This is a genomic window from Streptomyces sp. NBC_01716 (assembly GCF_036248275.1).
Taxonomy (GTDB): Bacteria; Actinomycetota; Actinomycetes; order Streptomycetales; family Streptomycetaceae; genus Streptomyces.
Window position 1 is genome coordinate 6418273 of sequence record NZ_CP109181.1, and the last position, 57671, is coordinate 6475943.

Here is a 57671-nt window from a genome sequence, read left to right on the forward strand (position 1 = left end):
GGCGCCTTGTCGTTGTACGTGATCCAGACCGCGCCGTGCTCCAGCGAGTGCACCGCGTTGACGTCCGGCACCGGCTCCTTGTAGACGTCGCCCGCGCAGTTCATCCAGACCTGGTTGTGGTTGCCGCCGACGGGCGGCGTCTGCGGGTACTTGACCGCCTCGGCGACATGGTCGCGGCCCAGCTTCTCGGCGTCCCAGGACTTCTCGCCCGTCACGGGCTCGGCCGCGGCCTGCTCCTGCTTCTTCTTGTCGTCGGACTCTTTGTTCAGCACGAACGCGCCGAAGCCGACGAGCGCCGCGACGACGACCGCGCTCGCGGTGATCGTGATGATGCGGTTGCGGCGCTCACGGATGCGCTCCGCGCGGCGCATCTGCTCTATTCGGGCCTTGCGCTCGGTGCTCTGGGTCTTGGACTTGGAAGCCATGGTGTCTGTTCGTCCTTCTCGGAAACCTGCGGAACGGGGGTGGGGGAGTTACGGGCACCCGGTGGGGGCGCGGGCCCGGCTACGTCCGCAGTACCTGAAGGACGTGGAGGTCCGGCGCGCGGGGAAGCGCTCCGGACCGGGACACCTGGCCGGTGCTTGGCGGGAGTGCGAGACGCGCGGGGCTCACGTCGCCGGTGCCGAGCGGGTCGGCGGGGTGCGGCGCGGTGAGCACGGCCGGACTCAAGTGCGGGAGGAAGCGGCAGCCGCCGGGGTCGTACGGGCAGGTGTACTCGGGGGGCGCGGCGGGCCGGGCGGCCGTGCCCTCCACCTCCGTACGGAGGGTGATGCCGGTGCGAGCGATGCCCGCGGCCGTGTCCGCCGCCGCTTCCGCCGTCGGCGACGAGGAGGCCGAGTGGTGCGTGTCGACGGGGGTCAGACAGAAGTAGAGCGCGGCGAGCAGCGTCGCCACGGCGCTGAGCAAGGCCGTGGGACGCGCGTGACGTATGCGCTGTCGTCCCCCCATGGGCGCAGATCGTAGTCCGTACAGGTGGCCGAGCAGGAGTGCGCAGGGGGTACCAAGTCCGGAACGTGCCGTGGGGCGGCGTCCCCCGGTCGTACGGGAGGGGCCTGCCGGGGCTCCGGCGCGGTACAAAGAGGTTATGGCCGACCCTCCGGAACCTTCGCCGAGCGAGCCCGACGTCGACGCCGTGACCCGGGCGGTCCTGATCGCCTCACGGCTGCTCGTCGCGGTGTCCGTCCGTTCCCTGACCGCTGTCGAGGGCCGGGTCACCCTGCCGCAGTTCCGGCTCCTGAAGGTGCTCTCCGCGTACGGCGGCGCGAACCTGGTGTCGCTCGCAGACCGGCTCGGGGTGAACCCCTCCACCGCGATGCGGATGGTCGACCGGCTCATCGCCGCCGGGCTCGCCGAGCGCGGGGTCAATCCCGGCAACCGGCGCGAGACGGTGCTGCGGCTCACGGACGAGGGCCGGACGCTCGTTTCGGACGTCTCGGCGGCGCGCAGGCGGGAGATCACGGCGATCGTCGAGCGGCTGGCCCCGGAGCAGCGTACGGCGCTCGTGGAGGCCCTCACGGCCTTCACCGAGGCGGGCGGGGAGCGGCCCATGCCGGGCGACGACGGGGAGCCGTACCCGCTGGGCTGGTCGGACACGGCGGCTCCGCTGCACTGAGGCGCGTCCCTACCCGGCCCCGGGCGCGCGAGCTACGGGGCGCGTGTCTGACAATGCTTTAGTACGCCGGTGTGCAACCTTCCGGAAATCCTGTGGTGTCATGCTCGGGTGCCCCGGTGTACTCGGCAGCGTGGGAGCAGGCGGCCTGACCGGCAAGGATGGGTAGGACAGCAGACATGGACAAGCAGCAGGAATTCGTCCTCCGGACCCTCGAGGAACGGGACATCCGCTTCGTACGCCTGTGGTTCACCGATGTGCTCGGCTTCCTCAAGTCGGTCGCCGTCGCCCCCGCCGAGTTGGAGCAGGCCTTTGACGAAGGCATCGGCTTCGACGGCTCGGCGATCGAGGGCTTCGCGCGGGTGTACGAGTCGGACATGATCGCCAAGCCCGATCCCGGCACCTTCCAGATCCTGCCGTGGCGCGCGGAGGCCCCGGGCACCGCGCGGATGTTCTGCGACATCCTGATGCCCGACGGCTCACCGTCGTTCGCGGATCCCCGCTACGTCCTGAAGAGGATCCTCGCCAAGACCTCGGACCTCGGCTTCACCTTCTACACCCACCCCGAGATCGAGTTCTTCCTCCTCAAGGACAAGCCGGTCGACGGCACCCGCCCGACCCCCGCCGACAGCTCCGGCTACTTCGACCACACCCCGCAGAACGTGGGCATGGACTTCCGCCGCCAGGCGATCACCATGCTCGAATCCATGGGCATCTCCGTGGAGTTCAGCCACCACGAGGGCGCTCCCGGCCAGCAGGAGATCGACCTGCGGTACGCCGACGCGCTCTCCACCGCCGACAACGTCATGACCTTCCGCCTGGTCATGAAGCAGGTCGCGCTGGAGCAGGGCGTCCAGGCGTCCTTCATGCCGAAGCCGTTCAGCGAGTACCCGGGCTCCGGCATGCACACCCACCTCTCCCTCTTCGAGGGAGACCGCAACGCGTTCTACGAGTCCGGCGCTGAGTACCAGCTCTCCAAGGTCGGCCGGTCCTTCATCGCCGGACTGCTCAAGCACGCCGCCGAGATCTCGGCCGTCACCAACCAGTGGGTCAACTCCTACAAGCGCATCTGGGGCGGCTCCACCCGCACGGCGGGCTCGGGCGGCGAGGCCCCCTCCTACATCTGCTGGGGCCACAACAACCGCTCCGCCCTGATCCGCGTCCCGATGTACAAGCCCGGCAAGACCGGCTCCGCGCGCGTGGAGGTCCGCTCCATCGACTCCGGCGCGAACCCCTACCTGACGTACGCGGTCCTCCTCGCCGCCGGCCTCAAGGGCATCGAGGAGGGCTACGAACTCCCGGCGGGCGCGGACGACGACGTATGGGCGCTGTCCGACTCGGAGCGCCGCGCGATGGGCATCGAGCCGCTGCCGCAGAACCTGGGCGAGGCGATCTCGCTGATGGAGCGGAGCGAACTGGTCGCGGAGACGCTGGGCGAGCACGTCTTCGACTTCTTCCTGCGCAACAAGAAGCGCGAGTGGGAGGAGTACCGCTCCGAGGTCACCGCCTTCGAGCTGAAGAACCTGCTGCCGGTGCTGTAGCCGTCCCTCAGCGGGCGACCGACATCGCGAACGGCACCGGGCCCCACGCGCGGACCAGACTCCCCACCAGGAGCAGGAACGCCTCCGGGGCCCGTGCCGTGCGCAGGTCGCCGAGGTCGACGATCCACTCCGGGGGCCACCCCAGGTCGGTCAGCAGCGCGCCGACCGTCTTCCTGGCCCCGGGGTCGTCGCCGGACAGGAACGCCGACGGTGGGGTCGCGAGGGTGCGCGGGGCGGCCATCAGCGACACGTGCACCGTGTTGAGGGTCTTCACCACGCGTACGGCGGGCAGCGCCCGCTGGATCTCCTCGGCGAGACTCCCGCCGGGGTACGGGGTGGCCGAAGCGAAGCCCTGTGCGTCCGTCTCGACCGCGTTCGCGACGTCGACGAGGACCTTGCCCGCGAGGTGGGGCGCGAGGGCCGTGAGGACGTCCAAGGAGGCCGTGCCGGGCAGGGCGTTGACCACGAGGTCGGCCGCCCGTGCCGCGTCCGGCAGACCGGTGACGTGTACGCCCGGCAGGGGCCGCTCGGCGGCGGTCCGCCCGGGGTCGCGGGAGCCCACGACGATCGTGTGGCCGGCGTCGCTCCAGGGACCCGCGAGGGCCCGTGCGACGCTGCCTGAGCCGAGGACGGCGATGGTGGTCATGGTGGATCCGCTCCCTGATCGGTGGTGATCGTGCCGCTCACGACCGAAATTAGGCGGCGCTACCGTGGGGCGGGAGTACGCACTTCAAAGTGCCCAGGGCACGCGGAGGAGAGCCATGACGACCCGTACCGCCGCCGAGCGGCGGGCCGACGCCCGGACCTCGCATCTGACCCGGGTCGCCGACTGCCCGACCAACCGGCTGCTGGAGCGCATCGGTGAGAAGTGGGTCTCGCTGGTCCTCAAGGAACTGGCCGGCGGACCGCGCCGGTACGGCGACCTCGCCCGTACGATCGCGAGCGCCAGCCCCAAGATGCTGACGCAGACGCTGCGCAGGCTCGAACGCGACGGCCTGCTCTCGCGCACCGTCACCCCGGCCGTGCCGGTCCGGGTGGAGTACGCGCTCACGCCGCTGGGGCAGAGCCTGATGCCGGTGCTGTACGCCCTGTCGGGCTGGGCCGAGCGGAACATCGAACAGGTCGAGGCCGCACGGGAGTCGTACGACGTGGCTCAGCGCAGCAGTAGTTGAAGGCCGCCCAGCACCGTCGCGCCGATCACCAGCCGCTCGAAGACCCGTTGGTCGATACGGTCCACGCACAGCTTCCCGACGAGGGCGCCGGGCAGAACGAAGAACACCAGCAGCGCGTCCAGCGTCAGCGAGTCTCGGTCGATCAGGCCGAGGCCCGCGCTGAAGGGCACCTTGGTGGTGTTGACGATCAGGAAGAACCACGCGGACGTCCCCAGGAAGCCGAGCTTCCGGAAGCCCGCCGACAGCAGGTACAGCGACATGACGGGCCCGCCCGCGTTGGCGACCATCGTCGTGAACCCGCCGAGCACCCCGTACGAGCGCGCCTTGACGCGCCCCTTGAGCGACGCCGAGTCCTGCGGGGTGTCCTCCTCCGGCGCGTAACGGCGCCGCCACATGGTGACGCCCGCCATCAGCAGGAGGATCGAGCCGATGGACACGCGTACGGCTCCGTCGTCGGCCCACAGCATGAAGACGGTCCCGACCACCACACCGGCGGCGACGGCCGGGAAGAGCCGCCACAGCGTCGGCCAGTGCGCGTGCCTGCGGTAGGTGAGCACGGCGATGGTGTCGCCCACGATGAGGATCGGCAGAAGCACCCCGGTCGACTCACGGGCCGGCAGCACGGCGGCGAACACGGCGAGGCTGACCGTGTTGGCGCCGCTGACCGCCGTCTTGGAGAAGCCGACGAGCGCGGCGGCGGCGGCGAGCGCGACGAATTCCCAGATGCTGATCGTGTCCATGGCGATAACCCATGCTACGACCACGTGTCCAGGCCACCTCGGGCGAGCCGGGCCCCGCACCGCCGCTGCCGGGCGGGCACGACTCCCGCCCGCGCCCGCCGGCCGTCAGGTGAACTGCCAGCGGGTCTGGCTGTACGGGGACTTGGCGAAGCCGAAGGCCGTGCGGGGGGTGACTCCGAACACCAGGGCCGGGCCGCCCGCGCCCACGAACGCGCCGTCCTTCACGTCGAAGTGCCAGACCGAGCCGTACTTCCGCTCCCACAGCGCCGCCAGTTCGCGCAGCCGCGCGTCGTCCGTCTCCGGGACCGCCTCGCCCTCGACCACCAGGTCGTGGCCCTCGTTGAGCGTGTTCGTGCCGGTGGTGAGGACGACCTCGCGGTTCTGCTGGAGGTTCATGACCTTCCGCTCCCGGTCTCCCGAGCTGAAGTACAGCGCGTCCCGTGACCAGACCGTCAGCAGCGGGGTGACATGCGGGCGGCCGTCGGGGCGTACGGTCGAGAGCCAGAAGATCTCGGCCTCCGTCAGCCGGGCCACCGCGTCGGCCCAGTCCTCCACGACGGCCGTCGGGTGGCTGTAGCGGTGGTCCAGGTGTGTGCTGGCCGGTTCCTTGTGCGCCATGGCGCGGTCCCTTCGGGTGAGGTCCTGTACGGCGGCGAGCGGGAGTACGCTCACGAGCCTTCCGTAAGTGATGACCGGCCGCGACACCAGGACTCATCGCCGGACCGGCACACCGGCCCCGTGCGAGTGACTCAGTACTAGGCCCTGTCCGGCGGATCTTCGCGGGCCCGGAACGCCCGGCACGGCACCTCGCCGCGTTGTCGGAGTCGTCCAAGTACGTCCAGTACGAGCACGATCCTCCGTCTTGCGATGCACCGCACCAGCCGCCCCGGGCCGATCCGCGCAGATCCGCCGGACAGGGCCTAGGCTCGGGCCCGGACCTCGGGCGGACAGACGAAAGGCCGGATGACGGTGCAGGGACGCAGGAGCAGTACGTTCACCCGCCTGCTCCGGCACGGCTTCACCGACCCGTCCGCCGCCGAGGATCTGCTCGCCGTCCCCGAGATGGCCGCCGTACGCGGCGACTCCGTCCTCCTCGACGCGCTCGGCTCCACCGCCGACCCCGATCTGGCGCTGCGCGGCCTCGTCCGGCTGGCCGAGGCGCACGACAGCGACGACCGGCAGGTCCTGCTGGACACCCTGATCGCCGCGAAGCCGCTGCGGGACAGGCTGCTGGGCGTCCTCGGGGCGTCCGAGGCGCTCGGTGACCATCTGGCCAGGCACCCCGCCGACTGGCGGGTCCTCGTCACGTACGAGTCGACCGATCTGCACCCCGGCGTCGCCGAGTTCGAGACCGGGCTGGCCGACGCCAACGACGTCGACTCGCTGCGCGTCGCCTACCGCCGCTGTCTGCTCGCCCTCGCCGCCCGCGACGTCTGCGGCACGACCGACGTCGCGCAGACCGCCGCCGAACTCGCCGACCTCGCGACCGCCACGCTCCGCGCCGCGCTCGCCATCGCCCGCACCTCCGCCCCCGAGGACGCGGCCCAGTGCCGCCTCGCGGTCGTGGCGCTCGGCAAGTGCGGCGGCCAGGAGCTGAACTACGTCTCCGACGTCGACGTCATCTTCGTCGGCGAGCCCGCCCACACCCTGGTGGCCGACCATCTGGCGGGCGAGGACACCGGTGACACGTCGAAGACCGAGGCCAAGGCCATCCAGGCGGCCACCCGGCTCGCCGCCCACATGATGCGGATCTGCTCCGAGACGACCGCCGAGGGCACCATCTGGCCCGTCGACGCGAATCTGCGCCCCGAGGGCCGCAACGGCCCGCTCGTACGCACCCTCTCCAGCCATCTCGCCTACTACCAGCGCTGGGCCAAGACCTGGGAGTTCCAGGCGCTGCTCAAGGCCCGCGCCGTGGCCGGCGATCTCGCCCTCGGCAGGGACTACGTGGACGCCGTCTCGCCCATGGTCTGGCAGGCCGCCGACCGGGAGAACTTCGTCCCCGACGTACAGAAGATGCGCCGCCGGGTCGTCGACAACATCCCCGTGGGCCAGGTCGACCGTGAGCTGAAGCTCGGCCCCGGGGGGCTGCGGGACGTCGAATTCGCCGTCCAGCTCCTCCAGTTGGTGCACGGCCGCAGCGACGCCTCGCTGCGCAGCGGCAGCACGCTCGTCGCCCTGCGGGCCCTCGCAGCCGGTGGCTACGTCGGCAGGACCGACGCGGCGCAGCTCGACGAGGCGTACCGCTTCCTGCGCTCCATGGAGCACCACATCCAGCTGTTCCGGCTGCGCCGTACACATCTGGTGCCCGACGACGAGGCCGATCTGCGCCGGCTGGGCCGCACCCTCGGGCTGCGGACCGAACCGGTCGGCGAGCTCAACAGGGCCTGGAAACGGCACGCTTCGATGGTGCGGCGGCTGCACGAGAAGCTCTTCTACCGGCCGCTGCTCGACGCCGTGGCCCAGCTCGCCCCCGGCGAGATCAGGCTCAGTACGAAGGCGGCCGGCCAGCGCCTGGGAGCCCTCGGCTACGCGGACCCGGTGTCCGCGCTGCGGCATCTGGAGGCGCTGTCGTCCGGCGTGAGCCGTAAGGCCGCCATCCAACGGACCCTGCTGCCCGTGCTGTTGGGCTGGTTCGCGGACTCCGCCGACCCGGACGCCGGACTGCTCGGCTTCCGCAAGGTCTCCGACGCGCTCGGCAAGACCCCCTGGTATCTGCGGCTCCTGCGTGACGAGGGAGCCGCCGCCGAGAACCTCGCCCGGGTGCTGTCCGCCGGACGCCTCGCCCCCGACCTGCTGCTGCGCGCCCCGGAGGCGGTCGCCATCCTCGGCGACCCGAACGGACTCAGGCCCCGCGGCCGGGACCATCTGGAGCAGGAGATCCTGGCCGCCGTCGGCCGCGCCGAGACCGCCGAGATCGCCGTCGCCGTCACCCGCGGGGTCCGCCGCCGCGAGCTGTTCCGGACCGCCGCCGCCGACATCATCGGCTCCTACGGCACCGAGGAGAGCCCCGCGGAGGAGGACCCCGGCGCGCTCGTCGACCGGGTCGGCAACGCCGTCACCGACCTCAACTCCGCCACCCTGTCGGGGGCGTTGCGCGCCGCCGTGCGCCAGACATGGGGCGACACCCTGCCCGCCAGGTTCGCGGTCATCGGCATGGGCCGCTTCGGCGGCCACGAGCAGGGCTACGGCTCCGACGCCGACGTCCTGTTCGTGTACGAGCCGCGCGAGGGCGTCAGCCACCACGAGGCGTCACGCGCCGCCGGTACCGTCATCTCCGAGATGCGCAGGCTTCTCCAGCTGCCCGCGTCCGACCCGCCGTTGATGATCGACGCCGATCTGCGCCCGGAGGGCAAGAGCGGCCCGCTGGCGCGCACCCTCGCCTCCTACGCCGCCTACTACCGCCGCTGGTCGCTGGGCTGGGAGAGCCAGGCGCTGCTGCGCGCCGAGCCGATGGCGGGGGACGCGGAACTGGGCCGCGAGTTCATCGAGCTCATCGACCCGCTGCGCTATCCCGCCAACGGTCTGAGCGAGGCCGCCGTACGCGAGATCCGCCGGCTCAAGGCGCGGATGGAGTCGGAGCGGCTGCCGCGCGGCGCCGACCCCAACCTGCACACCAAGCTGGGCCGGGGCGGTCTTTCGGACGTCGAGTGGACGGTGCAGCTGATCCAGATGCGGCACGCCCGGGAGGTGCCCGGCCTGCGTACGACCCGTACGCGCGAGGCGCTGGCCGCCGCGCGGAGCGCGGGCCTGATCTCCGAGGAGCACGCCCAGGTCCTCGACGAGGCCTGGGTGCTGGCGACCCGGGTGCGCAACGGTGTGATGCTCGTACGGGGCAGGGCGGGCGACACCTTCCCGTCGGCTGGCCGTGAACTGGCCGCCATGGGGCGGTACTTGGGCTACGGCCCCGGGTCGATGGCGCCCGGCCCCTCCCCGTACAACGGGCACACCGGCGACATGATCGACGATTATCTGCGGACCACCCGCCGGGCTCGCGCGGTGATGGACGAGCTGTTCTACGGAGCGGTCTGAGTCGTCTGTGTGGTCGGTGCGGAGGGCCCGCCCTGTGGCGGAGGGCCGTGCGGGCTGGACGGCGCGCGCCGCGGGGACGGCGGGGTCCTGGCGGCCTGTCCGGTCCTGGGGATCTGGGCGGGCGGGGCGGGCTGCGCCGTGGTGGCCGCCTGCCCGGCGGGCTCCTGCGCGGACCCCGTGCCCGGCTGAGTCCGCGGGCCGGCACCCGGTCGTCGGAGCCACCGCCGCCGTTCCGGACGCACGTCGTCCTCGATCAGCCGCGGCAGCTGGTGAGGGAGCGCCCGGAACCAGACGTAACTGACGCCGAAGCCGAACGCCAGGCAGATCATGCCGCCCACCGCGTCCAGCCAGAAGTGGTTCGCGGTGGCGACGATCACGATCAGCGTCGCCGTCGGGTAGAGCAGTCCGAGGATCTTCACCCATGGCGTCCTGGCCAGGGCGAAAATGGTCAGCCCGCACCAGAGCGACCAGCCGATGTGCATCGACGGCATCGCCGCGAACTGGTTGGACACGTTCTTGAAGTTGCCCGAGGCCATCGAGCCCCAGGTCTCGTGGACCTGCACCGTGTCGATGAAATTCTGCCCGTTCATCAACCGGGGCGGCGCGAGCGGATACAGATAGTAACCGACCAGGGCCGCGCCTGTAGTCGCGAAGAGGACGAGCCGACTGGCCGCGTAACGGCCCGGATGACTGCGGTAGAGCCAGACCAGCACGGCGATCGTGACGATGAAATGGAGCGTCGCGTAGTAGTAGTTCATCGCGACGACAAGCCATGTCACCGAATTCACGGCATGGTTGACGCTCTCCTCGAAGGCGAGACCCATTGAACGCTCTACGTCCCAGATCCAGTCCGCGTTGTGCAGGGCCTGGGCCTTCTGCTCGGGCGCCGCGTTACGGACCAGTGAGTACGTCCAGTAACTCACCGCGATCAGCAGGATTTCGAACCAGAGGCGAGGGTGCCGGGGCGACCTCATCCGGCGCAGCCGGCCCGACCGGGACCCCGGGCCGGACGCGTCGGCCGTCGCACCCGCGGGGGGTGTCGGCGGGGCCGTCGTGCCTTCCGGAATCTTCACGGTCGTTTCACCCATGGAGAGAGAGTCTGCCAGATTTCCGCCTTCGACCGATCATCCCTCGGGTGGGTCCTGAACGCACGCGCTACGCCTTGGGGACGACTCCGAGACCCCTACTCAGGGCCGGTTTCCCTGGGGGATCACCCCACGGGGCCCGGCGCCGGACCGGAGGCGGTTGAACCGCGAACGACCAGTTCCGGCATGAAGACGAACTCGCTGTGCGGAGCCGGTGTCCCCCCGATCTCCTCCAGGAGCGTACGGACCGCGGCCTGGCCCATCGAAGGCACCGGCTTGCGGATGGTGGTGAGCGGCGGATCCGTGAACGCTATGAGCGGCGAATCGTCGAAACCGACGACGGACACCTCGCGCGGCACGTCCTTGCCGAGCTGTCTTGCGGCGCGGATCGCGCCCAGCGCCATCATGTCGCTCGCGCACACCACCGCCGTGCAGCCCCGCCCGATGAGCGCCGTCGTCGCCGCCTGGCCGCCCTCCAGTGTGTACAGGGAGTGCTCGATCAGCTCCTCCGTCTCCTCGGAGTCCAGCCCGAGCTGCTCACCCATGGTCGCGCGGAAGCCCTCGATCTTGCGCAGCACCGGCACGAACCGCTTCGGTCCGACGGCGAGACCGATCCGGCGGTGGCCCAGCGAGACGAGATGCGTCACGGCCAGCCGCATCGCCGCCCGGTCGTCCGGCGAGATGAACGGCGCGCGCACCTGGGGCGAGAAACCGTCGACAAGGACGAACGGCACACCCTGGGCGCGCAGTTGCTCGTAGCGCCGCATGTCCGCCGAGGTGTCGGCGTGCAGCCCGGAGACGAAGATGATGCCGGAGACGCCCCGGTCGACCAGCATCTCCGTCAGCTCGTCCTCGGTGGAGCCGCCGGGGGTCTGCGTCGCGAGGACGGGTGTGTAGCCCTGGCGCGTCAGTGCCTGGCCGATGACCTGGGCGAGCGCGGGGAAGATCGGGTTCTCCAGCTCGGGTGTGATCAGTCCGACGAGTCCGGCGCTGCGTCTGCGCAGCCGCACGGGGCGCTCGTAGCCGAGGACGTCGAGTGCGGCGAGTACGGATTCGCGGGTGGCCGTGGCAACACCCGGTTTGCCGTTCAGTACGCGGCTGACCGTCGCTTCGCTGACCCCCGCCTGGGCTGCGATGTCGGCTAGCCGTGCGGTCATGGGAGTGGACTGTACCGGGCGTCTGCCGGGATTGCCCACCATGCGCCTGAATCAGCCACGGGCACCGACCGGACGGTCGGTGCCGACGGGCTTGCAGTGGCTTGCGGGGCTCGCACCGGCAAGATCTTGCAATGTCTTGCGAGACGGCTCCGCCGGAGCGCGGCACGCGTGCGCCGGGCCGATATCGGCTTACGCGGAGCGCACTTGCCAGCTGGCGCACTCCCCGTCAAGAACCCTTGTGGCAACTGTGAGGACACGCGAATGTAACGATCAAGGATGCTTGCAGGAATCTTCCGCAAGCTCTTTCGGCCTTCTTTCATCCTTGTTACCTTCACGTCGACCCGGCGCCGCGACGGAGCGGTACGGCAGTTGAAGGAGTTTCAGATGCGACGTGGCATAACGGCCACCGCCCTGGTCGCGACCCTGGCGCTCGCGGCGACCGCCTGCGGCGGCGACGACGAGGAGTCCGCGGGCAAGTCGGGCTCGGGCGAGCTCACGGGAACGGTCACCTGGTGGGACACCTCGACGGTGGGCAGCGAGGACAAGGTCTTCAAGAAGCTCGCCGAGGACTTCGAGGCCAAACACAAGGGCGTCGACGTCAAGTACGTCAACGTGCCGTTCGGCGAGGCGCAGAACAAGTTCAAGAACGCCGCTCAGTCCGGCTCCGGCGCGCCCGACGTCATCCGCTCCGAGGTCGCCTGGACGCCCGAGTTCGCCGATCTCGGCTACCTCGCGCCGCTGGACGGCACGCCCGCGCTGAAGGACGAGAAGGACTTCGTACCGCAGGCCGCCGCCTCCACCAGGTACGAGGACAAGACGTACGCCGTCCCGCAGGTCATCGACTCCCTCGGCATCTTCTACAACAAGAAGCTCTTCAAGGAGGCCGGGGTCGAAGTCCCCAAGACCATCGCCGAGTTGAAGACGGTCTCGAAGACCATCAAGGACAAGACGGGCAAGACCGGGATGTATCTGCGCGGCGACGACGCGTACAGGTTCCTGTCGTTCCTCTACGGCGAGGGCGGCGACCTGGTCAACGCCAAGGACAAGACGGTCACCGTCGACAGCCCGGCCGGCGTCAAGGCCATGGAGGTCGTGAAGGACCTCGTCGACTCCGGCGCCGCCAAGACGGACGCCACCGACGGCTGGGAGAACATGCAGGCCGCCTTCAAGGACGGCGACGTGGCCATGATGATCAACGGCCCGTGGGCGATCGCCGACACCTACGCAGGACCGCAGTTCAAGGACAAGACCAACCTGGGAGTCGCCCCCGTGCCCGCCGGCTCGGCCGGCCAGGGCGCCCCGCAGGGCGGCCACAACCTCGCCGTCTACGCGGGCTCCAAGAACCTGGACGCCTCCTACGCGTTCATCGAGTACATGTCCTCCGCCGAGTCCCAGGCGAGGATCACCACCGAGCTCAACCTGCTGCCGACCCGTACCTCGGTCTACTCGCGGCCCGAGGTCGCGGAGAACGAGATCGTCGGCTTCTTCAAGCCCGTCGTCGACAAGGCCATCGAGCGCCCCTGGATCCCGGAGACCGGCAGCCTGTTCGCCCCGCTGGTGACCGAGTACACGAAGGTCCTCACCGGCCAGACCACCCCCGAGAAGGGTGTCAAGGCGACCGGCGACTCCTACCGCGAGCTGCTCAAGGGCTGGAAGTAAGACGGAGCGAGAGGAAGGAAGGCAGGCCGGCTGATGGCTGTCCACACCGGCCAGTCGGCGGCGAAGGCCGCGGGTGACTCGGAAGTCGCCCGCGGCCGGAGCCGCGGCACTGGCAAACCCCCCGGCGGGCTGCGGCGTTCGCTCGCGACGCACTGGTACGCCTGGGCCATGGTCGCCCCCGTGGTGGCCGTGATCGGCGTGATCGTCGGATACCCGCTGGTCCGCGGCGTCTATCTGTCGCTGACCGACGCGAACGAACGCAACGTCGAGCGGAACATCGGCGTCAACCACCTGCCCGCCACCTACGAGTTCGTCGGTCTCGACAACTACGCCGACGCCCTGACGGGTGGTCAGTTCCTCTCCACGCTCGGCTGGACGCTGGTGTGGACCGTGTCCTGCGTCGGTCTCACCTTCGTCCTCGGCCTGACCCTGGCGAATATTCTCAACCGCCGGATCGCGGGCCGCTCCCTCTACCGGATGATGCTCATCCTGCCGTGGGCGGTCCCGGGCTTCGTCTCCGTCTTCGCCTGGCGCTTCCTCTACAACGAGGACCGCGGCTTCCTCAACAAGCTGCTCGCCGGCGGCGGCATCGACGCCGTGCCGTGGCTCAACGACCCGACCTGGGCCAAGTTCTCGGTCATCGCCGTGAACATCTGGCTCGGCGTGCCCTTCATGCTGGTGGCCCTGCTCGGCGGACTCCAGTCCATCCCGGGGGAGATGTACGAGGCCGCCGAGATGGACGGCGCCGGCCCCTGGCAGCGCTTCCGGCACATCACCATGCCCGGCCTCAGGTCCGTCAGCGCGACCGTGATCCTGCTCAGCACCATCTGGACGTTCAACATGTTCCCGGTGATCTTCCTGCTGACCAGGGGCGGGCCCGGCGAGGCCACCCAGATCCTGGTGACCCAGGCGTACAAGTTCTCCTTCGAGATCAGCCCCCGCGACTTCGCCCAGTCGTCCACCTGGGGCGTACTGATCCTCGTCCTTCTGATGATCTTCGCCGTGGTCTACCAACGAGTCCTCCGCAAGCAGGGAGATACCTGGTGACCGCCGTGACACATACGCAGCCCGAGACACCGGCCGCCCCCGCGCGGCCGACGGTGAGGGTACGGCGCCGCGGCGACCGCTCCAGGGCCGCGTCCGTCGGCCTGCACGCCACCCTGATCGTGGCGTCCGTCATCGCCGTCTTCCCCGTGCTGTGGGTCCTGCTGACGTCGCTGAAGCCCGCCGCGTACGCGACGACGACGGACTTCTTCAAGGAGACGACGTTCGAGAACTACACCAAGCTGCTGGACGACACCCCGTTCCTCACCTGGTTCGGCAACTCGCTGCTCATCGCCGGATTCACCACCGTGCTGGGCGTGTTCACCGCCGCCACCACCGGCTACGCCGTCAGCCGCTTCCGCTTCCCCGGCAAACGCGGCCTCATGTGGACCCTGCTGGTCACGCAGATGTTCCCGATGGCGGTCCTCATCGTGCCGCTCTACAACATCATGTCGGACCTGGGACTGCTCAACCAGGCCGCCGGACTCGTGATCACGTACCTCACGATCGCCGTGCCGTTCTGCGCCTGGATGATGAAGGGGTTCTTCGACACCATCCCGCGCGAGATCGACGAGTCGGGCATGGTCGACGGGCTGACCCCGTTCGGCACCTTCTGGCGGCTGATCCTGCCGCTCGCCAAGCCCGGCCTGGCGGTCACCGCGTTCTACTCCTTCGTCACCGCCTGGGGCGAAGTGGCGTACGCCTCCGCCTTCATGGTCGGCGACGAGAACCTCACCCTCGCCGGCGGGCTGCAGAAGTTCGTCAACCAGTACGGCGCCCAGTGGGGTCCGATGACGGCGGCGTCCGTGCTCATCGCGATACCGGCGGCGATCGTCTTCCTGTTCGCGCAGCGCCATCTGGTGACCGGTGTCTCCGCCGGGGCCGTCAAGGGCTGACGACGCCTTCCCCCGCCAACTCCCATCCAGACCCCCCAGGGACGACATGACCCAGCACCTCGCTGCCCCCTCCACCGGCACGTCCGACGACGCCCCGGCCCACCGCTCCGGCTGGTGGCAGGACGCGGTGATCTACCAGGTCTATCCACGCAGCTTCGCCGACTCCAACGGCGACGGCATGGGCGATCTCGAAGGCGTACGGAGCCGGCTGCCGTACCTGCGCGCGCTGGGTGTCGACGCCGTCTGGCTCAGCCCGTTCTACGCCTCACCGCAGGCCGACGCGGGCTACGACGTCTCCGACTACCGCGCCATCGACCCCATGTTCGGCTCCCTCCTCGACGCGGACGCGCTCATCCGCGACGCCCACGAGCTGGGCCTGCGCGTCATCGTCGACGTGGTGCCCAACCACTCCTCCGACCAGTACGAGTGGTTCCGCCGCGCCCTCCAGGACGGCCCCGGATCGGCGCTGCGCGAGCGCTACCACTTCCGTCCGGGCAAGGGCGCCACCGGCGAACTCCCGCCCAACGACTGGGAGTCCATCTTCGGCGGCCCGGCCTGGACCAGGACCACCGACCCGGACGGCACTCCCGGCGAGTGGTATCTGCACCTCTTCGCCCCCGAGCAGCCCGACTTCAACTGGGAACACCCCGCCGTCGCCGACGAGTTCCGCTCCATCCTGCGCTTCTGGCTCGACATGGGCGTCGACGGCTTCCGCGTCGACGTCGCCCACGGACTGGTGAAGGCCCCGGGGCTGCCGGACATCGGCAGCGACGGCCAGGTCAAGCTGCTCGGCAATGACGTCATGCCGTTCTTCGACCAGGACGGTGTGCACGAGATCTACCGCAGCTGGCGCACCATCCTCGACGAGTACCCCGGCGACCGGATCGCCGTCGCCGAGGCCTGGACGCCCACCGTCGAACGCACCGCGAACTACGTGCGCCCCGACGAGATGCACCAGGCCTTCAACTTCCAGTATCTGAGCACCTTCTGGGACGCCGCCGCGCTCCGCGACGTCATCGACACCTCGCTCGCCGCGATGCGCCCCGTCGGCGCTCCCACCACCTGGGTGCTCTCCAACCACGACGTCACCCGGCACACCACGCGCTTCGCCCACCCCGTCTTCCTCGGCACCCAGCTCCGCGACGCGGGCGACCGCGGACTCGGCCTGCGCCGGGCCCGAGCGGCGACGCTGCTGATGCTCGCCCTGCCCGGCTCCGCCTACCTCTACCAGGGCGAGGAGCTGGGGCTGCCCGACGTCACCGACCTCCCCGACGAGGCCAGGCAGGACCCCTCGTACTTCCGCGCCGCCGGCCAGGACGGCTTCCGCGACGGCTGCCGGGTGCCGATCCCATGGACCCGGGAGGGCAGCTCGTACGGCTTCGGCGCGGGCGGCAGCTGGCTGCCGCAGCCTCCGGGCTGGGGCGCGCTGAGCGTCGAGGCGCAGACCGGGGTGGAGGGCTCCAGCCTGGAGCTGTACCGGGCGGCCATCGCCGCGCGCCGCGCGCACCCCGGGCTCGGCGCCGGGGCGTCGGTCGACTGGCAGGACTCGCCGGAGGGGGTGCTCGTCTTCGCGCGCCCCGGCTTCCTCTGCACGGTCAACACCACCGGCGCGCCGGTCCGGATCCCGGTGCGCGGGCGCCTGCTGCTGGCCAGCGGTCCCGGCACCGTCACCTTCGACGCAGGTCCCGGCGCCATGGAGACCGAGGCCGAGCTGCCCGCCGACACGACGGTGTGGTGGACGGTGTGACGCTGCCCCTCCCCAGGCCGGGAGCCGGTACGCCACGGCTCTCCGACATCGCGGGACAGGCAGCGGTCAGCGAGGCGACGGTCAGCCGGGTGCTCAACGGCAAGCCGGGCGTCGCCGACACCACACGCCAACGGGTGCTCGCCGCGCTCGACATCCTCGGGTACGAGCGTCCCGTACGGCTGCGGCAGCGCAGCGCGGGGCTGATCGGTCTGGTGACCCCGGAGCTGATCAACCCGATCTTCCCGGCGTTCGCCCAGGCCGTCGAACAGGTCCTGGCCGGGCACGGCTACACCCCGGTCCTCTGCACCCAACTGCCGGGCGGGGCAACGGAGGACGAACTGGTCGAGCAGCTCGTGGAGCGTGGTGTCGGCGGCATCGTCTTCCTGTCGGGGCTGCACGCGGACACCTCCGCCGACCCGACGCGCTACGCCGAACTCATCGACCGCGGCGTGCCGTTCGTCATGATCAACGGCTGCAACGACCGGGTCAGCGCGCCGTTCGTGTCCCTGGACGACCGGGCGGCCATGCGGATGGCCGTCGGGCATCTGGCCGATCTGGGGCACCGGCGGATCGGCCTGGCGACGGGACCGCTGCGCTATGTGCCCTCCGCGCGCAAACGGGATGGCTTCGTGGACGCGCTGGCCCGCACGCTGGGGCTGGCGCGCGAGGAGGCCGAAGGCTGGGTGTGCTGCACGCTGTTCAGCGTGGAGGGCGGCCAGGTGGCGGCCGGCGCCCTGCTCGACCGGGGCTGCACGGGCATCGTCTGCGGCAGCGACATGATGGCGCTGGGCGTGGTGCGGGCCGCCCGCGAGCGGGGGCTGCGCGTCCCGTACGACGTGTCGGTGGTGGGCTTCGACGACTCGCAGCTGATCGCCTTCACCGACCCGCCGCTCACGACGGTCCGCCAGCCGGTACAGGCGATGGCGGGCGCGGCGGTGAGCGCCCTGCTGGAGGAGATCGGCGGAAGTCCCGTGCAGCGTACGGAGTATGTGTTCCAGCCGGAGCTGGTCGTACGGGGGTCGACGGCGGGCGCTCGAAGCGCCTGAGGTGTGTGCGGTGTGCCGTACGGGGGGCGGCGCACCGCAACATCTTGCGGAAGGCTTTGCGGGTTGTTCCGCACGTCAACGGTGCCGGTATTTCACTGGTGTTGCCCCGTGGTGTCCAGAGGGTTGACCGGACGGGGCGGGCCTCGTACGGTCTGCTCGCGACAAGCTTTTGCTTTCTTGCAGCAAGAACCTTCAAGAGCCTTGAGGGCGGGGCCCGTTGCCCTGCGAGGTCTCTGCCCGATCCCCGCACCTCCCCCCCCACGCAGGAGGAAACATGGCCCGCAGAGCTCCCTCCCTCGCCCTCGCCCTGGTGGCGGGCGCGGCGGCCCTCGTCGCCCCCGGAAGTGCCGCCCAGGCGGCGCCTCCCGGCGAGAAGGACGTCACCGCCGTCCTCTTCGAGTGGCGCTTCGACTCGGTCGCCCGTGCCTGCACCGACAGCCTCGGCCCGGACGGATACGGCTACGTCCAGGTCTCCCCGCCCCAGGAGCACATCCAGGGCGGCCAGTGGTGGACCTCGTACCAGCCCGTCAGCTACAAGATCGCCGGCCGCCTCGGCGACCGGGCCGCGTTCCAGAACATGGTCAGCACCTGCCACGCCGCCGGGGTCAAGGTCGTCGCCGACACCGTCATCAACCACATGTCGGCCGGCTCGGGCACCGGCACCGGAGGCACCTCGTACGCCAAGTACGAGTACCCCGGCATCTATTCGGGCGCCGACATGGACGACTGCCGCTCGCAGATCAACAACTACGGCGACCGGGGCAACGTCCAGAACTGCGAACTCGTCGGGCTCGCCGACCTCGACACCGGCGAGGACTACGTACGGGGCCGGATCGCCGCCTACCTGAACGACCTGCGCTCGCTCGGCGTGGACGGCTTCCGGATCGACGCCGCCAAGCACATGCCGGCCGCGGACCTCGCCAACATCAAGTCACGGCTGAGCGATCCGAACGTGTACTGGAAGCAGGAGGCCATCCACGGCGGCGGCGAGGCCGTGTCGCCCGCCGAGTACCTGGGTACCGGAGACGTACAGGAATTCCGCTACGGCCGGAGCCTCAAGCAGGTCTTCCTCAACGAGAACCTGGCCTACCTGAAGAACTTCGGCGAGGGCTGGGGCTTCATGGAGAGCGGCAAGTCCGCCGTCTTCGTGGACAACCACGACACCGAGCGCGGCGGCGACACCCTCAACTACAAGAACGGCGCCACCTACACGCTGGCCAACGTCTTCATGCTGGCCTACCCGTACGGCTCGCCCGACGTGCACTCCGGCTACGAGTTCAGCGACCACGACGCCGGACCTCCCAACGGCGGCACCGTGAACGCGTGTTACGCCGACGGCTGGAAGTGCCAGCACGACTGGCGCGAGATCTCCTCCATGGTCGGCTTCCGCAACGCGGCGCGCGGCCAGGCGGTCACCGACTGGTGGGACGACGGCGGCGACCGGATCGCCTTCGGGCGCGGTTCCAAGGCGTACGTGGCCATCAACTACACCGGCTCCTCGCTCACCCGGACCTTCCAGACGTCGCTGCCGGCCGGTGGTTACTGCGACGTGCAGAGCGGCAACGGCGTCACCGTGAACGGCTCGGGCCAGTTCACGGCGACCCTCGGCGCCAACACGGCAATCGCCCTGCACGCCGGCGCCCGCACCTGCGGCGGCTGACGCCGAACGACCCCCGGCGGACAAGACACCCCCTAGGGGGTGTCTTGTCGATCTTGCCGGGCTCGCGGTCCCTGGTGCCGCGCCTCGCCGCGTTGTCGTCAGTCGCCGACGCTCCGCGTCGGCTCCTTCCTCCGCCTTGCGATCCACGACACCAGACCCCGCTCCCTGATCCGGCCTGACCGACAAGACACCCCCTGGGAGATCCCGCGTGATACGCCCGTCCCTGCCCGCCTTCCCGCGCAGAACGGCCGTGGCCGTCCTGGCCGCGGCCCTCTGCGCGGCGCTGGTGCCCGCGCTGCCGGCCGTCGCCGCCGTACCCACCCCCGATCTCGGCAAGGCCGATGCACAGTGGATCGACCGCTCCACCGTCGTCTGGAAGGTGAAGGCCACCGAGGCCACCAGCCAGCAGCTCGTGTACGCGCCGGACGGCGGCATCACCGTCGAGAAGGGCGCGCTGTCCGAGAAAGGGCACTGGCTGCGGCTCGCCCCGGGGGAGCTGACCGACGCGCAGAAGGCCACGTACCCCCATCTGAAGGACTATCCGGCCTTCACCGTCGACCCGCGCGACCGGGACAGAGCGAGGGAATCGCTGCGCGGCCAGCTCATCGCCACCCAACGGGACGCCAACGGCGCGCTGTTGGCGGCGACCGGCGTACAGATCCCCGGCGTGCTCGACGACCTGTACGCAGCCTCCGCGACGCGCGCCTCGCTCGGCCCCGTCTTCCGGGACGGCCGCCCCACCCTGTCGGTGTGGGCACCCACGGCGAAGCGCGTCGCGCTCGAACTCGACGGGAAGCGCGTGGCGATGCGGCGCGACGACCGCAGCGGCGTGTGGTCCGTGGATGGCCACCGGAGCTGGGCGGGCAAGCCCTACCGGTATGTGGTCGACGTCTGGGCGCCGAGCGTACGGAAGATGGTCACCAACAAGGTCACCGACCCGTACTCGACCGCCCTGACCACCGACTCGGCCCGCAGCCTCGCCGTCGACCTCACCGACCCGAAGCTCGCGCCCAAGGGCTGGTCGAGCCTGAAGAAGCCCGTGGCCGTCCCGATGCGCGACGCGCGGATCCAGGAGCTGCACATCCGCGACTTCTCGATCGCGGACCGCACCTCGGACCACCCCGGCCGCTATCTCGCCTTCACCGACACCCGGTCGAAGGGCATGAAGCACCTCGCCCAACTGGCCGACGCGGGGACCTCCTACGTCCATCTGCTGCCCGCCTTCGACATCGGCACGATCCCGGAGAAGCCGTCCGACCAGCAGCAGCTGGCCTGTGAACTGTCCGTGTACGCCCCCGACTCCGACGAGCAGCAGGCGTGCGTCGCGAAGGCGGCGGCGAAGGACGGCTTCAACTGGGGCTACGACCCGCTGCATTACACGGTGCCGGAGGGCTCGTACGCCAGTGACCCCGAAGGCACCGGGCGCACGGTGGAGTTCCGGCGGATGGTGCGGGGCATCAACGGCACCGGCCTGCGGACGGTGATGGACGTCGTCTACAACCACACCGTGGCGAGCGGTCAGGACCCCAAGTCCGTACTCGACCGGATCGTGCCCGGCTACTACCAGCGGCTGCTCGACGACGGCACCGTGGCGACGTCCACCTGCTGCGCCAACACCGCGCCCGAGAACGCCATGATGGGCAAGATCGTGGTGGACTCGATCGTCACCTGGGCGAAGGAGTACAAGGTCGACGGCTTCCGCTTCGACCTGATGGGCCATCACCCCAAGGCCAACATCCTCGCCGTACGCGAGGCGTTGGACGCCCTGACCCTCGCCGAGGACGGGGTCGACGGGAAGTCGGTCGTCCTCTACGGCGAGGGCTGGGACTTCGGCGAGATCGCCGGCGACGCGCGCTTCGTCCAGGCTACGCAGAAGAACATGGCAGGCACCGGCATCGCGACCTTCTCCGACCGGGCGCGCGACGCGGTACGCGGCGGCGGCCCCTTCGACGAGGACCCCGGGGTCCAGGGCTTCGCATCCGGACTCTTCACCGACCCCAACTCCTCGTCGGCGAACGGCACTCCGGCCGAGCAGCGGGCCAGGCTGCTGCACTACCAGGACCTGATCAAGGTCGGACTCACCGGCAATCTCGCCGGCTACTCCTTCACCGACAGCGCGGGCCGCACCGTCAAGGGCTCCGAGGTCGACTACAACGGCGCGCCCGCCGGTTACGCCGCGGCGCCCGGAGACGCCCTCGCCTACGCCGACGCGCACGACAACGAAAGCCTCTACGACGCCCTGGCCTTCAAGCTCCCGCGCACCACACCGGCCGCCGACCGGGCCAGGGCGCAGGTGCTCGCCATGGCGACCGCGGCGCTCACACAGGGGCCCTCGCTCTCGCAGGCGGGGACGGACCTGCTCCGTTCCAAGTCGCTGGACCGCAATTCGTACGACAGCGGCGACTGGTTCAACGCGATCAACTGGGACTGCCGGGACGGCAACGGCTTCGGGCGCGGTCTGCCGCCCGCCGCCGACAACGAGGACAAGTGGCCTTATGCCAAGCCCTTGTTGGGGACGCCCGGTATCGCTCCCGGCTGCGCGGAGATCTCCGGCGCCTCGGCCGCGTACCAGGACTTGCTGAGGATCCGCACCACGGAGGCGGCCTTCCGGCTCTCCTCCACCGGCGCGGTCCAGTCCGCGCTCTCCTTCCCGCTCTCCGGGCCCGACGAGACGCCGGGCGTCATCACGATGCGCCTCGGGGAGCTGGTGGTGGTCTTCAACGCCACGCCGGACACGACGCGTCAGCGGGTCGAAGGGCTCGCAGGCCGGGCGTACGGGCTGCACCCGGTACAGGCGGTCGGTGCGGACGCCACGGTCAAGAAGGCGGCGTACGGGGCGAGTTCGGGCACCTTCGAGGTCCCGGGACGGACGGTGGCGGTCTTCAGGGGCCGGTGAGGGTGTGAACCCCGGCGGACGGGTAATCCGGTAGGCATGACGTCCACCGGCGTGAAACCAGATCCCGAACAGAGTCGGGGCAGGACCCGCGGGCCCCGTGGGGCGGGAATGCCCTGGTGGATCAAGCTGCCCGCCGGGCTCGTGGTGCTTGTCCTGCTGCTCGGGATCGGCAGCAGGCTCGATCTCGTACCCGGATTCGACGACGTGTTCGGCGAGAAGACGGAGGACCGCACCGGGCCGACCCTTCTCAAGTCCATCCAGGACCTCAGCCAGTACCAGGCCGCGTCCGGGAACTTCCAGGTGGTGGTGGATCTGGAGAAGGACGCCAAGTTCCTCCCCGACACCATCAAGGGGAGCCGTACGCTCTATGTGGGCGCCGGCAGCGTGGGGTCGTACGTGGACCTCGGCGCGGTCGGCGACGAGAACGTCAAGGTCAACGAGGAGCGGACCACCGCGACACTGCGGCTGCCGCACGCCCGGCTCGGCAAGGCGACACTGGACGCCGACCGCTCGTACGCCGTCTCCAAACAGCGGGGGCTGCTCGACCGGCTCGGTGACTTCTTCTCCGACAACCCGGCCGACGAGCGCGCCGTCAACAAGCTCGCCGCCCAGCACATCCAGGAGGCCGCCAAGGACAGCGGACTGACGGAGCGGGCCGAGAAGAACACCACCAGCATGCTGGAAGGTCTGCTCACCTCCCTCGGCTTCAAGGAAGTGACGGTGGTGTACGGGTCGGCGGGCTGACCCGCACTACGCGGTGCGCGCGGCGGGCAGCGGCGACGCCGCCGCCTGTGCCGCTTCCGTTGTCCGGGCCGCCGGCAGCATGGAGGCCAGCTCCGTCAGACGGGTCACCAGATCGCCGAACGGGCCGCCCGGCGGCTCGTCGGCGAGGACCGGCAGCAGAATGCGCGCCATCTCGTCGTCGTACGCCGCGCTCACCGCGGCCAGCGCGGCGAAGTCGTGCACGAGCTGCAACTCCAGTTCGCCGCGCGGGATCCGGCGGCCGTCCAGCCACAGCAGGGCCGTGGACTCGGCGAGCGAGACCCAGGAGCGTACGACCAGTTCCAGCCGGGACGGCGGGGACTGGACGGCGAGGTGGGAGAGGATCTGCTCGTACGCCGCCTGCCGCACCTCGTCGATCATGGCGTTGGCGGTGGACGAGCCCACGGCGGGGCCGCCGCGCATCAGCGCGAAGAAGCCGGGGCCGTGCTCGTCCACGAAGTCGAAGAAGCGCGTCATGACGCGCAGCAGCCGGGCGCCGAGCGGCCCTTCGTGCGGCTCGGCGAAGCGCTCGGCCAGGTCGTCGGCGGCCCGCCGCAACGCGGCCTCGTACAGCGACTGCTTGCCCGGGAAGTAGTGGTAGACGAGCGGCCGGGAGATGCCGGCGGCCGCCGCGATCTCGTCGATGGAGACATGATCGGGCGAGCGGTGGCTGAACAGTTCCAGCGCGACACCGATCAGTTGCTGGCGTCGCTCTTCGACGCCCATTCTGCGTCGGACCCCGGTCGTCATATGAACAGCCTAACCGTCGGTGGCTGAAGCCTGTCGGTTACGCTCGCCGACCATGAGCACATCTGACCAGGAGAAGGTCACCGAAACGCCGGAATCGGAGCCGGAGTCCGGGACCAAGGGGGAGCCGGTCGAAGCCGATCCGGAGGAGGACGACCACGAAGACAGCGACGAGGACGACCACGAAGACGGCGACCACCACGAGGATGACGAGGAGGACGACGACGGCGCCCTCACCCCGCGCCAGGCCCGCCGTCTCCGCGTCGCCGTCGCCTCGGTCCTGCTGGTCGCCATGGCCGCGCTGCTGGGCGTACGGCTCTCCAATCGCGGCTCCGTCCTCGTCGTCGGCCTCTACGGATTGGCCATGATCGTCTGCGGGGTCGTCATCGAACTCAGCAGGCACGGCCGCACCCGCCTGGCCACCTGGCTGCTCGGCGCCGGCCTCCTCGCCACACTCGCCATCGACTGGCTGCTCCTGCCCTGAACCGCGCCCCCGGCCCTCACCGCAGCGCGCCCACCCGCCTGCCGTCGGCCAGCAGCCCGTCCAGCTCCGCCCGGTCGCCCGGCCTCGCCGGTACCGCGAGCACCCGGCCCCGCGCGTCACCCGTGACACCGCCCGTCGCACGGACGGACCGGAACTGCTCGCTGCCGGCGGCCAGTACGTACCACCGGCCGCCACGCGACTTCCACAGCACCCCCGCGAGCACGGAGGGCTCGCGCGCGCCGCACGCCGACGAGCCCGATGACCGCGCGGCGACCGCCCCCGGCCGCGGCGCCCCGGCCTTCGCCGTCGGCGGCTGGAACTGCGCCAGGACCCTGTTCTCGGTGCCCCGCCACGTCTCCGCGCGGGTGCACACCCACGTCGCGCCGCCGTTGGACTCGGGCAGGCTCTGGCTCGCGTACTGCCAGGAGTTCACCGTCCGCACGCCGTGCGAGCGCACCGCGGGCAGCAGACACGCCGTTCGCGCCCAGGCGGCCCGCGCCGCGCTCCCCGACACATCGACCGGCGCCGACGGGGGGCCCGACGTCAGCCGCGCGGGCGTGAGTTCGCCGAGGTCGGACAGCAGCCGTACGGCGCTCGCGTCCTTCTCGGTCACCTCCAGCACGTCCCACGCCCCGCACTCCGTCTTCTCGCCGGGTGCCGGCAGAGGATCGGTCACCCCGTCCGCGCCGCGCCGCAGCGGCCGGGCGTCACCGGCCGGATCGAGCAGATCCCGCACGGACGTCCCCCGCACCCAGGGGGCGGTCAGATAGCGCACGTTGCCGTCCGTGCGGGCGGCGACCAAGGCGTACGTGGCGGGTGCCGCGCCCGGCGCGGTGTCGGCCGCCGCCCCGTCGACCCGGGCGAAGTCCAGCGCCACGGGGCCGGTGCCGGTGCGGGGTTCCGCGTACCGGGCGATCCGCAGCCCGTCGTACAGCAGCACCACCCGTGCCTGGTCGACCTCGCCGGCGTACAGCAACTGCGCCGGTCCCATCGGCGGCCCCACAGGCGTGGCCGGTGTGGAGGAGACCCGCACCGACGTACCTGGCCCGGCCCAGACCGCCAGCGCCCGGCGCAGCAGCGGCCGGTCGTCGGTGAGCGCGCCGCGCGTGGGCCACACGGAGAAGTCGGTCCGCGCGGAGGTGCGCCACGCGTCCTGCGAGACGCGCCGTACCTTCGCCGGGTCGATCGCCGCCTCGGCGGCGGCATTGCGGGTGTACGACGGGGCTGCGGCGCCGTTCGCGCCCCAGCCGTCGCCGGGCAGCCCGAGGAGCGTGCCGCAGACGGCCACCGCGGCGACCCCCGCGACCGCCGCCCGCGCGTGCTGGCGCCGGCGCAGCAGATCGGTGGGGCGGGCCTGGAGCGAACAGGGGTCGTACTCCGGGGACTCCAGCAGCGCCACGCCCTCCGTACCGATGCCGTCGGCCTCCGTGAGCGCCGCGTGCGCGTCGTCCACCCCACAGCCGGCGAGCAGCCGGCGCACGTCCGGGTCGGACAGCCCTTCCAGGCCCCTCAGCACGAAGGCGGCCCTGGCGCCGCCGGAGAGGGCCGACAGGCGCTGGTCGAGGGCGAGTTCGTCGGCGCCGCCCGAGCGCGGGAACAGCCGCAGTCCCCACACGTGCGGCAGCAGCGGCGGCAGCTGGGCGCGCCGGGGCCACGCGAGACGGCGCAACGGCCGCCCCGCGTCGAGCGCCTGCCGCAGCACCCGGGAACGTACGTAGGCGTATCCGCCGTCGGGCGTGGCCGTCGTGACAGGCGTGCGGTTGTGCGGCAGGGAGCGCTGGACGACGGCGTGCGCGGTCAGCACGCGGCGGTTCCGCCCGAGGGCGGGAGGCAGCACGAGATAGGCGAGCCGCACCAGCCGCTGATAGTGCTCGACGAGGGCTGCCTCGGCCTGTTCCACGTCGATGGGCGCGGGAGCGGGTCCGGGGGGAGTGGGAGCTGCGGCGGTCGCGGAGGCCGTTGCGGCGTCGGATGGAGGCACATTCAGCAGAACGAGCGATTCGTCGGATGGTCACCCCGAACGACTGCAACTCCCTTGCGGGGCGGGGGAATTCGGGGTGCCGGCCGACGCCCCCGGCCGGGCTCCCGGCGCTACTTGCCCCCAGTGCTCCCGCCCGAGACCGCCCAGTCGCCGAACTCCACCGTGCCCCGCAGCCCGCTGCTCCCGTTCGTCGCGCTCATGAACAGGCCCACGTCCTGGACCTCCGCCGCGCCCGGCACCCGCACCGTGGCGACCGTGCGCCAGGTCGCCCCGGCATCCGTCGAGCACGCGCCCGTGAACTGGCCCCCGGACCGCGTCAGCCGCAGCAGCACCGGTGCCGTGACGCCGGTGACGCGCTGGTACGTGTCCAGCGTGCCGTCGCCCGTCGTGTCGTACGAGAGCACGACGCCGTTCGACGGTGTCACCGCCAGGTTGACGATGCCGGGTGAGCCGGCCGTCGCGAGACTGTCGCGGACGATGATGCCCGCGCGGGCCCACGCTCCGGTGTTCTCCTGCGAGTCCACCCGCACCGTCACGCTCACCCCGTCCGCGAACGCGCCTCCTACGAAGGCCGCGCCGAACTGCGTCGTCGCCCGCCACAGGTCCTGGCCGCCGCCGTTGATCGCGTAGCGGTCGCCCAGCTGCCCGAAGACCGCGCCGTTGTTGCTGTACGTACGCCACCCGGCGGCGAGCGGCCCGGCGACGTACACCGCGCCCCGCTGGATGGTCCGCACGCGCTCCTCGCCGCTCGGGCCGAACCGCAGCGCCAGTTCGTACGGCAGCGGGCGCAGCGGCACCGTGAGCGGCTCGGCGGGTGCCGTCACCGACCAGGAGACGGATCCGGTGCCGGCCGGACCGACGGCGGAGAGCCGGGTCGGGCCGTCCGGGCGGGCGTCGGGCCCGGTCAGGGCGAAGTCGACGGGGCCGGTGCCGCGCAGGCCGTTGGCGTTCTTGAAGTCCGCCTTCACCGTGCCCGTACTGCCCGGTGCGAAGGCGATCGGGTCGGCCGTGACGCTGACCGTGCCCTGGTACGGGGCGGTGGCCAGGGTGTCCCGTACGCGCAGCGCCGTCCGGTACGCGTCCCCCGTCGCCCGTACCGGATAGCTCCCGCGCCCCCGGGTCCATGCCTCCTCGTCCACGTACCAGTCGAACGTCTTCGGCTCCCGCCCGGCGGCCAGCGCGTCGGTCAGCTCGTCCAAGTAGGCCTGCCACTGCGGCAGATGGACGTCGGCGAGCAGGCCCTGCCAGTCGCGGTTGGCGTAGTTGCTCAAGTGTCCGGCCGCCGACCGGTCCGCCCACGTGGTGATCAGCGTGCGCGCCGTCCACTCCAGCGTCACGGCCTCCGCCGGGCCGGTCGCCAGCCGTTTGGCGTCCTCCAGCCACGGCCCCAGCAGGAACGAACGGTGGCACCCCGCCATCGTGTCGCTCAGCCGCATCAGCTTCAGCCACAGAGCGGCCAGCGCGCGGAACGTCGCGGCGTCGCCTCCTTGGAAGGCGCCGCGCAACTGCGGCAGCAGCAGCCGGGAACGGTTGGCGAGCGCCTGCCTGGCCAGCTCCGTCACATCGTGCCGGTAGGCCTCCGAGCCGCGCAGCTCCTCCCGTACACCGAGCAGCGAGCCGAAGGCCTTGTCGAACTCGGCGGTGTCGAAGGCTGTTCCCACAGAGGAGGTGAGGGAGGGCCGGCGCGAGAAGAGGGAGTCGACGGGGCGGCCGTCGGTGGTCGTCAGCCGGTACGCCGTCGCCGCGAGCACACCGAAGGCGTCCCGCGCGGCGCTGTCCTCGCCGCCGTACCGCAGATCGGCGTACGACCGGAACCAGCCCGCGCGCTCGACCGCCTCCTCCCGCCACGCCAGTTCGCTGAACAGCTCGAAGGCGGCCGGGTCGCGCTCGGTGGCCTCCGGCATGTACGCCGTCCCGACGAGCGCGCTGCCCGGCTTGTCGCGCCAGGCCGTGAACCGCTCCGTCCAGCGGTCGGAGTTGGCGCCCAGCGTGGTGCGCCCGCCGAAGTTCGGGATGGTGCCGAAGGCGTACGGCGCGCCGCCCCAGTCCCGCTCGCGGTCGGTCACCGAGTCCAGGTCGGACAGGCCGTCCACGATCAGCACGCGGTCGGTGTCGATGGCGTCGAGCAGGGCAGGCACGGGGTTGGTCTGCCAGCCGAGGATCACCCACGTCGCGTCGGGGCGAGCCTTGTGGAGCGAGGTCTCGACCGCGCGGGCCGCGTCGGGCACCGGTACGTCACCGGCGTCGCCGCCCTCGTGCAGCAGGTCCATCTTGAAGTGGTCCACCTCGCCGAAGAGGTCGCTCTGGTGCCGGTAGAAGGCGGCGGCGACATCGGCGAAGACGGGCGTGCGCGGGTCGAGCCAGTCGGGGCGCGGCAGCCCGTTCCACATGCCCTGGGGCACGGTCCGCGCACGGGGGTTGCGGGCGGCGAAGCCGGCCGGGACGGTGCCGAAGTAGCCGGGGAGCACGGGGGCCATGCCCAGCTCGCGCATCCGGTCGGTGATCCGCCGGCCGAGCCCCGCGCGGCGCGCGATCAGCTCGGGGGAGAGCGGGCCGCCGTACGCGCTCATGTTCTGGAGCAGCCACCACGGCTGGTGGGAGGGCGCGGGCAGCCAGGTGCGGGCCTCGGTGTCGGTGTAGCCGAAACCGGTCAGCAGCCGGTGGTAGACGGCCTCCTGGCCGGTGGTGACCAGGACCTCGTTGCAGCCGTGCAGGGCGAGGATGTCGAGCAGGCGCTCCCAGTGCGGCCAGTCGGCGTACGGGGCGGTGTACCCGTCGTGGGTGTCGTTGAGGGCGAACCGGTGCCGTACGGTCGCGGAGCGCTCCAGCGGGCGGCGGGGCGCGGGAAGCGTGGCTGGCAGGTCGAGTTGGCCGCCCGACCAGCTGATGTGGGCGCCGCACACGTACTTGAGATACCAGTGCACCCCGGTGAGCAGGACGCCGGCGTCGGTGCCCGACACCTCGATCCGTCCGGCGGCCCCGGCGACGCGGAACCGCTCGGGGCCGCCCACCACTTGGAAGCGGAACTGGTCAGCGTGGCGGGGGAGCAGCCGGCCCACGGCGGCGCGGGCGGCGTCGGCGGCGTCGGTGGCGGCCGTGGCGGCTGTCGCGGTGGCCGTTGTGGTGGCGCCGGATGCGGAGGGGCGGGCCGCGGCTACGGAGGGCGCGGCCAGTGCCACGCCGACTCCGACCGCCCCCGCGCCGGCCAGCACCGCTCGTCTGGAGGGAGCGGCGGGAGGGACGGGACTCGGCAGCTCGGTCATCGGCGGTCCTCTTCCTCGGTTACTGGTTTCCTCGGTCACTGGTGTGACGTCACAGGGTGTGACAAGAGGTGCGTGCGGAGCGCACGTTAATGAGGGGGAGGGGGGTGGGCAACGATGTGATGCGTCGTTCACCCGCGCGAGGGCTTGTAAAGAGGGCACGATGGCCGAATGCGTACCGAGCGACCCCGAGTGGCACTGGTGGTGCCGGCCCTGGCCCTGGCTCTGCTGAGCGGCTGCGGAGCGAATGACGACGAGGCCCCTGAGACGCCGAAGACGGCGACAGGGAGCCTCGAACAGCTGGCCGAGCAGGCCGAGTGCGATCCGAACGTGCAGACCGACGCTGAGGAGTTGCGTCAGGCGAACTGCAAGACGGGTTACGGCAGATACATCCTCACCACGTTCGAGACCGACCGCGGTCTGCGCGAGTGGATCAACGAGGCCAACGACTACGGCGGTTCGTATCTCGTCGGCAGGAAGTGGGTCGCCAGCGGCGACGCGAAGACGGTCGAGTCGCTGCGCGGCCGGCTGGGCGGGGACGTCGAGACGGCCCCTGAGCACCACGAGGGGGGCGGGAACGGCGACGGCGGGGCCGACGGCGGTGGTCACGGCGACAGCGGTGGTCATGGTGACAGCGCGGGCCACGACGGAGAGGGCCACTCGGGCCACCCCAAGAAGAGCTGACGACAGCAGGCACCGGAGGGGCTCGTAGGGCCCCTCCGGTGCCTGGGAATTACCTCAGACCGCTACTTCTAGTTGCATTCCTTGCCGGTGTTGATGCAGTCGACCATCTTGTTCATCACGTTCTCGTCGAAGACATTGATGAAGTCTCCGTGGTCGGTGACGGGCTTGTGCAACTGCTCCGGGAAGGAGTCCACCGCGAAACCGGGACCCGGCGGGAGGTCGTACACGATCCGCTGCTTCAGCTGCGGAATCGCCTGGAATCCCTCCTGGCACTGACCGTTCTCGTCGGCGAACGCGACATGCGTGCGGTGATTCGCGCTGTCGGTGTTCTGTCCGTCCCAGCAGCTCTGGAAGTCGAACGAACGCACCACCTGGCTGCCCGCGGGGCAGATCGGGTATTTGTCCTTCAGCTGGCGGTCCTCGAATCCGGTGCAGCTCCACGAGGCATTCGCGTTGGCGTCGCCGTTGACGAACGCCTTCGCGTCACCGGTGATGATGCGGAGGAATCGGGGCATCGCCGTGACCTTGGACGTGGCATTTCCGGCGAATTGCAGCGTGACCTCGGACGGGGTCTGGATCTCGCCGACGTTGCCGTCCTTGCCGCCGCCGTCCTCGTTGGCGTCGTTCTCGTTCTGGCCGTTCTGGAGGCGGATCACCGGCCAGTAGTAGGTCGACTTGTCGCCCTGCTCGTTGCAGGTCGTCTCACCGTTGGCCAGATCGTCGTCGCTCGCGAAGGCGTTGTTGGCCTGGTTGCCCACGTAGTCGTGCTTGTGGTGGGCGCCGTTGCTCACACCGGGCGCGGCGATGACGTTGTCCGAGTTGAAGAGACCGTTCTCGTTGCGGCCGCAGTCGGTGGTGAAGGTGCCGGTCGACGCCTGCTCCTGCTCCTGCGGCTGCTGCACGTTGGGCTCGATGGACTCGATCTCCACGAAGTCGGAGGCATCGGGGCCGTTGCCGGGCGGCTGCTCGCCGCCACCCTGGCCACCGTCCTGACCGCCGTCCTGGCCCGCGTTCTGGCCCTGACCGCCGTCCTGCCCGGCGTTCTGCCCACCGTTCTGACCCTGACCGCCGTCCTGACCCTGACCGCCGTTCTGGCCGCCGCCCGGGTCACCCTCGTTCGGGGTGTCGTCGGGGCGCATGGTGCACGGCGCCAGCGAGTCCAGGTTCTTCTGCCAGTGCCCGGCCCGCTTGAGCGCGGTGCGGATGCGCTTGAGGCTGGCCAGCCGCTGCTTCTTCAGCGGCTTCAGGATCTTCTTCTCGGTAAGTCTCGGATCGCTCTCCAACTTCGTTTTGTTGTCGGCGAACCGCTTGTACGCGACAGTTATCTGCGTGTCCATCCGGGCCAGTTCCCGGTCGACCTGGGCACGGGCCCGCCTCGGCACCTTGGTGAGCTCATTGACGACTTCTGGACAGTCGATGGTGGACATCTGGCGCCCGGCATTCTGGATCCGCTGATCCTGACCGGAGCGGCCTTCTCCCGCGGATGCGTAGACATTTACCGCTACCAGCCCACCCCCGCCCAGAATCAAGGCAGCCGCGGCCGCGATGGCCCGGTTCGCCAGTGTCGAGCGTTTTCTTGACGTGCGTCCCATGGAACTCCTCAAGCTTCAGTGCCGGTTCAGGGGGATCTCCGGCGGGGGGAGGAAGCGCTCCCTTCCATACGCACGTCAAACGCGGCCTGTTCAGCGGGCGGTGGAATTCATAGAAATCTCCATCAACAAACCGGGCGGATGCCCTCAACACGTCCTAGGCCGTGTCTTCAGCCCCTCACTGCTGTCCCCGGTCCAGATAGGCGATCACCGCGAGCACCCGCCGGTTGTCGTCGTCCGACACCGGCAGCCCGAGCTTCCCGAAGATGTTCGAGGTGTGCTTGGACACCGCCCGCTCGGTGACGACGAGCTGGGAGGCGATCGCGGCGTTCGACCTGCCCTGCGCCATCAGCTCCATCACCTCGCGCTCACGGGGCGTCAGCTGGCCGATCGGCTTGTCCTGGGCCCTGCGGGAGAGCAGTTGCTGGATGACCTGGGGGTCCATCGCCGTACCGCCGGCGGCGACCCGGCGCACCGCGTCGATGAACTGGTCGGCGTCGAAGACCCGGTCCTTCAGCAGATATCCGATGCCGCCGTTGCCGTCGGCCAGCAACTCCCGTGCGTACAACTGCTCCACATGCTGCGACAGGACGAGGACGGGCAGCCCGGGGCGGTCCCGGCGCGCGGCGAGCGCGCACTGAAGACCCTCGTCGGTGTGGGACGGCGGAAGCCGGACGTCGACCACGGCGACGTCCGGCTCCAGCTCTTTGAATGCTTTGGTCAGTTCGGGTCCGGTCTCCACGGCGGCCAGGACCTCGAAGTCGTACGCCTCCAGCATCCGGACCAGACCGTCTCGGAGCAGGAAGAGGTCTTCGGCTAGGACAACTCGCAAGGGATCTCCACGGTGACCATGGTGGGGCCGCCCTCCGGACTGCTGACGGCCAGGATGCCGTCGAATGTACCGAGTCGGCGCTCCAGTCCGCTCAGCCCGGTGCCCGAACCGATCTTCGCGCCGCCTTCACCGTTGTCACCGATCGCGACACGCAGCATGGAGTCCGAGTGGATCATGTCGATCCAGATCCGGTCCGCGTTCGAGTGCTTGATCGCGTTGGTGAGGATCTCACTCACCGCGAAGTACGCGGCCGACTCCACCGGCGCGTCGGCCCGGCCCCGCAGATCCACCTGTACGTCGGTCTCCACCGGCAGCCGCAGCGCCAGCGCCTTCACCGCGTCGCCAAGACCGCGCTCGGCGAGCACCGGCGGGTGGATGCCCCTGACCAGGTCGCGCAGCTCGGTCAGCGCCTCGGCGGAGGACTGGCGGGCGTTGGCGATGAGCTCCTTGGCCTTGGCCGGGTTCTTCTCGATGAGCGCCTCGATCGTCCCCAGGTCCATGCCCATGGCGACCAGCCGGGCCTGGGCGCCGTCGTGCAGATCCCGCTCGATCCGGCGCAGTTCGGCGGCGGAGGTGTCCACGGCGTCGTGCCGCGTCTCGGTGAGGTGGGCGACCCGCTGGGCCAGCTCCTGGTCCTGGGTGGGGGCGAGCAGCGACTTGGCCAGCAGGAAGTGGCCGCGCTGGATGTCGCCGCCGTACCGGAGGCCGAACGCCGCGATGGCCGCGCCCAGCGCCGCCGCGAGCAGGCCGGTCAGCTGGCTGTCGACGGGGACGAAGCCGTACCAGAACGCCTTGTCCTCGAAGACCTGCCACAGACCGGCCGCCAGCACGAGACCGTCCAGCGGATAGATGAACAGGCCCACGGTGAACAGCGCGATCGTCGCCCCCGCCGTCATGTCCACCAGCAGCCACGCCAGGTCACGCCAGGTCGCCGGGTCCTTCAGCATGAGCGTGGTCCGCTCCACGTGGCCGGTGACACCGGTGCGCAGATCGGCGGGCATCGGGCGGTACGGCACCGGGATCCTGACGTCCGACCAGGTGGCCGCGAGGAGCCGGCGCCGGTTGGCGTGCGCCCGCACCGCGGTCAGTACATAGGGGGTGGAGAAGAAGCCGATGCCGAGCAGGACGAAGGTGATCGAGAGCACCGAGAGGACGAACAGTGTGATGGAGCCGGCCAGTGCGATCACCGACAGTGCCAGCCCCCGGCCCGTTGTCCTTGCCGCCTCGGCGAGCATCTTCTTCCCGTTCATCGTGCGTCCTCTCTTCGTCGCCCGTGCCCCGACGGCGACCGGTCATAGGGGGTGTCTTGTCGATCTTGCCGGGCTCGCGTGCCCTGGTGGCGCGCTCCCTGACCCGGCCTGATCGACAAGACACCCCCTGCGCCCTCCGACGGGCACGACCATCAGTCTGCCGTGCGGCGCCCGTCGTACGTGAGCGGTTTCCGCCCCCAATCGGTGGTGTACCTAGCACCACTCGTACGCCCCCCTGGCATCCCCCTGACCAGGATCCGCGACGGGTCCGTCACCGAGAGTCAGCTGTTCAGCAGGTCCGCCTCCACTTCCGGCGCGAGCCCGAGCCTCGGGCGGTCCGGGCGCTGCGGGGCCTCGCCGCCGATCGACCGGAGCCACGCCCAGGTGTCGGCGACCGTCTCCCGCGCCGGCCGGCACCGCAGCCCCGCCGCGACCGCCTTGGAGACGTCACCGCGGTGCATCATGTCGTGCACCTCACCGGGCGGCAGCCAGATCGGCAGCTGGGTCCACGGTTCGACTCCGGCGGCGAGGATCGTCTCCGGGTCGGTCCAGCGCAGCTCGGCGTCCGACCCGGTGACCTCGGCACACGCCTCCAGCAACCCGCCCATCGTGACGTGGCCGGACGGACTCACCAGGTTGTACGCGCCCCCGAGGCCGCGCGCCGCCGCGTCGAGGGTCCACTCGGCGAGGTCGCGTACGTCGATGTACTGCAACGGGTTGTCGCGCGGACCGGGCGCGAGTACCGGTCCGCCGCGTGCGATCCGGCCCAGCCACCAGGGCAGCCGTCCCACGTTCTCCCACGGGCCGAGGATCAGGCCCGCGCGCACCAGCAGGGCGCGGTCGCCGAAGGCCGCGTCGGCGGCCAGCTCGCCGCCGCGCTTGTCCCGCGCGTAGTCGCTCTCCTCGGCGTCCGCCGAGGCGCCCTCCACCAGTGGGCCGTCCTCGTCGAGCCCGGCGGGGGTCGGATACGCGTACACCGAACGGCTGGAGACGTACGCGTAGCGGCCCGCCCGGCCTGCCAGCAGCCGGGCCGCGTCGCGGACGACGGACGGTGCGCCCGACCAGGTGTCGACGACCACGTCCCATTCGGGGGCGTTGTCGGTGCTGTCGACGCTGTCGGTGAGGGCGGCGAGGCCGTCCGGCGCGGTGCGGTCGCCGTGCAGGACGCGGACCCCCGCCGGTGCCTCGTGACGGCCCCGGTGGAAGACGGTCACCTGCCACTCCCGCGCCAGCGCGGCCTCGGCCACGGCGCGGCCCACGAACTCGGTGCCACCCAGAATCAGAAGTCTCATTCCTCGACTCTGGCACGGGGCTGTCCGATTACCGGAGGGGTTCTGCTGCGGGCATAGCAGGTCGGCGTCGTTCGCACCATCTGCCGCACGCGCCACGGGAATGGCAGCATGAGCGCACCATGACAGATGCCCGGTCGCCGATACGCGCCTTGCGGGCCGCGATCCTCGCGGCGGTGTGCGTGACACTGGCGGCCGTGGGGCATTCGTCCATGTCTCCGCATCAAATTCCGCTCGGTGTCCTTACGGTGGCATTCGCCGTGACCGCAGGTCTGTCGTGGCTCGCGGCCGGCCGGCGCTGCGGCATCGGCTTCATCGGACCCGCCGTTCTCGGCGCGCAGGCCGCGCTGCATGTGACGTTCACCGCCGTCGGAACGGATGGCGGGGTGCTGTCGCCGGACCACGCCCACGCGGCGGCGGGCATGGACATGGGAGAGGGCGCGAGGGCGGAGGGGATCGGCGGCACGGTGACCGCCGTCCTGGCCGCCGCCGGCGACACCTCGCCCGGCATGCTCGCCGCCCACCTGCTCGCCGGCGCCGTCTGCGCCCTGTGGCTGGCCCGCGGCGAGGCCGCGTTCTTCCGGCTCGCCGGGACCGTCGCCGCCTTCGCGTTCACCCCGCTGAGGCTGCTGCTCGCCGCGCCCCGGCCCCTCGCCGTACCGCCGCCCGTACGGCCCCGGCACCGCTCCCGCGCACCGCACCGGACGCGCGGCGCCGTGCTGGCCCATGCCGTGTCCCGGCGGGGCCCACCGGCGCAGGGCGCGCCTCCGATCCGTACGACGGCCTCCGGGGCCGCCGCCGCTCTGGTCTGACCTGGGCGGGGCCCGGGGGTCGATGTCCCCGTGCCACGCCAACTCCTAGGACAGTCATGGCCATTGACGACCCCGTACAAGGTGCAGACACCCCGGGCACCGGTCCCGCGACAAAGAAGACAAGCACCAAGGCAGGCAGCAAGACAGGCGCGAAGAAGGCCGGCACGAAGGCCGACACGAAGCCGGGAACCGCCCCGGCCACCACCTGGGGCGCGGTGCGCCCGCTCGTCCTGCGGCTCCACTTCTACGCGGGTCTGCTCATCGCCCCGCTCCTGCTGATCGCCGCCACCACGGGGCTGCTCTACTCGCTCTCGTACCAGGCCGAGAAGATCGTCTACCGCCAGGAGCTCCGCTCCCCGGACAGCGACCGTACGGCCATGCTCTCCCAGCAGGTGGAGGCGGCACGCGCCGAGCACCCCGACGGCAAGGTCACCGCCGTCTGGCCCTCGTCGGACGACGAGGAGTCCACCCGGGTCCTGATGACGATGCCGGACAGCGAGGAGAGCAAGTCGCTGGCCGTGTTCGTCGATCCGCACACCGCGCAGATACGCGGCGAGCTGGAGAGTTACGGCTCCTCCGGAGCTCTCCCGCTGCGTGCCTGGATCTCCGAACTCCACCGCCATCTGCACCTCGGCGAGCCCGGCCGTATCTACAGCGAGACCGCCGCCAGCTGGCTGTGGGTCGTCGCGCTCGGCGGACTGCTGCTCTGGATCGGCCGCAGAAGGACCTCCAAGCGCGCCCTGCTCCGGCCCGAACGCGGAGCCACCGGCCGCCGCAGAACGCTCACCCGGCACGGCGCGCTCGGCATGTGGGCCGCCACCGGATTCCTGCTGCTCTCCGCGACGGGCCTGACCTGGTCGACGTACGCGGGCGCCAACATCGGCGCCGTACAGGACCAGTTGGGCGGCGCCACCCCCGTCGTCTCGGCCGAGCTGAAGAGCGGCTCGGGGGCGGGCGCCGGCTCCGGAGAGCACGAGGGGCACGGGGGCGGCGACAGCGGGCCCGGCGGTGACCACGAGGGCATGGACATCGGCATCGACAACGCGCTGACCGCCGCGCGCCAGGCCGGGCTCGACGGCCCCGTGAGCGTGAAACCGCCCGCCGAGGGGACGGCGTATGTCGTCGCCCAGCGGGACAACCAGTTCCCGGTCCGGCTGGACTCCGTCTCGGTCGACCCCGGCACCGGCCTGATCCTCGACGAACTGCGGTTCGCCGACTACCCGTTGCTCGCCAAGCTCACCCGGTTCGGAATCGACGCCCATATGGGGCTCACGCTGGGTCTCGTCAACCAGCTGCTGCTCGCCGCCCTCGCCCTCTCGCTGATCCTGATCATCGTGTGGGGCTACCGCATGTGGTGGCAGCGCAGGCCCACCCAGGACCGGAAGCTGGGTGTGGGCAAGCCGATGGCGCGGGGGGCGTGGCGGAAGGTGCCGCTGTCGGTGCTGCTGCCGCTGATCGCGGTGGCGGCGCTGGTCGGCTGGTTCGTACCGCTGCTCGGCATCACGCTGGTGGCGTTCCTGGTCCTGGACGTGGTGCTGGGCGCGGTGGCGCGGGCGCGTGCGAGGGCCGGGGCGGCTGCGTAGTGCTCAGGTGTGAGGCCCTCGCCGGACCGACCGGCGGGGGCCTCACACGTATGCCCGAGCCGGCTACGGGGCGTACTTGTAACCGACCCGTCGGATCGTCCGGATCGTCTGCCGGTGCTCGGTACCGAGCTTGCGGCGCAGCCGGGCCACATGCACGTCCACGGTCCGGCCGTCGCCCACGTGTCCGTAACCCCAGACGGTGGTCACCAACTGGTCGCGGGTGTGCACCCGGTGCGGGTGTGCCACGAGATGGGCGAGCAGCTCGAACTCCAGATAGGTCAGCTCCAGGAACCGGCCGTCCACCTCGGCGGTCCGCTCACCGGGGTCGATCCGCACCGGCCCCGTTTCGGTGATCCCGACGGCGGCGGGGGCGGGTGCCGGGGGGTGCTGATCGGCCGGTACGAGGACGAGGTAGCCGACCATCGACGGCCTGCCCGGCAGCGTCGGCAGGGTGTGCGCCGGGGCGGGCAGCCAGGTGGACCCGGGAGGCAGCAGGTCCACGAGCGGACCGGGTACGTCGGGGGCCGGCAGTGGCACGACCTCGTCCCGGTCGACGGCTCGCAGCCGGGTCCGGCCGGAGGGGTGCGGGGTGGCGGCGGGGGAGAAGGGGCGGGAGTTCGCCATGAGGGGTCAGCTCTTTCGCGCGAAGGATGTCGTCGAGTCGACAGGACGGGACGTACGTCATTCGCGACGGCCGAAGGCCTGGAAGCAGGCTTTAGAGGGCCGACGCGTTCCTCGCGCGGCAACACACCCGGTCGAAGTCGTGGTGCTGCCGGGACGGCCAGAACGGCTCAAGGTCGAAGTGACCCGACGCGTCGTGCTGAAGGCTGGCCATGCCCTCATTGAAGCAGACCCAGCCCCACAACAGGAGGCCCTCTCAAGCCTCGATACGGACACCCCGGGGGCCGACGGACCCCGCCCGGCCGCCTGCCGGATACGGGCAGCCTGGTCGGGCCCGTGCCTTTGGTGGGCGTTCAGCCGGTTGGGCAGCGCTCAGCCGGGCCGGCGGGCCGACCCGGCCCCGTTCACCCCAACCGCTTCCGCCAGTCCAGGTTCGTCACGTCTATCGCCGATCCCGGCGAACCGTCCCACTTCACCGACAGGCCTGCGGCCTTCAGCGCCGTCGTGACCTCGTCCCCGACCGCCGTCGTCGTATCCTCCGAGCCGTCGAAGCCTCCGTAGTAGAGCGAGAGCCCGCCCCCGGCCGCCACCGACTCCGTGCCCTGCATGTGGAAGAAGACGAAGCCACGCACCCTCTCCGGGTCCTCGGCCTCCGCGCCGATCTCCGCGAGGCCGCAGCCGCGGCAGCAGGTGAAGTTCTCGCGGGCCACGATGCCGGCCGCGTCCAGCCCCGCGAACACCGACGTGATCCGCTCCGGATCGGTCTCGCCCTCCCACCCGGCCTGTTCCTCCACGCGCTCCAGCCACAGCCGGTCCACGATCTGCTGGGCCTGCGCGGCGGAGACGGGGCGCTCGTCGCCGTCGACCAGCCATTCCTCGGCGTCCTCGGCGAGCTGCTCGCGTCCGTCGTAGCCGCGACGTATCAGTCCGCGTACGTACTCCTCGACCTCTCGCCGCGTCTCCTCGTCCAGCTCGGGCACCGGCTCGGCAGGCGGCAGCTCCACCCGGTCCCAGACCACGCCCGCGTCCCAGCCGGCGTCCTGGCGGGCCCACGCCACCATGATCCGGGTCACCGACTCCGCGTCCGCCAGTTCGGTGCCGAACATCGGGCCGGCCCGCCCGTCCCGGTACTCCAGCGAGTAGCACTCCGCACCCCGCGCCACCTGGATGAAGACGCACGGCAGATCGGGAATTCGGTCCACGACCAGAAACGAGTCGTCGGCATCCCCGATCCGCTCGACCAACACACCGAGCTGATCCGCCGAAATCCGCTCGTATTCCTGCGAGTTCTCTGTTCGCACCCTGATCGCCAGCATGGCCAGCACTCTGGCACAGCCCACTGACAACACCGAAAACACAGCCTTACGGCCCGGCCCCCGCGGCGCGTCACGTCACCGCAGCAGCGTCGCGAAGCCCGCCGCGTGGATGCGGCGCACGATTTCCTCCGGCGTCGTGCCCAACTGGTCCGCCGTCCGCACCAGCTGCCAGTCGTTGTTGGCCAGGCTGTTCAGCAGATGCCCCCGCCTGCTCTGCGCCGGAGAGAGCCGGAACGTCTTCAGGTACGCCGTCCGGCCCTTGCGGTCCGTGATCAGCTCGCCGATGTGCTGCTCGTCGGAGCCGGTACGGAACGGCGGCAGGAAGCGGTACATGTCGAAGGCCCCCATCCGGTAGACACGCTCGAACGCGTACGACTCGCCCAGCAGTTCACGCGCCATGACCGTGTCGTGCGACTCGCTCCACGCCCGCTCCCGCTCCCGCGCCGCCGCCCGCAGATCGGCGAGCGTCGTGATGTACCGCCCGTCGCCGAGGCGCGCGTCGAAGTCCGGTACGGGGCCGCCGAAGTGGCCGTACTGGTAGATCAACTCCCCGTACATGTCCTGGAGCAGCGTCGGATGCAGGGCGCGGTAGTCGTCCGGGTGCGGTACCACGAACGCCGCGGCGAGCGCGTCCGCGACGTACACCATCACCCCGCACTGCCCCGGATGGATCTCGAAGACCCGCAGCGCGTCTGCCAGTCCGGGCACCCCGAGCCCCAGATACGCGGACTCGGAACGCGGCGAGAGGCCCTGCCGCACCGCCTCCCGCGACCACTCCTCCCAGGCGATCGTCGGCCCGCCGAAATGCAGCGCCAGATACCCTTCCATCGCCAGATGCAGCGGCAGGAAACGGCAGCGCCCCACGGCGCCCGCCGCCCCGTCCTTCTTCTTCGGAGGGCGCCGCTTGATCATGCGGTGGTGCCGGTCGACGCCCATCGCCGTGGGGCGCGTGGTGTCCAACTGCGTCCCGTACGCGGCCGACTGCCCGCCTTCCGTCCCGTTCGCCGCCGAACTCCCCCCGGACCAGTCGGCGATGAGGCCGTGCGGGATGTACGACACATAGCGCGTGCCCGGCGACACCAGGACCTCACCGAACCGGTGGTACACCTCCCGGTGCAGCCGGAGCCCCGGCATCGGCTCCTCGCGCACCAGCGGCACCAGCCGGACGCCGCCCCACACCTGCGCCGGGCGCGCGGTCAGCCCGGTGAAGTCGAGCCCGGTCATGTCGCCTTTCCCCCCTCGTACTCGTACAGAAAGCTCTCGATCCGCCGGTCCAGATACGCCTGGAGCTCGGCCAGTCCCGTACGCCCCTCCGCGAACTGCGCGATCTCCACCAGCGCCGGCAGGTCCTCCGCGTCCCGGATCCCCGCCGTCGGCACACTCGCCGCCAGCCTGCGCACGTCGAAGCCGTCCGCGTCGTACACCGGATTGAGATGGACCACCGTCGTCCGCCGCTCCCGGTCCAGCCGCGTACGCCACACCCGCAGCACCTCGCCCGCCAGCCCCGGTGGCGCGTTGTCCCAGCCGTCGGAGACGAGGACGAGCCGCTCGGGGGCGTACTCCAGCGCGTCAACGACCCGCGCCCCCAGCGGCGTCGGACCGTAGGGGCGTACGAGAAGCGGGTCCGTGCGCCCCGATGTCCACCAGGCGCCGTACGACCCCGGCGCCGCGAGCGCCTCCAGCAGGAAGTGCCCACCGAGGGCGACGGCGAGCGGACGGCGGCGCTTCTCGCCGGAGCCGGACGCCGAGTAGCTGTCGTCCAGTACGGCGGCGACCCGCCCCCACGTCCCTGCGTACGGCCCTGCGGCCCGGCGCGCCGCCGTACGCAGCGCGTCCGTCAGTTCCGCGCGCCGGCGCACCCGCTCGTCGATCGTCAGCGACAGAACGTACAGCGCGAGCCTGGTCAGCGGCATGACGGAGAGATCCGTCCGAGCGGGCGCGCCCTCGGCGTCCGCGCCCGCCTCGCGCTGCGTGCGCAGCCGCTCCAGCCGGGTCATCCGGGGCGCGATCCGCTCCACGAACGCCGAACGCCCTACGCCGTGCTTCGCCGCGAATCCCTCGGCGACGGTGAACGGCAGTTCGTAGATCGCGCCCTGCTCGTAGTGGGCCCGGCGGTACGCGTCGAGCAACCGGTGCTCGTAGCGCGGGCGTACGCCCGGCTTGAAGAGGAAGTCGCCCAACTCACCCGCCGCCGGGGCGGTTCCGGTGGCGGTCGCCAGCGGCAGATGGAAGTGCCGGGCCGCGGTCTTCAGCCCCGCGCGGTACTTCACCGCGTCGTGCCCCAGGTCCGGCCGCGCCGCCAGCCAGTCGCGCAGGATCGCGCGGGTGCGCCGGTTGCCGACCTTCGCGGCGCGCAGCGCGCGGAAGAGGCGGTAGACGCGTTGCGGCGGCAGCACCGCCAGCCGGGCGGCGATCAGCCGGCCCTCCGTCCGCTTCTGGTCCGCGCTCGCCTCGCCTGCGGTGCGCAGCAACTGCTCGACGACGCGCGCCGCGTTGTGGTCGTTGATGTCGAGCGCGAGCGAAGCGGCGTACACGGTGCGGTAGTTGACCCGTACGTATTCGTGGAGGAAGTCGAGCGAGAGCCGCTGCTGATACGCCTCGGAGCGGAACTCGCGCTGCCCCGTGGAGGTGACGGCGGCGTTGACGAAGAGCAGCACGTCCTCGGCCGCGATCAGATCGGAGTAGGTCTCCGTCATGCTTTCCCCCGTGCTCCCCGTTGCCCACGTCCTTCGGACATGCTGAAGCCGGCCGGGGCATGGGGGCGCGAACAGCGAAATTATTGCTTCAGAGGCAAGTCCCGGAAGTCGCACCGGAGGCCCGCGGCCGGCCGTCGAAACGTAGCACCGGGGGTCCCGTACCGCGCCACCCAATTCCCGGTCCGCTCTGGGCGGCACGGGGCGCGGGCGGCACACTGATCCATATGAGTCAGCTACGCATAGCACTCCTCGGCACCGGCCCCTGGGCCGAGCGCACGCACGCCCCCGCCATTGCCGCCCACCCGGACGCCGAGCTCAGCGGCGTCTGGGGGAGGCGGCCCGAGGCCGCCGCGGCCCTCGCCGCCGCTCATGACACCAAGGCGTACGCGGGCGGCGGTGACGGAGACGGAGACGGCGGTTCGGGTGCGGGCGGTCTGGACGGGCTCGACGCGCTGCTCGCCGCGAGCGACGCGGTCGCCTTCGCCCTGCCGCCGGACGTCCAGGCGCCGCTCGCGGCACGCGCGGCGGCGGCCGGCTGCCACCTCCTCATGGACAAGCCGGTCGCAACGACCGTGCCCGGCGCGCGCGCCGTGGCGGACGCCGCCGAACGCGCCGGCGTCGCCTCGCTGGTCTTCTGCACGCTGCGATTCGCCGACGAGACCGCGAAGTGGGTCGAGGAACAGGCGGCGCTGGGCGGATGGTTCACCGCGCGCGCCCACTGGCTCGGCGCGCTGTACGGGGCGGGCAACGACAGCCCGTACGCGGACTCGCCCTGGCGCCGCGAGAAGGGCGGCCTGTGGGACGTCGGCCCCCACGCGCTCTCCGCGCTGCTGCCGGTACTTGGCGATGTGACCGCCGTGACGGCGGTACGGACCGAGCCCGACCTCACGCATCTGGTGCTCACGCACACGTCGGGCGTGAGCAGTTCGGCGGTACTGAGCCTGAGCACCCCCGCCAAGGGCGCGGGCGCGGGGCTCGAACTGCGCGGCGAGCACGGCACGGCGGTGCTTCCCCAGGGCTGGGGCGACCCGGCGGACATCTTCGGCACCGCGATCAGTGCCCTGCTCACGGCGGCGCGCACGGGCGAACCGCACGCCTGCGACGTGCGGTTCGGCCTGCGGCTGACGGAGATCCTCGCGGAGGCGGAGGAGCAGCTGACCGGGGCCTGATCCGGTTCTGACCAGGCCCTGACCGGGGCCCGACCGGCGTTGGGATCAGCCCACGCGCTCGATCCGCGCGTTGCGGATCAGGAACTTGCCCGGTTCACGGACCTGTTCGAACGCCGCGTCGTTGAGCAGCGCACAGCTGCCCGACGGCGCGGTGACCTGCACGGTGGTGGACTTGTTGTTGTCGAGGTTGGTCACCTTGAGCGTCGTGCCGACCGGGAACTCGTTGCTCGACGCCGCCGGGGCACCCGCCTCGCCGGACAGCGTGACGGTCGATCCGGCACAGACGACCTCACCGACCTGACCGGCCTGGCCCGCGCCGGCGCCCGCGTCTTCACCGGCGCCCGCGCCTGCCTCTTCGCCCGCGCCCTCGTCACCGGCCGGCGGCGCCGGAGGTGCCGCGCCCGTGTCGCTCGCGCCCACCTCGCACCCGGACGCCGCCTGCTTCCGCTTGATCTCCTCGATCACGTCCTGCCGGTTGGCGATCCGCGCCTCGGAGAGGGCGTCCGGAGCGGCCCGCTGGCCGTCGATGAAACGCTGGTTGTTGCCGAGGGCGGTGTTCAGCCCGTCGCACTCCACCGAGGCCTGGCTGGTGCCGGTCATGGCCACCGCAGTACCTCCCACCAGCGCGGCCGCGCCGACGAGCAGGGCGATCTTCTTCTTCGGGCTGAACGACTTCTTGCGCGACACGTGGGGGCTCCTGTCCCCGGCCGCGGGGGCGGCCGGATGGGTTCCGTGTGCCGTTACGTACGGGCGCCGGGCCCGTACTGCTCAACCGCCCCGCCACCAACTTCCGTAACCCCGGGCAGAGTTCCCCAACCCGAAGGCGGGCGGACGGGTGTCGGCCTGTCCGGCCCGCACCCCCGCCCGCCTCGGGTCCGCGTCAGCCCCCGGACCTCAACGGCCGGAAGAACACCCGCAGTTCGTCCGCCACCTGCTCCGGCTCCTCGTGGGCCATGAAGTGGCCGCCGCGTTCCGGCGTGTTCCAGTGCCGCAGGTCGACGCAGAGCCGTTCGGTGATGCTGCGGGGCAGTCCCTTGAACGCGGGCTCATTGCTCAGGGTGACGGCCGCCGGCACCTGGATCGTCGGGACCGGCTTGTTGAGCGGGTAGTCGTAGTACTGCCGGAAGGACGATCCGATGCTGCCGGTCGCCCAGTACAGCGTGGCGACCGTCAGCAGTGTGTCCTTGTCCCAGCGGCTCTCCAGATCGCCGTCGCAGTCGCTCCAGTCGCGGTACTTGTCGATGATCCAGGCCAGCAGCCCGGCGGGGGAGTCCGCCAGCGCCGCCGCGATCGTGTCGGGCCGGGTGCACATGATCTCGCTGTAGCCCTGGTCGCCGGTGTCGTAGGCGCTGAGATGGTCGAGGTACGCCTGTTCCTCCGGTGTCGCGGGGTGCTCCTCGAAATCCGTCCCGATCACGGCGGAGGTGAGGTGGATTCCGGCGACGTGGTCGGGGTACAGGGCGCCGATCCACTGTGTGACCCCGCCGCCGATGTCGCCGCCGAAGGCGCCGTACCGCGCGTACCCGAGGGTCCCGGTCATCAGCTCGTGCCAGACCTCGGCCACGCGCCTGCGGGTGAACGGCCCGTCGGGCAGCGCCGAGTAGAGGAAACCGGGCAGCGACGGGACGATCACGTCGAACGCGTCGGCCGGGTCCCCGCCGTACGCCGCCGGATCGGCCAGCCGCTCCGCCGCCTTCAGCATCTCCACGAAGCTGCTGGGCCAGCCGTGCGTCATGATCAGGGGCAACGGCGCGGGCGCTCCCTCGGCCCGCCTGCCCGGAACATGGACGAAGTGCACCTGTCGGCCCGCGACTTCGGCGACGCGGTGGTCGTAGGTGTTGAGGGCGGTCTCGGCCCGCCGCCAGTCGAACCCGTCCGCCCAGTGGGCGACGAGCTCGCGCAGATGGCCGGGGTCGGTTCCCGACCGCCAGAAGGTGCTGTCGGACGCCGTGGTGAAGAGCGTGCGCCTCAGCCGGTCACGCAGGTCTTCGAGTACCTCGTCGGATACGGAGATCCGGAACTGCTCGGTGGTCATGTCTTCCTTCGCTCAGAGAATCTGTCCGTGGGTACGGACGTCTCCTGGCGCGCGGGTCAGACGGACGCGACGGCCAGGAGGGCCCGGAAAGTTCGGTTGCGGCACATCGGGCTCCACCTCCTCGCGATACGTAGTGCGCCGGACTGTACAGGAGCGGTCGGACCCTGTCCCCGGGATATCTGGGCCGAGGGCTCCCGCTTCCCCTCAAACCCCGTCTGGCCAGGGGCGATTGTCAGTGGAGGGCGGTAGAATTGTAAGTGTTCGTGAGGGTTCCACCACTGTGCCGGGAGGTCGCTGATGGCCGTTGCCACTATCACGACGAAGCTCTTCGACATCACACAGCCAGCCGCCAAGTCCGTGCAGCGCAAGCCACTGCCCGCGGGACAGCCCCGTGAGTGGTACGAGACCCACAACCGCCGTCTGAAGGCCATGCGCCTCGCCATCGCCCTGCTCGACTCAGGCGTGTATCACCCGTCGAACGCGAACAACCGGAGGATCCGTTCGACGGCGGCGCTGATAGGCATCCACCCGCCGTCGGACACGACGTGCCGCATGGTGCGCGCACTGATCCGCTACGGCCGCTGACGGCCGACAAGACCGAGAAACCGAGAAGACCGAGTACAGCGACACAGCAGGGCACCCGCCCCCGCCGATCAGACGGCAGGGGCGGGTGCCCTGCCGTCTCTGTCGCGCTCGACGCCAACACTGCCGACGGCTCAGGCAGCGGGGGCCTTTGCCGCTCGGCCGGTCCAGGCGGAGTCCAGGGCGCGGATGAGGACGCGACGCCATCCGGGCGGCGCGGACGCCTCGCGGTTGGCGGTGCCGGCCATCCAGAGCAGGCAGAACAGGTCCTCGCCGGTGAAGCCGGGGTCGAGAGAGCCTTCCCGGTGGGCCTGGCCGACCAGGTCGTGACCGAGGGAGCTGGAGACCGCGCAGGTCTCGACCAGGGCGGTCGCCTCGGGGAAGCGCCGCATGATCACCGGCTTGGCGTTGTCCGCTGTGCCGATGTTCCCCGAGGCCGGAGGAGGCCGCGCAGCCATCTCACCTCGCCGTCGTGCCACTCGTCGGTGGGCTCCAGACCGGCGTTGCGGGCGACGGCGTTCGATGCCGCGTGGTCGGGGTGGACGTAAGCCGCGATCTCGCGCACCGTCGTGCGTCGTTCGAGCCAGCCCACCAGCCCGCGTGCCGCCTCGGTGGCGATGCCCCGGCCCTGCATGGCGGTACCCACGACCCAGGCGATGTCCGCGACGAGCCATGGTTCGGTCCCGGGGCCGGCCGGGCCGATCGTCGCCTGGACCGTTCCCGCCAACTGCCCCTGGTCGCCGTCCTCTTCATCCTCCCGGAGCCGGATGACCCAGTTGCACCAGGAGACAGCGGGATCGGAGGGGCCGGCGGCCATGCGCGCGCAGCGCGAGGTCAACTCCTCGGCGGTCGCCGGCTCACCCCCGATGAAGCGGTGCAGCCCCGGGTCGGACAGCACCACGGCCATCTCCTGTGCGTGCTCCACCCGTTGCGGCACCAGCAGCAGCCGCTCGGTCCCGATGACTTCGGCCTCGATACGTGTCACTGTTCGCTCCGTGGCGCCGGAGTCCGGTGTCGTACGAATACCAGCCGTTGCTCGCCCGGACCCGGCGGCCTGATCCACGGCCCGGTCATGACCGCGTGCAACCGCCCGTGCTGGATCGCGAAGCGCGGCAGCGAGAGTCCGAAGGTGTCCGCGACAGCGGTGAGTATGCGCCGCTCGCCCGCCCGCCGGTCCTCGCCCTCCTCCTCGCCCTCGGGGAAGAAGAGGCGCGGATCGAGCGCCTCCGGAACGTCCCCCCTCCGGTCCGTCACCCCGCCGCGCGCGGTGAAGCCATAGCGCTCCTGGCCGTCCTCGCAGTAGGAGAAGTGAAAGGTGTCCGGGAACGCCTCGGACGTCTCGCCCTGAATCTCGCACCACACCAGCACCGACCGGCCGCCGCCCCGTGAAGCCTTCTCTCCCATCGGACTTGCGCGCTTCGGCTGGAACGTCTCCGTGCCGTCCCTGAACGCGAAGCTCCAGCGGCCGCCGCTCCCCTCGGGGCCCTCCGCCCCGCAGAAGCCGACCCGCTCGGGCGCCTCCCGCGCCATTCCGTGCCAAGGGCGGGTCTCCGCCTGGTTGTGCGGGGGCAACAGCGAATCGCCGCCCAGCCGTTCTGCCAGCTCCCGCGGAGAGAGCCCCTCGGCGAGCACGAAACGGTACGAGTGCTGACGCCGCGCCGGATCGGCCAGCCACGCGAGCCCGTCAGGCACCGTCTCTTCGAGGGGAGGACCCACCAGCCCGGCGTGCGCCGCCCGCCCCGCGCCCCGTGGTGTCGACAGGATCCGTCGCCCGCGCTCCGGCGTCACGAGCGGCCCGAGGATCGGATCGGCGAGCAGCCCTATCGGGGCGAGGTGATCGTCCTCGTACGGCTCCCATTCGGCCAGCGCCGCCTCCATCGTGCGCCAGGCACCGTCGGTGTCACCCCAGCGCGCCTGCTCACGCGCCGCGACGACCGCCTCGCCGAACAGGCCCGGCGACTCGTACGCGTAACTCCGCTCACGGATCCGCTCCAGCAGCTCCGCGCCCCCCGCCCGGTCGCCCTCTTCGAGCGTCCTCAGGAACCAGTCCCCGTCATTCCCGCTCCGGACGTCCTCCAGCGCGGCCAGCGGCGTGAACTCCTTCCCGACCAGCGGGTCTTCGAGCCGGCCCGCCGCTCGGTAGTACTCGCTGCGGCCGAGCATCGACGTCAGCTGGACATACAGCTTCCGGGCGCGCGGTCTGCCGTGTCTCATCGTTTCGGCCAGCGTCTCCACCTGCCGGTCGACGTCCTCCCCGGAAAGACATGCCATGCGCGCCCGCTCCAAGGACGCGTCGAGTGCACGTGTCGTGTCATTGACGAAGCCGGGGTGAGCGCCGTTGTCGCCGTGGAACTCCACGTACTTCTCCCGCATGAACGCGCCGAACGACTCGTACCTGTCCGGATACTCGCCCGAGTAGCCCCGGTAGATATAGAGCGCCCATTCCCCGTCGTCGTTCACATCGCCGGGGTCGAGCAGGACATCGGTCATGTCCGAGTCGACGGAGAGCTGAAGGGCCCTGCTCCACATCCCCGCCACCAGGACCTCCTGGGCCGAGGAGTGCGTGGTCAGGGATTTCTCGTAGCTCTCCTGGAAGCCGAAGTGATCCCTGTGCCAGCGGACCCCCTCGCTCGTCCCCAGCAGATAGATCCCGCCCCCTGCTCGCCGCCAGCCGTCGGACACCGCCAGAAACGAGCGGTACGACGGCGGCAGCGTGGCACCGAGCCGCCGCTCCAGCCCGGTGATCCGCTCCTCGTCCAACGGCGGGAATCCGAGCCCCGCCTCGACCGTCTCTTCGAACCGGCCCTCTTCCCCGTCCTCCTCCGCTTCCTCCCTCGTACTCGGCGCGGCTGCCCACTCCGCGTTCCACCGCTCCAGGAAAGGTCCCCACCCCAAGATCTCCATGTCACTCATAGTGACACCGACCACTGACAATCGAAGGACCCTCAGCCGAGCCACCGACCCGCCTGCCACCACGGACCAACCATGGACCAACCACCGACCGCGGGGTTGTCAGTGGCAGGTGCCAGAATCTTCATCATGTCTCTCGCCGACCTGACTTTCGACCGCTGGCGCGCCCTGGACAGGGACGCCGCGCACCACCACGCGCGAGAAGCCGTACAGCGGGTGGACGGGCGACTTGTCGACTTCGACGGCAGCGCCCACCTGGGCGGTTCTCTGTATCGCGCGGTGATCGAGCGCGAGGGGCAGCGGTTCGCCCTGATACCCGGCGGCGAGGTGCGGGTGGGGTTCGACCTGGACGGCTGGCGGCCATTGCCGGAACAGCTCGACTCGTACCGGACCGAGAGTCTGGCCGGTGGGTTCGGTTTCGACGACGACCTTGTCGACCATCTCGCGCGGTATCTCACCCCGAGGCGTTCGGTCACGGTGCCGACCGTGCTGATGGCGGTGGAGCCGGAGGAACTGCCCGAGGAGGGCGGATCCGTCGCGGAATCCCTCGCGGAGCGTGGTCTGCGGCTGCCCGGTCCGGATGAGTGGGAACACGCCTGCGGGGCGGGCGCGGAGACGCTGTTCCGCTGGGGGTCCGCCTGCCCGCTCGACCTTTACCCGTTCGGCGAGGACAGCGCGGCCGAAGGTGACCGCGACCGCCCGGCCGACCTCCGGCACCGGCCGAATGGTTTCGGGCTGCACATAGCCCGGGACGTCTACGAGTCGGAGGTGACGTCCGATCCGGGATCGGTCTACGGCGGTGACGGCGGCGAGGCGGTCTGCGGTGGCTACGGCGCCTTCGTCAGCTGGCTGCCCCTGGCGACCGCCAACCGCAACCCCGGTATGGCCGAATTCATCAACGGCCCCGAGGGCGAGGACATGAGCGACGAGTTCGGTGTCCGTCCCGTCCTCGACCTCCGCTGAACGGGGCGCATGTTCGGTCAAGGCCGGCCATGACCCTCCACCGCGCGAAGATCCGATCATTCGCGCTGGCCGATTCCCGTACCCCGCACCGGTGTTGAGGGCTGTCCTTGCCAGGGGAGAGGCCGAGGAGCGTTCAAGGGGGACATTTTGTCATGGAGGAAAACTAATCTTCGGATAGTTCAGCGCCGACCCTTGACCCCCCTAGACCTCCGATGTTCACTACGCCTGACGATGCCGCCGCCTCGTCGCCAATCACCGCTTCGCTCAGCCAGCGCCCTCGCGCGCCCCGAGAGAGGACCGGATAGTGCGCACTGTGTCCCGCGCCCTGATCGCGCTCGTCCTGGCGGCCATGTCGCTCGTCGCCGTACCGCAGGCCCCGCCCGCCGAGGCTGCGCCCGCCTCGGCCGGCGGCCCGGCCGCGGCCAACGCCAAGCTCCCGGCCGCGGCCCCCGCCCCCGCTCCCGCCGCCCCCCTCACCAAGGTCCTGGTCTTCTCCAAGACCGCCGGATTCCGGCACTCGTCCATTCCGGCCGGGATCGCCGCGGTCCAACGGCTCGGTACGGCCAACGGGTTCACCGTCACCGCCACGGAGGACGCCGGCGCGTTCACCGCCGCCAACCTCGCGCAGTACCAGGCGGTGGTCTGGCTCTCCACCACCGGCGACGTGCTCAACTCCGCGCAGCAGAGCGCCTTCGAGTCGTACGTCGCGAACGGCGGCGGTTACGTCGGCGTGCACGCCGCGGCCGACACCGAGTACGACTGGCCCTGGTACGGCGGCCTCGTCGGCGCGTACTTCGCCTCCCACCCCGCCACCCAGCAGGCCACCGTCAAGGTCGAGGACCGCGCGTCCGTCTCCACCTCGCATCTGCCGCAGCGCTGGACCCGTACCGACGAGTGGTACAACTACCGCGCCAACCCGCGCTCGGCGGTGAAGGTGCTCGCCGGCCTGGACGAGACCTCGTACTCCGGCGGCACCATGGGCGACCATCCGATCACCTGGTGCCAGGACTACCGGGGCGGCCGCTCCTGGTACACCGGCCTCGGCCACACCGACGAGTCGTACGCGGACCCCGCCTTCACCACCATGCTCCTCGGCGGCATCCAGACCGCCGCCCGCGCCAAGGCCGCCGACTGCCGCCCGGAGACCGGCTACACGCCGCTGTTCGACGGCAGCCAGGCCAGCCTCGACAAGTGGCGGCAGGCGGGCGCCGGCAGTTTCAGCCTCGCCGACGGCACGCTCTCCTCGGTCGGCGGCATGGGCCTGCTCTGGTATCCGGTGACCCCGTTCGCCAACTACTCGCTCAAGGCCGACTGGATGATGCCGGGCGACGACAACGGTGGTGTCTTCATCGGCTTCCCCGACCCGCAGGGCGACCCCTGGAAGCCGGTCGACCTCGGCCACGAGATCCAGATCGACGCCTCCGACGGCGACCCGACCCCTACCACCGGGAGCGTCTACAGCTTCCAGGCTCCCGACACGGCGGCGCGGGCGGCGGCGCTCAACCCGCCCGGGACCTGGAACAGTTACGAGATCGCGGTGCACGGCCGGCACGTCGAGATCTGGCTCAACGGCGTGAAGATCAACGACTACACCAGCAACCGTGACATCGCGCTGGGCCACATAGGTCTCCAGAACGACGGCGCGGGCCTGGACATCAACTACCGCAACGTCCGTATCAAGCAGGACGGCGCGCCGGCCACCGATCTCGCGCGGGGCAAACCCGTCACAGTCACCAGCGTCGAGCCCGGCAGCACCCACGTGGGCGCCAACGCGGTGGACGGCGACTCCGCCACCCGCTGGGGCAGCGCGTACGCCGACCCGCAGTCGATCACCGTCGACCTCGGCGGCGTCCATACGCTCCAGCGGGTCCGGCTCAACTGGGAGACCGCCCACGCCTCCGCGTACACGGTCCAGACGTCGACGGACAACGTCACCTGGCGCACCGTCAGCACGGTCACGGCGGGTGACGGCGGTCTCGACGACATCGCCGTGAGCGGCACCGGACGGTACGTACGGGTCCACGGCACCACACGAGCGACGCAGTACGGCTACTCCCTCTGGGACCTGGCCGTGTACGGCACCACTCAGTAAGCGGTCACCACACGATCGACCCGCCCGGACGACCTGGGGCGTGACAGCACCTCTGTCGCGCCCCGGGCCGTCGGGGCGCCCCCACACCCGCGAACGGCCCCTGGAGGTTCCGTGTTGTCGCGCGCTGTCGCCCACCTCACCGCCCTGTTAACCCTGACCGCACTTCTGCTCGCGCCCAGTGCCGTGGCGGCCGACCCGGAGGCCGGGCAGAGACCCGCCGCCACAGGGGCCGAAGCGAAGGACCGGAAAGCCGCAGCCCCGCCGCCCACCAGCGGCTTCGAGAAGGTCAAGCTCGACGGCGGTCTCGGCATGGGCGAGCCGATCGAGCTCGCCGTACTGCCCGACGGCAAGGTCCTCTACATCAACCGCGGCACCAGCGCCGCCGGCGGCCAGGTCCGGCTCTACAACCCGGCCACCAGGTCCACGACGGTCGCGCTGACCATCCCGCTGGACGCGCGCTTCGAGGACGGACTCATCGGCATCACCCCGCACCCGAAGTTCGCCACCACCGGCTGGGTGATGCTGTTCTACTCGCCCAAGAGCACCCCGCACGTCGGGCAACGCGAACGATCTGCGCGGCAAGATCAACCGTATCCATCCGGAGGACAACGGCACGTACACCGTCCCCGACGGCAACCTCTTCGCCAAGGGCACCGCGGGCACCCGCCCCGAGGTCTATGTGATGGGTGTACGCAACCCGTACCGCGTCTGGGTCGACAAGAAGGCGAACAACACCCTGTACTGGGGCGAGGTCGGCCCCGACGCCGGAGCGACCATCCCCGCGCGCGGCCCGGCGGCGTACGACGAGTTCAACCGGGCGACCGGCCCCGGCAACTACGGCTGGCCCTACTGCGGCGGTCCCAACACGGCTTACAACGACTGGGACTTCGCGGCCAACCAGCCGCGCGGCTGGTTCCCCTGCGGCGGCGGCACCGGCCCCGTCAACAACTCCCCGCGCAACACCGGCATCCAGCAACTGCCGCCCACCAAGCCGTCATTGGTGTGGGAGCAGCACGGCGGCAGCAAGGAGTGGCCGCAGCTCGACAACCCCGGCGGCTGCGGTTCGCCCAACCACACCGAGGTCTACCACTACGACGCGAATCTCAACTCCGACGTCAAGTGGCCGCAGTACTACGACAACAAGCTGCTGATCTCCGAGTACTGCCGCAACTGGATCAAGGAAGTGCAGTTCAGCAACGGCAACGCGTCGACCGGTACGCCGACGGCGATCGAACCGGTCCTGGACGGTATGAAGCTGGTCCACCCGATCGACATGGAGTTCGGCCCGGACGGCTCGCTGTATCTCCTCGAATACGGCAGCGGCTACTTCTCGGGCGCCGAGGACGCCGGACTCTACAAGATCAACTACGTGCAGGGCGGCCGGTCACCCCTCGCCAAGGCCTCCGTGAACAAGGACAACGGTCTCGCGCCGCTGGCCGTGACCTTCTCCAGCGCCGGCAGCAGCGACCCCGACAACAACCCGCTCACCTACGCGTGGGACTTCACCGACAACGGCAGCACCGACTCCACCGCCGCCAACCCGTCCTTCACGTATCCCTCGAACGGCAGCTTCCAGGCGAGACTCACCGTCAGCGACGGCACCGGCCGTACCGGCACCGCGACGATCCCGGTCGTTGTCGGCAACGACCGCCCCACGCTGACGATTTCGCAGCCACCGGCGGGCGGCGCCTTCGAGTGGAACGAGAACGTCACCGTCACCGCGTCGGCGACCGATCCCCAGGACGGCCCGATCGACTGCTCGAAGGTGATCGTACGGATCGCCCTGGGCCACCAGGAGCACGCGCACGAGGTCGCCGAAGGCACTGGATGCTCCACGACCTTCAACACCGGGCCGATCCACTCCGGCCTCGACGCCACGCAGTTCTACGTGGTGCGGGCGAGCTACACGGACAAGGGCGCGGCCGGCACCGTGGCGCTGACCGGGGAGAAGGAGCTCAGCCTCTGGCCCAAGAAGTGGCAGGCGGAGCACTTCGCGCAGTTGTCCGGCCCCCAGGTCATCACGGCCGCAGGGGCCGAGGGCGGCAAACGCCTGGGTGATGTGCAGAACAACGAGTGGGTCAAGTACCACCCGGTGAGCCTCAAGGGCGTCACCGGCATCAGGGCCCGGGTCTCCTCCGACAAGGCGGGGAACGTGGCGACCTTCCGGTACGACTCCGTCACCGGACCGGTGGTCGGGCGGGTGACCGTGCCCAACACCGGCGGCTGGGAGACGTACACCGAGGTCAACGTGCCTGTCACGAACGCCGTGGAGCAGCCGCGTGATCTCTTCGTGGCCTTCACCGGCGGCTCCGGCGCCATTCTCGACCTCGACAGCTACACCTTCACCGGGCCCGGCATCAGCCGTCCCGGCTCCATGACCGCCCGTGGGAGTGATGCACAGTGACCACCGCGAGATCCGACCGACCGGTGAGACCGGCCGCGACGCACGGACGCGGCAGAACACCCGGCACAACACCCGGGAGAACACGCGCCGCGCGTCTGCTGGGCGCGCTCCTCGTCCTCGTCTCCATGGTGAGCGGTCTCTCGGGCGTCTCACCGGCCGTCGCCGCACCCACCGACGCCGCCTTCAACTCCTCGACCGGCGCACTGAACGTGGACTACGCGAAGTACATGTCCAAGCACGACATCGTCTACAACAGGCCGACCACCGAGCCCAAGCACGGCCTGACGGTCGGCAACGGCCGTACCGGCGCGATGGCCTGGCAGAACAACGGCTTCAACATGCAGGTGTCCGGCGTGGACACCTCGCAGCAGACCGCCTTCGGCGCCGGGCTGATCAACCTGTCCACCACCCCTGCCATGGACAGCGGTTACTCCACCTTCCAGCAGCGCCTGTCCCTCTACGACGGCACCCTCACCACCACGTACGACAACAACCGCACCGTCACGGTGATGGGCAGGCCCAACTCCGAGGTCATGGGCATCCATGTGGAGGACACCCGCTCCGGGGTCTCCGCGGTCAACCTCGATCTGAGCCTCTGGGACGTCGCCGGGCTCGGCAACAGCGGCGACGTGCCGAACATCGAGACCTGGCGCACGGTGTCCACGTACGCGGACTCCACCGGCGCCGGACTCAGCCGGGGCCAGGCGGACCCGCAGAACTTCGGCTACACCCTCGGCGCGACCGTGGAGGGCGCCGCGTACACCGCGCGCGTCGTCGACGGCCGCAAGGTACGGCTCTCGATCACACCGGACTCCAGCTACACCATCTGGTTCACCGCGAGCACCCGTCTCAACGCGCCGAGCCACAACTCGGTCGCCGAGGCCAAGCGCGCGCTCGCCGAGGTCAAGGCCGCCGGATACACCGCCACCAACAACAGCTACCTCAACTGGTGGCACGCGTTCTGGCAGAAGTCGTTCGTCCAGTACTCCAACGGGTCCCGCGAAGCGGACTACATGGAGAACGTCTACTACCTCTCCACCTACATGATCGCGGCGGCCGGATACGGAAACTATCCCGCCCACTTCATCAACGGCGTCTTCCGGGCCACCGGTGACGCCACGAAATGGAGCAACTCGTACTGGTACTGGAATCAACGGGACATCTACAACTCGTTCCTGGCTTCCAACCACACCGATCTCATGGCCGGGTTCAACAAGCTCTACAGCCGCAATTTCGACGCGCTGAAGGCATACACCAGAACCCGGTACAACGTGGACGGCATCTGGGTGCCGGAGACGATGGGCTGGGACGGCAACGCGCGCGGTACGGTCAACAGCGACTACACCAACCAGATATGGTCGACCGGCACCGAGGCCGCGTACAACATGTACCTCCAGTACACGTACACGAACGACACCAACTACCTGCGGAACACGGCCTATCCGTTCATGCGCGAGGTCGCCAAGTTCTACCAGGCGAAGCTGTCGTTCAACAGCTCGACCGGCAAGTACTACGTGGCCACGTCCCACGCCCACGAGACGTACTGGAACGTGCCGAACGCGATCACCGACCTGGCCGCCGTGCGTACCCTGTTCCCGCTGGCCATCAAGGCGAGCAACCAGCTGGGCCTGGACGCCGGCTTGCGTCCGCAGTGGCAGAACATCCTGGACAACCTGATCGCGTACCCCTCCGACACGAACGCGAACACCTATCTGCCGCACACGCCCCCGATCGCGCAGACGCGTAACAACGAGAACGTCGCGGCCGAACTGATCTGGCCCTACGACCTCACGGGGATCGGCTATCCCGACCAGCAGAAGGCGATCAACACCTGGAACGTCAGGCCGTTCCCGTACGGAAACGTATGGGCCAACGACGCGATCCAGGCCGCCCGGCTCGGGCTGGGAAATCAGACACTCCAGGGTCTGAAGACCATGCTGCAGAAGTACCAGAACTATCCGAACGGCATGACCAGCAACACCAACGGCGTCTTCGAGTATCTCGGCGTACATCTGGCCGCGACGAACGAGTCGCTGCTCCAGTCGTACAACGACAAGCTCCGGGTCTTTCCCGCCGTCCCCACCGATTCCACCTTCGTCGGCAAATTCAGTCTGCTGGCCAAGGGCGGATTCATGGTGAGTTCGGAGAGGGAGGCCGGCGAGGTCAAGTACATAGGGCTGAAGAGCCAGTTCGGCAATGCCGCCCGCGTCGTCAATCCGTGGGGCACCCAGGAGGTCAGGGTCCGCCGGACCTCCGACAACGCCGTCGTGACGACATCCAGCAGCGCCGAGATCACCTTCAACACCGGGGCGAACGAGGTGTACGTCGTCGAGCGGACCGCCAAGCCGCTCAGCTCGTACAGCCAGACGCAGCTCACCGGCACCGCGAACCAGGGCATGAAGTCCCTGGCGGGCACCAGCTCCACGCTGGGGTCGAACGCCACGTCCGACCCGATGGTCAACAACACCGCGCTGACGTACGACAACAACTGGCATCTCACCAACAGCCGCGGCTACGGCGACTTCAACGACGACACCCACCACAGCACCACGGTGGACGCCGTCGCGTCCTACACGTTCACCGGCACCGGGATCCAGTACCTCTCCGAACGCAACGGCGACATGGGGACGGCCGACGTCTATCTCGACAACGTCTTCCAGGCGACGGTGAACCTGAGAGCCGACGGTGCGAGACAGGTCCAGCAGGTCGTGTGGCAGAAACAGGGGCTCGCCCGTGGCTCGCACACGATCAGGATCGTGAACCGCAGCACATCGGTGGGGATGGTGGACGCGCTCCGCATCACCGCCTGACCGGCCCCGGCCCCTGTGGCCGGCCATGACCGTGGCCCCGCGCGGAGGACGCCGTGCGGGGCCACACCATGATCTACTCGCGGCCCGCCGCCCTCCTCCGGTACCGGCGCAGCAGGGCGGGCAGCCACGGCGCGGCGCCGAGGAGCAGCAGGACCGCCAGAAGCGGGAGACGCCACCAGGACGAGAGGTGCGCGGGCGGCGGTTCCCCCGGCTCGGCGACCCACGGCCGCGCTGTCTTCGACCACGCCACGAACGCGTCGCCGATCGGGATCAGCCCGAAGGCGTACCGCTTGGTCCACGGAGTGCTGACCGGCACACCCAGCAACTCCCCGTAGTTCGCGATCCCTTCGGCCAGCGACGCGTCGCCCGCCACCTGCGCCGCGCCGAGCGTGACGACCGTCGCCGACAGACTCACACCGAGGGGGAGCGGCCCGGAGTCGACGTCCGCGGGGCCGTCCATGCCCTCGGGATACTCGCGCGTCGTGGGTCCGAGACCGAGCGGGGTGACGACGTAAC

General features: G+C 70.5%; 44 protein-coding genes and 4 pseudogenes (2 of these 48 only partly in view). 24 read left to right on the top strand and 24 right to left on the bottom strand.

Annotation, left to right across the window (positions count from 1 at the left end; all coding sequences use genetic code 11):
- Both OIE74_RS28290 and OIE74_RS28295 read right to left on the bottom strand, forming a co-directional pair.
- On the bottom strand, nucleotides 1-425 hold the 5' portion of the coding sequence (locus OIE74_RS28290) for a DUF3105 domain-containing protein (protein ID WP_329388522.1). Its footprint begins 229 nt before the window's first position; the window shows 425 of its 654 coding nt (coding positions 1-425); it begins with the start codon at nucleotides 423-425; the stop codon falls past the left edge of the window.
- 79 nt (nucleotides 426-504) lie between these two features.
- Nucleotides 505-948 carry a hypothetical protein gene (locus OIE74_RS28295; protein WP_329388524.1) on the bottom strand — a complete coding sequence of 148 codons (444 nt, stop codon included), beginning with the start codon at nucleotides 946-948 and terminating at the stop codon, nucleotides 505-507.
- Nucleotides 949-1084: 136 nt separating this feature from the next.
- On the opposite strand from OIE74_RS28295, the gene OIE74_RS28300 reads away from it, so the two are divergent.
- Both OIE74_RS28300 and glnA read left to right on the top strand, forming a co-directional pair.
- Nucleotides 1085-1612: a MarR family winged helix-turn-helix transcriptional regulator gene (locus OIE74_RS28300; RefSeq protein WP_329388525.1), complete on the top strand. Its 528-nt coding sequence runs from the start codon at nucleotides 1085-1087 to the stop codon at nucleotides 1610-1612.
- A 176-nt stretch (nucleotides 1613-1788) separates the two neighbouring features.
- Nucleotides 1789-3150, top strand: a complete 1362-nt coding sequence (gene glnA / locus OIE74_RS28305) for a type I glutamate--ammonia ligase (RefSeq protein WP_329388527.1) — start codon at nucleotides 1789-1791, stop codon at nucleotides 3148-3150.
- 7 nt (nucleotides 3151-3157) lie between these two features.
- On the opposite strand, the gene OIE74_RS28310 is transcribed toward glnA, so the two are convergent.
- The gene (locus OIE74_RS28310) at nucleotides 3158-3796 is read right to left on the bottom strand and encodes an NADPH-dependent F420 reductase (protein ID WP_329388529.1); all 639 of its coding nucleotides are present in this window, start codon (nucleotides 3794-3796) and stop codon (nucleotides 3158-3160) included.
- A gap of 115 nt (nucleotides 3797-3911) precedes the next feature.
- Here OIE74_RS28310 and OIE74_RS28315 point away from each other — a divergent pair, with 115 nt between their 5' ends.
- The gene (locus OIE74_RS28315; RefSeq protein ID WP_329388531.1) at nucleotides 3912-4322 is read left to right on the top strand and encodes a winged helix-turn-helix transcriptional regulator; all 411 of its coding nucleotides are present in this window, start codon (nucleotides 3912-3914) and stop codon (nucleotides 4320-4322) included.
- Here the strand turns inward: OIE74_RS28315 and OIE74_RS28320 are convergent.
- Nucleotides 4304-5062 carry a sulfite exporter TauE/SafE family protein gene (locus tag OIE74_RS28320; protein ID WP_329388533.1) on the bottom strand — a complete coding sequence of 253 codons (759 nt, stop codon included), beginning with the start codon at nucleotides 5060-5062 and terminating at the stop codon, nucleotides 4304-4306. The genes OIE74_RS28315 and OIE74_RS28320 overlap by 19 nt on opposite strands.
- 105 nt (nucleotides 5063-5167) lie before the next feature.
- A complete protein-coding gene (locus OIE74_RS28325; protein ID WP_329392469.1) occupies nucleotides 5168-5680 on the bottom strand; it encodes a pyridoxamine 5'-phosphate oxidase family protein in 513 nt (170 codons plus the stop codon).
- Nucleotides 5681-6025: 345 nt separating this feature from the next.
- Between OIE74_RS28325 and OIE74_RS28330 the strand changes: the two genes are divergently transcribed.
- Nucleotides 6026-9094: a bifunctional [glutamine synthetase] adenylyltransferase/[glutamine synthetase]-adenylyl-L-tyrosine phosphorylase gene (locus OIE74_RS28330; protein ID WP_329388535.1), complete on the top strand. Its 3069-nt coding sequence runs from the start codon at nucleotides 6026-6028 to the stop codon at nucleotides 9092-9094.
- Here OIE74_RS28330 and OIE74_RS28335 read toward each other — a convergent pair.
- Both OIE74_RS28335 and OIE74_RS28340 read right to left on the bottom strand, forming a co-directional pair.
- Nucleotides 9079-10182 carry a phosphatase PAP2 family protein gene (locus OIE74_RS28335; protein WP_443076254.1) on the bottom strand — a complete coding sequence of 368 codons (1104 nt, stop codon included), beginning with the start codon at nucleotides 10180-10182 and terminating at the stop codon, nucleotides 9079-9081. The two genes, OIE74_RS28330 and OIE74_RS28335, sit on opposite strands and share 16 nt — an antisense overlap.
- A gap of 122 nt (nucleotides 10183-10304) precedes the next feature.
- Nucleotides 10305-11336: a LacI family DNA-binding transcriptional regulator gene (locus OIE74_RS28340; protein ID WP_329388537.1), complete on the bottom strand. Its 1032-nt coding sequence runs from the start codon at nucleotides 11334-11336 to the stop codon at nucleotides 10305-10307.
- 384 nt (nucleotides 11337-11720) lie between these two features.
- On the opposite strand from OIE74_RS28340, the gene OIE74_RS28345 reads away from it, so the two are divergent.
- The 8 genes and pseudogenes from OIE74_RS28345 (at nucleotide 11721) to OIE74_RS28380 (ending at nucleotide 23028) form a co-directional block, all read left to right on the top strand.
- The gene (locus tag OIE74_RS28345; protein ID WP_329388539.1) at nucleotides 11721-12995 is read left to right on the top strand and encodes an extracellular solute-binding protein; all 1275 of its coding nucleotides are present in this window, start codon (nucleotides 11721-11723) and stop codon (nucleotides 12993-12995) included.
- A gap of 33 nt (nucleotides 12996-13028) precedes the next feature.
- Nucleotides 13029-14042, top strand: coding sequence for a carbohydrate ABC transporter permease (locus OIE74_RS28350; RefSeq protein WP_329388541.1), 1014 nt, complete (start codon nucleotides 13029-13031; stop codon nucleotides 14040-14042).
- A complete protein-coding gene (locus tag OIE74_RS28355) occupies nucleotides 14039-14935 on the top strand; it encodes a sugar ABC transporter permease (protein ID WP_443076255.1) in 897 nt (298 codons plus the stop codon). The genes OIE74_RS28350 and OIE74_RS28355 overlap by 4 nt, the downstream gene beginning before the upstream one ends.
- 46 nt (nucleotides 14936-14981) lie before the next feature.
- Nucleotides 14982-16682, top strand: a complete 1701-nt coding sequence (locus OIE74_RS28360; RefSeq protein WP_329388543.1) for a glycoside hydrolase family 13 protein — start codon at nucleotides 14982-14984, stop codon at nucleotides 16680-16682.
- Entirely contained in the window at nucleotides 16667-17728 is a 1062-nt protein-coding gene (locus tag OIE74_RS28365) for a LacI family DNA-binding transcriptional regulator (protein WP_329388545.1), read from the top strand. The genes OIE74_RS28360 and OIE74_RS28365 overlap by 16 nt, the downstream gene beginning before the upstream one ends.
- 274 nt (nucleotides 17729-18002) lie before the next feature.
- Nucleotides 18003-19385 (top strand): annotated as a pseudogene (locus tag OIE74_RS28370) (alpha-amylase); the annotation flags it as partial.
- Between the two features lie 319 nt (nucleotides 19386-19704).
- Nucleotides 19705-22284 (top strand): annotated as a pseudogene (pulA, locus tag OIE74_RS28375) (pullulanase-type alpha-1,6-glucosidase); the annotation flags it as partial.
- 36 nt (nucleotides 22285-22320) lie between these two features.
- The gene (locus tag OIE74_RS28380; protein WP_443076256.1) at nucleotides 22321-23028 is read left to right on the top strand and encodes a DUF4230 domain-containing protein; all 708 of its coding nucleotides are present in this window, start codon (nucleotides 22321-22323) and stop codon (nucleotides 23026-23028) included.
- A gap of 6 nt (nucleotides 23029-23034) precedes the next feature.
- On the opposite strand, the gene OIE74_RS28385 is transcribed toward OIE74_RS28380, so the two are convergent.
- Nucleotides 23035-23796: a TetR/AcrR family transcriptional regulator gene (locus OIE74_RS28385; RefSeq protein ID WP_329388549.1), complete on the bottom strand. Its 762-nt coding sequence runs from the start codon at nucleotides 23794-23796 to the stop codon at nucleotides 23035-23037.
- A gap of 52 nt (nucleotides 23797-23848) precedes the next feature.
- Here OIE74_RS28385 and OIE74_RS28390 point away from each other — a divergent pair, with 52 nt between their 5' ends.
- Nucleotides 23849-24277: a hypothetical protein gene (locus OIE74_RS28390; RefSeq protein WP_329388551.1), complete on the top strand. Its 429-nt coding sequence runs from the start codon at nucleotides 23849-23851 to the stop codon at nucleotides 24275-24277.
- A 16-nt stretch (nucleotides 24278-24293) separates the two neighbouring features.
- On the opposite strand, the gene OIE74_RS28395 is transcribed toward OIE74_RS28390, so the two are convergent.
- Entirely contained in the window at nucleotides 24294-26177 is a 1884-nt protein-coding gene (locus OIE74_RS28395) for a hypothetical protein (RefSeq protein ID WP_329388552.1), read from the bottom strand.
- Between the two features lie 191 nt (nucleotides 26178-26368).
- On the bottom strand, nucleotides 26369-29521 hold the full coding sequence (locus OIE74_RS28400) for an alpha-N-acetylglucosaminidase (protein ID WP_329388554.1): 3153 nt from the start codon (nucleotides 29519-29521) through the stop codon (nucleotides 26369-26371).
- A 168-nt stretch (nucleotides 29522-29689) separates the two neighbouring features.
- On the opposite strand from OIE74_RS28400, the gene OIE74_RS28405 reads away from it, so the two are divergent.
- The gene (locus tag OIE74_RS28405; protein WP_329388556.1) at nucleotides 29690-30202 is read left to right on the top strand and encodes a hypothetical protein; all 513 of its coding nucleotides are present in this window, start codon (nucleotides 29690-29692) and stop codon (nucleotides 30200-30202) included.
- A 68-nt stretch (nucleotides 30203-30270) separates the two neighbouring features.
- Here OIE74_RS28405 and OIE74_RS28410 read toward each other — a convergent pair whose 3' ends face one another.
- From OIE74_RS28410 to OIE74_RS28425, 4 genes are all read right to left on the bottom strand, one after another.
- Nucleotides 30271-31794, bottom strand: coding sequence for a DUF1996 domain-containing protein (locus OIE74_RS28410; protein ID WP_329388558.1), 1524 nt, complete (start codon nucleotides 31792-31794; stop codon nucleotides 30271-30273).
- Nucleotides 31795-31969: 175 nt separating this feature from the next.
- Nucleotides 31970-32623 (bottom strand): response regulator transcription factor, encoded by a 654-nt coding sequence (locus OIE74_RS28415; protein ID WP_329388560.1) that lies wholly within the window; start codon nucleotides 32621-32623, stop codon nucleotides 31970-31972.
- The gene (locus tag OIE74_RS28420; protein ID WP_329388562.1) at nucleotides 32608-33873 is read right to left on the bottom strand and encodes a sensor histidine kinase; all 1266 of its coding nucleotides are present in this window, start codon (nucleotides 33871-33873) and stop codon (nucleotides 32608-32610) included. Before OIE74_RS28420 ends, OIE74_RS28415 begins: the two co-directional genes overlap by 16 nt.
- Before the next feature lie 281 nt (nucleotides 33874-34154).
- Nucleotides 34155-35165 carry an SDR family oxidoreductase gene (locus OIE74_RS28425; RefSeq protein ID WP_329388564.1) on the bottom strand — a complete coding sequence of 337 codons (1011 nt, stop codon included), beginning with the start codon at nucleotides 35163-35165 and terminating at the stop codon, nucleotides 34155-34157.
- Between the two features lie 119 nt (nucleotides 35166-35284).
- On the opposite strand from OIE74_RS28425, the gene OIE74_RS28430 reads away from it, so the two are divergent.
- On the top strand, nucleotides 35285-35974 hold the full coding sequence (locus OIE74_RS28430; RefSeq protein WP_329388566.1) for a hypothetical protein: 690 nt from the start codon (nucleotides 35285-35287) through the stop codon (nucleotides 35972-35974).
- Nucleotides 35975-36030: 56 nt separating this feature from the next.
- Nucleotides 36031-37557: a PepSY-associated TM helix domain-containing protein gene (locus OIE74_RS28435; protein WP_329388568.1), complete on the top strand. Its 1527-nt coding sequence runs from the start codon at nucleotides 36031-36033 to the stop codon at nucleotides 37555-37557.
- A gap of 63 nt (nucleotides 37558-37620) precedes the next feature.
- On the opposite strand, the gene OIE74_RS28440 is transcribed toward OIE74_RS28435, so the two are convergent.
- The 4 genes from OIE74_RS28440 to OIE74_RS28455 all read right to left on the bottom strand — a co-directional run bounded on the left by OIE74_RS28440 (nucleotide 37621) and on the right by OIE74_RS28455 (nucleotide 42190).
- Nucleotides 37621-38181, bottom strand: coding sequence for a winged helix-turn-helix domain-containing protein (locus OIE74_RS28440; protein ID WP_329388570.1), 561 nt, complete (start codon nucleotides 38179-38181; stop codon nucleotides 37621-37623).
- A 401-nt stretch (nucleotides 38182-38582) separates the two neighbouring features.
- Nucleotides 38583-39494, bottom strand: a complete 912-nt coding sequence (locus OIE74_RS28445; protein ID WP_329388572.1) for a DUF6891 domain-containing protein — start codon at nucleotides 39492-39494, stop codon at nucleotides 38583-38585.
- 75 nt (nucleotides 39495-39569) lie between these two features.
- Nucleotides 39570-40718 (bottom strand): ARPP-2 domain-containing protein, encoded by a 1149-nt coding sequence (locus tag OIE74_RS28450; RefSeq protein WP_329388573.1) that lies wholly within the window; start codon nucleotides 40716-40718, stop codon nucleotides 39570-39572.
- Entirely contained in the window at nucleotides 40715-42190 is a 1476-nt protein-coding gene (locus OIE74_RS28455) for a hypothetical protein (protein ID WP_329388575.1), read from the bottom strand. The genes OIE74_RS28450 and OIE74_RS28455 overlap by 4 nt, the downstream gene beginning before the upstream one ends.
- 224 nt (nucleotides 42191-42414) lie before the next feature.
- Between OIE74_RS28455 and OIE74_RS28460 the strand changes: the two genes are divergently transcribed.
- On the top strand, nucleotides 42415-43359 hold the full coding sequence (locus OIE74_RS28460; protein WP_329388577.1) for a Gfo/Idh/MocA family protein: 945 nt from the start codon (nucleotides 42415-42417) through the stop codon (nucleotides 43357-43359).
- Between the two features lie 45 nt (nucleotides 43360-43404).
- Here the strand turns inward: OIE74_RS28460 and OIE74_RS28465 are convergent, their stop codons facing one another.
- Together OIE74_RS28465 and OIE74_RS28470 are read right to left on the bottom strand one after the other, a co-directional pair.
- Nucleotides 43405-44046 (bottom strand): hypothetical protein, encoded by a 642-nt coding sequence (locus OIE74_RS28465; RefSeq protein WP_329388580.1) that lies wholly within the window; start codon nucleotides 44044-44046, stop codon nucleotides 43405-43407.
- A 193-nt stretch (nucleotides 44047-44239) separates the two neighbouring features.
- The gene (locus OIE74_RS28470; RefSeq protein ID WP_329388582.1) at nucleotides 44240-45394 is read right to left on the bottom strand and encodes an epoxide hydrolase family protein; all 1155 of its coding nucleotides are present in this window, start codon (nucleotides 45392-45394) and stop codon (nucleotides 44240-44242) included.
- A gap of 297 nt (nucleotides 45395-45691) precedes the next feature.
- Between OIE74_RS28470 and OIE74_RS28475 the strand changes: the two genes are divergently transcribed.
- On the top strand, nucleotides 45692-45979 hold the full coding sequence (locus OIE74_RS28475) for a hypothetical protein (RefSeq protein WP_329388584.1): 288 nt from the start codon (nucleotides 45692-45694) through the stop codon (nucleotides 45977-45979).
- Between the two features lie 131 nt (nucleotides 45980-46110).
- Here OIE74_RS28475 and OIE74_RS28480 read toward each other — a convergent pair whose 3' ends face one another.
- From OIE74_RS28480 to OIE74_RS28490, 3 genes are read right to left on the bottom strand one after another with little or no spacing between them, the layout of a single operon-like run.
- Entirely contained in the window at nucleotides 46111-46368 is a 258-nt protein-coding gene (locus OIE74_RS28480; protein ID WP_329388586.1) for a hypothetical protein, read from the bottom strand.
- A gap of 2 nt (nucleotides 46369-46370) precedes the next feature.
- Nucleotides 46371-46961, bottom strand: a complete 591-nt coding sequence (locus tag OIE74_RS28485) for a GNAT family N-acetyltransferase (protein ID WP_329388588.1) — start codon at nucleotides 46959-46961, stop codon at nucleotides 46371-46373.
- Nucleotides 46958-48880 carry an SMI1/KNR4 family protein gene (locus OIE74_RS28490; protein ID WP_329388590.1) on the bottom strand — a complete coding sequence of 641 codons (1923 nt, stop codon included), beginning with the start codon at nucleotides 48878-48880 and terminating at the stop codon, nucleotides 46958-46960. Before OIE74_RS28490 ends, OIE74_RS28485 begins: the two co-directional genes overlap by 4 nt.
- 135 nt (nucleotides 48881-49015) lie before the next feature.
- Between OIE74_RS28490 and OIE74_RS28495 the strand changes: the two genes are divergently transcribed.
- The 6 genes and pseudogenes from OIE74_RS28495 to OIE74_RS28515 all read left to right on the top strand — a co-directional run bounded on the left by OIE74_RS28495 (nucleotide 49016) and on the right by OIE74_RS28515 (nucleotide 57155).
- Entirely contained in the window at nucleotides 49016-49849 is an 834-nt protein-coding gene (locus OIE74_RS28495) for a hypothetical protein (protein WP_329388592.1), read from the top strand.
- Between the two features lie 349 nt (nucleotides 49850-50198).
- Nucleotides 50199-51941, top strand: a complete 1743-nt coding sequence (locus tag OIE74_RS28500; RefSeq protein WP_329392472.1) for a ThuA domain-containing protein — start codon at nucleotides 50199-50201, stop codon at nucleotides 51939-51941.
- Between the two features lie 309 nt (nucleotides 51942-52250).
- A pseudogene (locus OIE74_RS38685) lies at nucleotides 52251-52424 on the top strand (hypothetical protein); the annotation flags it as partial.
- 82 nt (nucleotides 52425-52506) lie between these two features.
- Nucleotides 52507-52782, top strand: a pseudogene (locus OIE74_RS28505) (PQQ-dependent sugar dehydrogenase); the annotation flags it as partial.
- Nucleotides 52783-52941: 159 nt separating this feature from the next.
- Nucleotides 52942-54345 (top strand): carbohydrate-binding protein, encoded by a 1404-nt coding sequence (locus OIE74_RS28510; protein WP_443076383.1) that lies wholly within the window; start codon nucleotides 52942-52944, stop codon nucleotides 54343-54345.
- On the top strand, nucleotides 54342-57155 hold the full coding sequence (locus OIE74_RS28515; RefSeq protein ID WP_329388594.1) for a glycosyl hydrolase family 95 catalytic domain-containing protein: 2814 nt from the start codon (nucleotides 54342-54344) through the stop codon (nucleotides 57153-57155). Before OIE74_RS28510 ends, OIE74_RS28515 begins: the two co-directional genes overlap by 4 nt.
- 73 nt (nucleotides 57156-57228) lie before the next feature.
- On the opposite strand, the gene OIE74_RS28520 is transcribed toward OIE74_RS28515, so the two are convergent.
- On the bottom strand, nucleotides 57229-57671 hold the 3' end of the coding sequence (locus tag OIE74_RS28520; RefSeq protein WP_329388596.1) for a hypothetical protein. The gene runs 838 nt beyond the window's last position; only the last 443 of its 1281 coding nucleotides appear in the window; the start codon falls outside the window, past its right edge; its stop codon occupies nucleotides 57229-57231.

Excerpts from the sequence above, each read along its gene's own strand:
- OIE74_RS28420 (WP_329388562.1), bottom strand. The coding sequence starts at position 33,873 with ATGAACGGGAAGAAGATGCTCGCCGAGGCGGCAAGGACAACGGGCCGG.
- OIE74_RS28335 (WP_443076254.1), bottom strand. The coding sequence starts at position 10,182 with ATGGGTGAAACGACCGTGAAGATTCCGGAAGGCACGACGGCCCCGCCG.
- OIE74_RS28310 (WP_329388529.1), bottom strand. The coding sequence starts at position 3,796 with ATGACCACCATCGCCGTCCTCGGCTCAGGCAGCGTCGCACGGGCCCTC.
- OIE74_RS28350 (WP_329388541.1), top strand. The coding sequence starts at position 13,029 with ATGGCTGTCCACACCGGCCAGTCGGCGGCGAAGGCCGCGGGTGACTCG.
- OIE74_RS28405 (WP_329388556.1), top strand. The coding sequence starts at position 29,690 with ATGCGTACCGAGCGACCCCGAGTGGCACTGGTGGTGCCGGCCCTGGCC.
- OIE74_RS28410 (WP_329388558.1), bottom strand. The coding sequence starts at position 31,794 with ATGGGACGCACGTCAAGAAAACGCTCGACACTGGCGAACCGGGCCATC.
- OIE74_RS28460 (WP_329388577.1), top strand. The coding sequence starts at position 42,415 with ATGAGTCAGCTACGCATAGCACTCCTCGGCACCGGCCCCTGGGCCGAG.
- OIE74_RS28320 (WP_329388533.1), bottom strand. The coding sequence starts at position 5,062 with ATGGACACGATCAGCATCTGGGAATTCGTCGCGCTCGCCGCCGCCGCC.
- OIE74_RS28385 (WP_329388549.1), bottom strand. The coding sequence starts at position 23,796 with ATGACGACCGGGGTCCGACGCAGAATGGGCGTCGAAGAGCGACGCCAG.
- OIE74_RS28475 (WP_329388584.1), top strand. The coding sequence starts at position 45,692 with ATGGCCGTTGCCACTATCACGACGAAGCTCTTCGACATCACACAGCCA.
- OIE74_RS28495 (WP_329388592.1), top strand. The coding sequence starts at position 49,016 with ATGTCTCTCGCCGACCTGACTTTCGACCGCTGGCGCGCCCTGGACAGG.
- OIE74_RS28445 (WP_329388572.1), bottom strand. The coding sequence starts at position 39,494 with ATGCTGGCGATCAGGGTGCGAACAGAGAACTCGCAGGAATACGAGCGG.
- OIE74_RS28315 (WP_329388531.1), top strand. The coding sequence starts at position 3,912 with ATGACGACCCGTACCGCCGCCGAGCGGCGGGCCGACGCCCGGACCTCG.
- OIE74_RS28455 (WP_329388575.1), bottom strand. The coding sequence starts at position 42,190 with ATGACGGAGACCTACTCCGATCTGATCGCGGCCGAGGACGTGCTGCTC.
- OIE74_RS28430 (WP_329388566.1), top strand. The coding sequence starts at position 35,285 with ATGACAGATGCCCGGTCGCCGATACGCGCCTTGCGGGCCGCGATCCTC.
- OIE74_RS28360 (WP_329388543.1), top strand. The coding sequence starts at position 14,982 with ATGACCCAGCACCTCGCTGCCCCCTCCACCGGCACGTCCGACGACGCC.
- OIE74_RS28450 (WP_329388573.1), bottom strand. The coding sequence starts at position 40,718 with ATGACCGGGCTCGACTTCACCGGGCTGACCGCGCGCCCGGCGCAGGTG.
- OIE74_RS28295 (WP_329388524.1), bottom strand. The coding sequence starts at position 948 with ATGGGGGGACGACAGCGCATACGTCACGCGCGTCCCACGGCCTTGCTC.
- OIE74_RS28480 (WP_329388586.1), bottom strand. The coding sequence starts at position 46,368 with ATGCGGCGCTTCCCCGAGGCGACCGCCCTGGTCGAGACCTGCGCGGTC.
- OIE74_RS28500 (WP_329392472.1), top strand. The coding sequence starts at position 50,199 with ATGTCGCTCGTCGCCGTACCGCAGGCCCCGCCCGCCGAGGCTGCGCCC.
- OIE74_RS28470 (WP_329388582.1), bottom strand. The coding sequence starts at position 45,394 with ATGACCACCGAGCAGTTCCGGATCTCCGTATCCGACGAGGTACTCGAA.
- OIE74_RS28300 (WP_329388525.1), top strand. The coding sequence starts at position 1,085 with ATGGCCGACCCTCCGGAACCTTCGCCGAGCGAGCCCGACGTCGACGCC.
- OIE74_RS28425 (WP_329388564.1), bottom strand. The coding sequence starts at position 35,165 with ATGAGACTTCTGATTCTGGGTGGCACCGAGTTCGTGGGCCGCGCCGTG.
- OIE74_RS28435 (WP_329388568.1), top strand. The coding sequence starts at position 36,031 with ATGGCCATTGACGACCCCGTACAAGGTGCAGACACCCCGGGCACCGGT.
- OIE74_RS28340 (WP_329388537.1), bottom strand. The coding sequence starts at position 11,336 with ATGACCGCACGGCTAGCCGACATCGCAGCCCAGGCGGGGGTCAGCGAA.
- OIE74_RS28400 (WP_329388554.1), bottom strand. The coding sequence starts at position 29,521 with ATGACCGAGCTGCCGAGTCCCGTCCCTCCCGCCGCTCCCTCCAGACGA.
- OIE74_RS28440 (WP_329388570.1), bottom strand. The coding sequence starts at position 38,181 with ATGGCGAACTCCCGCCCCTTCTCCCCCGCCGCCACCCCGCACCCCTCC.
- OIE74_RS28490 (WP_329388590.1), bottom strand. The coding sequence starts at position 48,880 with ATGGAGATCTTGGGGTGGGGACCTTTCCTGGAGCGGTGGAACGCGGAG.
- OIE74_RS28390 (WP_329388551.1), top strand. The coding sequence starts at position 23,849 with ATGAGCACATCTGACCAGGAGAAGGTCACCGAAACGCCGGAATCGGAG.
- OIE74_RS28345 (WP_329388539.1), top strand. The coding sequence starts at position 11,721 with ATGCGACGTGGCATAACGGCCACCGCCCTGGTCGCGACCCTGGCGCTC.
- glnA (WP_329388527.1), top strand. The coding sequence starts at position 1,789 with ATGGACAAGCAGCAGGAATTCGTCCTCCGGACCCTCGAGGAACGGGAC.
- OIE74_RS28330 (WP_329388535.1), top strand. The coding sequence starts at position 6,026 with ATGACGGTGCAGGGACGCAGGAGCAGTACGTTCACCCGCCTGCTCCGG.
- OIE74_RS28325 (WP_329392469.1), bottom strand. The coding sequence starts at position 5,680 with ATGGCGCACAAGGAACCGGCCAGCACACACCTGGACCACCGCTACAGC.
- OIE74_RS28380 (WP_443076256.1), top strand. The coding sequence starts at position 22,321 with ATGACGTCCACCGGCGTGAAACCAGATCCCGAACAGAGTCGGGGCAGG.